Source organism: Brevibacillus sp. FIR094 (genome assembly GCF_050477165.1).
GTDB lineage: Bacteria > Bacillota > Bacilli > Brevibacillales > Brevibacillaceae > Brevibacillus.
The window spans coordinates 1-53,741 of record NZ_JBEAES010000036.1 but is presented as its reverse complement, the minus strand read 5'-3'; the positions used below and the strand labels follow the sequence as shown (position 1 = coordinate 53,741).

Annotated in this window: 55 protein-coding genes and 1 pseudogene; 34 read left to right on the top strand and 22 right to left on the bottom strand. The window is 45.5% G+C overall.

Going from position 1 to position 53,741, the window contains the following annotated elements; all coding sequences use genetic code 11:
• Window positions 1–164: 164 nt before the first annotated feature.
• The 7 genes from ACQ5DJ_RS24720 to ACQ5DJ_RS24690 all read right to left on the bottom strand — a co-directional run bounded on the left by ACQ5DJ_RS24720 (window position 165) and on the right by ACQ5DJ_RS24690 (window position 5,246).
• Window positions 165–470, bottom strand: a complete 306-nt coding sequence (locus ACQ5DJ_RS24720; protein WP_173608843.1) for an NIPSNAP family protein — start codon at window positions 468–470, stop codon at window positions 165–167.
• A 585-nt stretch (window positions 471–1,055) separates the two neighbouring features.
• Window positions 1,056–1,187 carry a hypothetical protein gene (locus ACQ5DJ_RS24715; RefSeq protein WP_429844745.1) on the bottom strand — a complete coding sequence of 44 codons (132 nt, stop codon included), beginning with the start codon at window positions 1,185–1,187 and terminating at the stop codon, window positions 1,056–1,058.
• Window positions 1,188–1,856: 669 nt separating this feature from the next.
• Complete coding sequence (locus ACQ5DJ_RS24710) at window positions 1,857–2,321, bottom strand: GNAT family N-acetyltransferase (protein WP_429844744.1); 465 nt, start codon at window positions 2,319–2,321, stop codon at window positions 1,857–1,859.
• Window positions 2,322–2,804: 483 nt separating this feature from the next.
• Window positions 2,805–3,179 carry a DUF2500 domain-containing protein gene (locus ACQ5DJ_RS24705; RefSeq protein WP_429844743.1) on the bottom strand — a complete coding sequence of 125 codons (375 nt, stop codon included), beginning with the start codon at window positions 3,177–3,179 and terminating at the stop codon, window positions 2,805–2,807.
• A gap of 149 nt (window positions 3,180–3,328) precedes the next feature.
• Window positions 3,329–3,781, bottom strand: coding sequence for a hypothetical protein (locus ACQ5DJ_RS24700; RefSeq protein WP_429844742.1), 453 nt, complete (start codon window positions 3,779–3,781; stop codon window positions 3,329–3,331).
• Between the two features lie 314 nt (window positions 3,782–4,095).
• On the bottom strand, window positions 4,096–4,626 hold the full coding sequence (locus ACQ5DJ_RS24695) for an ECF transporter S component (RefSeq protein ID WP_069845969.1): 531 nt from the start codon (window positions 4,624–4,626) through the stop codon (window positions 4,096–4,098).
• A 140-nt stretch (window positions 4,627–4,766) separates the two neighbouring features.
• Window positions 4,767–5,246 (bottom strand): DUF4265 domain-containing protein, encoded by a 480-nt coding sequence (locus tag ACQ5DJ_RS24690; protein WP_429844741.1) that lies wholly within the window; start codon window positions 5,244–5,246, stop codon window positions 4,767–4,769.
• A 215-nt stretch (window positions 5,247–5,461) separates the two neighbouring features.
• Here ACQ5DJ_RS24690 and ACQ5DJ_RS24685 point away from each other — a divergent pair, with 215 nt between their 5' ends.
• Complete coding sequence (locus ACQ5DJ_RS24685) at window positions 5,462–5,707, top strand: hypothetical protein (RefSeq protein ID WP_429844740.1); 246 nt, start codon at window positions 5,462–5,464, stop codon at window positions 5,705–5,707.
• A gap of 93 nt (window positions 5,708–5,800) precedes the next feature.
• On the opposite strand, the gene ACQ5DJ_RS24680 is transcribed toward ACQ5DJ_RS24685, so the two are convergent.
• Window positions 5,801–6,376: an NAD(P)H-dependent oxidoreductase gene (locus ACQ5DJ_RS24680; RefSeq protein WP_429844739.1), complete on the bottom strand. Its 576-nt coding sequence runs from the start codon at window positions 6,374–6,376 to the stop codon at window positions 5,801–5,803.
• A gap of 142 nt (window positions 6,377–6,518) precedes the next feature.
• On the opposite strand from ACQ5DJ_RS24680, the gene ACQ5DJ_RS24675 reads away from it, so the two are divergent.
• The 6 genes from ACQ5DJ_RS24675 (at window position 6,519) to ACQ5DJ_RS24650 (ending at window position 11,280) form a co-directional block, all read left to right on the top strand.
• Window positions 6,519–7,538: an AraC family transcriptional regulator gene (locus ACQ5DJ_RS24675; RefSeq protein ID WP_429844738.1), complete on the top strand. Its 1,020-nt coding sequence runs from the start codon at window positions 6,519–6,521 to the stop codon at window positions 7,536–7,538.
• 130 nt (window positions 7,539–7,668) lie between these two features.
• A complete protein-coding gene (locus ACQ5DJ_RS24670; protein ID WP_429844737.1) occupies window positions 7,669–8,325 on the top strand; it encodes a TetR/AcrR family transcriptional regulator in 657 nt (218 codons plus the stop codon).
• Window positions 8,326–8,336: 11 nt separating this feature from the next.
• Entirely contained in the window at window positions 8,337–8,705 is a 369-nt protein-coding gene (locus ACQ5DJ_RS24665; protein WP_429844735.1) for a DUF4180 domain-containing protein, read from the top strand.
• Window positions 8,706–8,707: 2 nt separating this feature from the next.
• A complete protein-coding gene (locus tag ACQ5DJ_RS24660; RefSeq protein ID WP_429844734.1) occupies window positions 8,708–9,370 on the top strand; it encodes a formylglycine-generating enzyme family protein in 663 nt (220 codons plus the stop codon).
• 77 nt (window positions 9,371–9,447) lie between these two features.
• Window positions 9,448–9,999 carry a MarR family winged helix-turn-helix transcriptional regulator gene (locus tag ACQ5DJ_RS24655; RefSeq protein ID WP_429844733.1) on the top strand — a complete coding sequence of 184 codons (552 nt, stop codon included), beginning with the start codon at window positions 9,448–9,450 and terminating at the stop codon, window positions 9,997–9,999.
• 75 nt (window positions 10,000–10,074) lie between these two features.
• A complete protein-coding gene (locus tag ACQ5DJ_RS24650; protein WP_429844732.1) occupies window positions 10,075–11,280 on the top strand; it encodes an MFS transporter in 1,206 nt (401 codons plus the stop codon).
• Between the two features lie 36 nt (window positions 11,281–11,316).
• Here ACQ5DJ_RS24650 and ACQ5DJ_RS24645 read toward each other — a convergent pair whose 3' ends face one another.
• Together ACQ5DJ_RS24645 and ACQ5DJ_RS24640 are read right to left on the bottom strand one after the other, a co-directional pair.
• The gene (locus ACQ5DJ_RS24645) at window positions 11,317–12,789 is read right to left on the bottom strand and encodes an MFS transporter (protein WP_429844731.1); all 1,473 of its coding nucleotides are present in this window, start codon (window positions 12,787–12,789) and stop codon (window positions 11,317–11,319) included.
• 491 nt (window positions 12,790–13,280) lie between these two features.
• Complete coding sequence (locus tag ACQ5DJ_RS24640; protein ID WP_429844730.1) at window positions 13,281–14,171, bottom strand: hypothetical protein; 891 nt, start codon at window positions 14,169–14,171, stop codon at window positions 13,281–13,283.
• A 388-nt stretch (window positions 14,172–14,559) separates the two neighbouring features.
• Here ACQ5DJ_RS24640 and ACQ5DJ_RS24635 point away from each other — a divergent pair, with 388 nt between their 5' ends.
• Complete coding sequence (locus ACQ5DJ_RS24635; protein ID WP_429844729.1) at window positions 14,560–16,233, top strand: DUF6138 family protein; 1,674 nt, start codon at window positions 14,560–14,562, stop codon at window positions 16,231–16,233.
• 16 nt (window positions 16,234–16,249) lie between these two features.
• Window positions 16,250–16,534 carry an imm68 putative immunity domain-containing protein gene (locus ACQ5DJ_RS24630; protein WP_429844728.1) on the top strand — a complete coding sequence of 95 codons (285 nt, stop codon included), beginning with the start codon at window positions 16,250–16,252 and terminating at the stop codon, window positions 16,532–16,534.
• 109 nt (window positions 16,535–16,643) lie between these two features.
• Here the strand turns inward: ACQ5DJ_RS24630 and ACQ5DJ_RS24625 are convergent, their stop codons facing one another.
• Window positions 16,644–17,210, bottom strand: a complete 567-nt coding sequence (locus tag ACQ5DJ_RS24625; RefSeq protein WP_429844727.1) for a DUF4062 domain-containing protein — start codon at window positions 17,208–17,210, stop codon at window positions 16,644–16,646.
• Window positions 17,211–17,422: 212 nt separating this feature from the next.
• On the opposite strand from ACQ5DJ_RS24625, the gene ACQ5DJ_RS24620 reads away from it, so the two are divergent.
• From ACQ5DJ_RS24620 to ACQ5DJ_RS24595, 6 genes are all read left to right on the top strand, one after another.
• Complete coding sequence (locus ACQ5DJ_RS24620) at window positions 17,423–18,538, top strand: serine hydrolase domain-containing protein (protein WP_429844726.1); 1,116 nt, start codon at window positions 17,423–17,425, stop codon at window positions 18,536–18,538.
• 9 nt (window positions 18,539–18,547) lie between these two features.
• On the top strand, window positions 18,548–19,444 hold the full coding sequence (locus ACQ5DJ_RS24615; protein WP_429844725.1) for an iron-hydroxamate ABC transporter substrate-binding protein: 897 nt from the start codon (window positions 18,548–18,550) through the stop codon (window positions 19,442–19,444).
• Window positions 19,445–19,568: 124 nt separating this feature from the next.
• Window positions 19,569–20,330, top strand: coding sequence for a DUF4253 domain-containing protein (locus ACQ5DJ_RS24610; RefSeq protein ID WP_429844724.1), 762 nt, complete (start codon window positions 19,569–19,571; stop codon window positions 20,328–20,330).
• Window positions 20,331–20,417: 87 nt separating this feature from the next.
• Window positions 20,418–20,855 carry a CoxG family protein gene (locus ACQ5DJ_RS24605; protein ID WP_429844723.1) on the top strand — a complete coding sequence of 146 codons (438 nt, stop codon included), beginning with the start codon at window positions 20,418–20,420 and terminating at the stop codon, window positions 20,853–20,855.
• 50 nt (window positions 20,856–20,905) lie between these two features.
• A complete protein-coding gene (locus ACQ5DJ_RS24600; protein WP_429844722.1) occupies window positions 20,906–21,220 on the top strand; it encodes an iron chaperone in 315 nt (104 codons plus the stop codon).
• A 494-nt stretch (window positions 21,221–21,714) separates the two neighbouring features.
• Complete coding sequence (locus ACQ5DJ_RS24595) at window positions 21,715–22,629, top strand: NAD(P)-dependent alcohol dehydrogenase (protein ID WP_429844721.1); 915 nt, start codon at window positions 21,715–21,717, stop codon at window positions 22,627–22,629.
• A gap of 90 nt (window positions 22,630–22,719) precedes the next feature.
• Here ACQ5DJ_RS24595 and ACQ5DJ_RS24590 read toward each other — a convergent pair whose 3' ends face one another.
• From ACQ5DJ_RS24590 to ACQ5DJ_RS24575, 4 genes are all read right to left on the bottom strand, one after another.
• Window positions 22,720–23,565 (bottom strand): DegV family protein, encoded by an 846-nt coding sequence (locus ACQ5DJ_RS24590; protein WP_429844720.1) that lies wholly within the window; start codon window positions 23,563–23,565, stop codon window positions 22,720–22,722.
• Window positions 23,566–23,819: 254 nt separating this feature from the next.
• A complete protein-coding gene (locus ACQ5DJ_RS24585; protein WP_429844719.1) occupies window positions 23,820–24,677 on the bottom strand; it encodes an amidohydrolase family protein in 858 nt (285 codons plus the stop codon).
• Window positions 24,678–24,691: 14 nt separating this feature from the next.
• A complete protein-coding gene (locus ACQ5DJ_RS24580; protein WP_429844718.1) occupies window positions 24,692–27,787 on the bottom strand; it encodes an N-acetyltransferase family protein in 3,096 nt (1,031 codons plus the stop codon).
• Between the two features lie 143 nt (window positions 27,788–27,930).
• Window positions 27,931–28,359 carry an exosporium protein C gene (locus ACQ5DJ_RS24575; protein WP_429844717.1) on the bottom strand — a complete coding sequence of 143 codons (429 nt, stop codon included), beginning with the start codon at window positions 28,357–28,359 and terminating at the stop codon, window positions 27,931–27,933.
• Window positions 28,360–28,605: 246 nt separating this feature from the next.
• Between ACQ5DJ_RS24575 and ACQ5DJ_RS24570 the strand changes: the two genes are divergently transcribed.
• The 5 genes from ACQ5DJ_RS24570 (at window position 28,606) to ACQ5DJ_RS24550 (ending at window position 34,344) form a co-directional block, all read left to right on the top strand.
• Window positions 28,606–29,802, top strand: coding sequence for a DUF418 domain-containing protein (locus ACQ5DJ_RS24570; protein WP_429844716.1), 1,197 nt, complete (start codon window positions 28,606–28,608; stop codon window positions 29,800–29,802).
• Window positions 29,803–29,965: 163 nt separating this feature from the next.
• Entirely contained in the window at window positions 29,966–31,438 is a 1,473-nt protein-coding gene (locus ACQ5DJ_RS24565) for an S-layer homology domain-containing protein (RefSeq protein WP_429844715.1), read from the top strand.
• Between the two features lie 325 nt (window positions 31,439–31,763).
• Window positions 31,764–33,146 (top strand): TraB/GumN family protein, encoded by a 1,383-nt coding sequence (locus tag ACQ5DJ_RS24560; protein ID WP_429844714.1) that lies wholly within the window; start codon window positions 31,764–31,766, stop codon window positions 33,144–33,146.
• 142 nt (window positions 33,147–33,288) lie between these two features.
• Window positions 33,289–33,792, top strand: coding sequence for a TerB family tellurite resistance protein (locus tag ACQ5DJ_RS24555; protein WP_007723788.1), 504 nt, complete (start codon window positions 33,289–33,291; stop codon window positions 33,790–33,792).
• A gap of 150 nt (window positions 33,793–33,942) precedes the next feature.
• On the top strand, window positions 33,943–34,344 hold the full coding sequence (locus tag ACQ5DJ_RS24550; protein WP_429844713.1) for a DoxX family protein: 402 nt from the start codon (window positions 33,943–33,945) through the stop codon (window positions 34,342–34,344).
• Between the two features lie 55 nt (window positions 34,345–34,399).
• Here ACQ5DJ_RS24550 and ACQ5DJ_RS24545 read toward each other — a convergent pair whose 3' ends face one another.
• The gene (locus ACQ5DJ_RS24545; protein ID WP_429844712.1) at window positions 34,400–34,639 is read right to left on the bottom strand and encodes a helix-turn-helix domain-containing protein; all 240 of its coding nucleotides are present in this window, start codon (window positions 34,637–34,639) and stop codon (window positions 34,400–34,402) included.
• Window positions 34,640–34,713: 74 nt separating this feature from the next.
• On the bottom strand, window positions 34,714–34,875 hold the full coding sequence (locus tag ACQ5DJ_RS24540) for a hypothetical protein (protein WP_429844711.1): 162 nt from the start codon (window positions 34,873–34,875) through the stop codon (window positions 34,714–34,716).
• Window positions 34,876–34,962: 87 nt separating this feature from the next.
• On the opposite strand from ACQ5DJ_RS24540, the pseudogene ACQ5DJ_RS24535 reads away from it, so the two are divergent.
• From ACQ5DJ_RS24535 to ACQ5DJ_RS24525, 3 genes and pseudogenes are all read left to right on the top strand, one after another.
• Window positions 34,963–35,499, top strand: a pseudogene (locus tag ACQ5DJ_RS24535) (ATP-binding cassette domain-containing protein); the annotation flags it as partial.
• A 382-nt stretch (window positions 35,500–35,881) separates the two neighbouring features.
• Complete coding sequence (locus tag ACQ5DJ_RS24530; RefSeq protein WP_429844710.1) at window positions 35,882–36,727, top strand: alpha/beta fold hydrolase; 846 nt, start codon at window positions 35,882–35,884, stop codon at window positions 36,725–36,727.
• Between the two features lie 9 nt (window positions 36,728–36,736).
• Window positions 36,737–36,952: a hypothetical protein gene (locus ACQ5DJ_RS24525; RefSeq protein WP_429844709.1), complete on the top strand. Its 216-nt coding sequence runs from the start codon at window positions 36,737–36,739 to the stop codon at window positions 36,950–36,952.
• A 103-nt stretch (window positions 36,953–37,055) separates the two neighbouring features.
• Here ACQ5DJ_RS24525 and ACQ5DJ_RS24520 read toward each other — a convergent pair whose 3' ends face one another.
• Window positions 37,056–38,108 (bottom strand): 2,3-butanediol dehydrogenase, encoded by a 1,053-nt coding sequence (locus tag ACQ5DJ_RS24520; RefSeq protein ID WP_429844708.1) that lies wholly within the window; start codon window positions 38,106–38,108, stop codon window positions 37,056–37,058.
• A gap of 336 nt (window positions 38,109–38,444) precedes the next feature.
• Between ACQ5DJ_RS24520 and ACQ5DJ_RS24515 the strand changes: the two genes are divergently transcribed.
• The 4 genes from ACQ5DJ_RS24515 (at window position 38,445) to ACQ5DJ_RS24500 (ending at window position 43,809) form a co-directional block, all read left to right on the top strand.
• Window positions 38,445–39,476 (top strand): LacI family DNA-binding transcriptional regulator, encoded by a 1,032-nt coding sequence (locus ACQ5DJ_RS24515; RefSeq protein WP_429844707.1) that lies wholly within the window; start codon window positions 38,445–38,447, stop codon window positions 39,474–39,476.
• Between the two features lie 208 nt (window positions 39,477–39,684).
• The gene (locus ACQ5DJ_RS24510) at window positions 39,685–41,691 is read left to right on the top strand and encodes a serine hydrolase (protein WP_429844706.1); all 2,007 of its coding nucleotides are present in this window, start codon (window positions 39,685–39,687) and stop codon (window positions 41,689–41,691) included.
• A 50-nt stretch (window positions 41,692–41,741) separates the two neighbouring features.
• Window positions 41,742–42,449 carry a response regulator transcription factor gene (locus tag ACQ5DJ_RS24505; RefSeq protein ID WP_429844705.1) on the top strand — a complete coding sequence of 236 codons (708 nt, stop codon included), beginning with the start codon at window positions 41,742–41,744 and terminating at the stop codon, window positions 42,447–42,449.
• Window positions 42,436–43,809 carry an ATP-binding protein gene (locus ACQ5DJ_RS24500; RefSeq protein WP_429844704.1) on the top strand — a complete coding sequence of 458 codons (1,374 nt, stop codon included), beginning with the start codon at window positions 42,436–42,438 and terminating at the stop codon, window positions 43,807–43,809. The genes ACQ5DJ_RS24505 and ACQ5DJ_RS24500 overlap by 14 nt, the downstream gene beginning before the upstream one ends.
• Window positions 43,810–43,896: 87 nt before the next feature.
• Here ACQ5DJ_RS24500 and ACQ5DJ_RS24495 read toward each other — a convergent pair whose 3' ends face one another.
• On the bottom strand, window positions 43,897–44,634 hold the full coding sequence (locus tag ACQ5DJ_RS24495) for a cyclase family protein (protein ID WP_429844703.1): 738 nt from the start codon (window positions 44,632–44,634) through the stop codon (window positions 43,897–43,899).
• A 215-nt stretch (window positions 44,635–44,849) separates the two neighbouring features.
• Between ACQ5DJ_RS24495 and ACQ5DJ_RS24490 the strand changes: the two genes are divergently transcribed.
• Window positions 44,850–45,257 (top strand): VOC family protein, encoded by a 408-nt coding sequence (locus ACQ5DJ_RS24490; RefSeq protein WP_429844702.1) that lies wholly within the window; start codon window positions 44,850–44,852, stop codon window positions 45,255–45,257.
• A gap of 79 nt (window positions 45,258–45,336) precedes the next feature.
• Here ACQ5DJ_RS24490 and ACQ5DJ_RS24485 read toward each other — a convergent pair whose 3' ends face one another.
• Entirely contained in the window at window positions 45,337–46,167 is an 831-nt protein-coding gene (locus ACQ5DJ_RS24485) for an S-layer homology domain-containing protein (protein WP_429844701.1), read from the bottom strand.
• A gap of 192 nt (window positions 46,168–46,359) precedes the next feature.
• On the opposite strand from ACQ5DJ_RS24485, the gene catA reads away from it, so the two are divergent.
• Together catA and ACQ5DJ_RS24475 are read left to right on the top strand one after the other, a co-directional pair.
• Window positions 46,360–47,019, top strand: a complete 660-nt coding sequence (catA, locus tag ACQ5DJ_RS24480; RefSeq protein ID WP_429844700.1) for a type A chloramphenicol O-acetyltransferase — start codon at window positions 46,360–46,362, stop codon at window positions 47,017–47,019.
• Window positions 47,020–47,100: 81 nt separating this feature from the next.
• Window positions 47,101–48,264 carry a PstS family phosphate ABC transporter substrate-binding protein gene (locus tag ACQ5DJ_RS24475; RefSeq protein ID WP_429844699.1) on the top strand — a complete coding sequence of 388 codons (1,164 nt, stop codon included), beginning with the start codon at window positions 47,101–47,103 and terminating at the stop codon, window positions 48,262–48,264.
• A gap of 83 nt (window positions 48,265–48,347) precedes the next feature.
• Here the strand turns inward: ACQ5DJ_RS24475 and ACQ5DJ_RS24470 are convergent, their stop codons facing one another.
• Window positions 48,348–49,205, bottom strand: a complete 858-nt coding sequence (locus ACQ5DJ_RS24470; RefSeq protein WP_429844698.1) for an arginase family protein — start codon at window positions 49,203–49,205, stop codon at window positions 48,348–48,350.
• A gap of 105 nt (window positions 49,206–49,310) precedes the next feature.
• Here ACQ5DJ_RS24470 and ACQ5DJ_RS24465 point away from each other — a divergent pair, with 105 nt between their 5' ends.
• Both ACQ5DJ_RS24465 and htpG read left to right on the top strand, forming a co-directional pair.
• Window positions 49,311–49,652 (top strand): winged helix-turn-helix transcriptional regulator, encoded by a 342-nt coding sequence (locus ACQ5DJ_RS24465; protein ID WP_429844697.1) that lies wholly within the window; start codon window positions 49,311–49,313, stop codon window positions 49,650–49,652.
• 181 nt (window positions 49,653–49,833) lie between these two features.
• Window positions 49,834–51,714 carry a molecular chaperone HtpG gene (gene htpG, locus ACQ5DJ_RS24460; protein WP_429844696.1) on the top strand — a complete coding sequence of 627 codons (1,881 nt, stop codon included), beginning with the start codon at window positions 49,834–49,836 and terminating at the stop codon, window positions 51,712–51,714.
• Window positions 51,715–51,771: 57 nt separating this feature from the next.
• Here htpG and ACQ5DJ_RS24455 read toward each other — a convergent pair whose 3' ends face one another.
• Window positions 51,772–52,533, bottom strand: coding sequence for an SDR family NAD(P)-dependent oxidoreductase (locus ACQ5DJ_RS24455; protein ID WP_429844695.1), 762 nt, complete (start codon window positions 52,531–52,533; stop codon window positions 51,772–51,774).
• Between the two features lie 115 nt (window positions 52,534–52,648).
• Here ACQ5DJ_RS24455 and ACQ5DJ_RS24450 point away from each other — a divergent pair, with 115 nt between their 5' ends.
• Entirely contained in the window at window positions 52,649–53,029 is a 381-nt protein-coding gene (locus ACQ5DJ_RS24450; protein ID WP_429844694.1) for a MerR family transcriptional regulator, read from the top strand.
• Between the two features lie 35 nt (window positions 53,030–53,064).
• Window positions 53,065–53,667 (top strand): MSMEG_1061 family FMN-dependent PPOX-type flavoprotein, encoded by a 603-nt coding sequence (locus tag ACQ5DJ_RS24445; protein ID WP_429844693.1) that lies wholly within the window; start codon window positions 53,065–53,067, stop codon window positions 53,665–53,667.
• Window positions 53,668–53,741: the final 74 nt, after the last annotated feature.

The following is a 53,741-nucleotide window of genomic DNA, read 5'->3' as shown; positions in this document are numbered from 1 at the left end:
AAAGTCCCCTATAGGCAGACTTTTTTAAGTGTCTACTCTATAGGGGACAGTTTATATAGCATGTAGTTCTTTATTTTCGAACTCATATATAACTAAGCACTACAGTAATGCTCATTATATAAAAAAGCCCATCCTATCTAAGGATGGACAAGGTTGAAGGAGAATTATTCAAACACCGGACGCAAGAAACTTCGCTCGTAACTGATGATGCACTTTGTTTGCTCTGCGAGTGAGAAGGCAAGTTGGCAATCTTCATCGACCAGTATTCTCTTTCGATAATCCTCATATTCTGCCAAGCTAGGAAAACTAAATAAGGCATAAGCAATATTATTAGCACCTTCATGAGGAAGGAAATAGCCATGATGATGTCCGCCAAACTTGTTGACAAGAGGTATCCACATCTTTGCATATTCTTCAAAAACACTTACCTGATATGGATCAATAACATATTTCAAGTAACAAGTGACCATTTTTTCACTCCCTAATGGTTTTTCCTAAATCTTACTGTACATCAGTATTAGGAACAAGAGGGGATATGGTTCTACAAAATGTGTATTTAAAAAAGACTTTTAATAAAAGTCTCGTGGATTTGAATCACATTCTATTTTTAAAGACTTAAACCAATTTCTCAGGAATGTTCGTGTATCTGAGACTGTTAGAGCAACATCGCCTTTTTGAATATCGATGTATAGGCTATAGCCTCCATCAGATTTAGACTCAATTGGAATCAAGTCAATGAATTCGTTAAAATCTTTTACTACTTCGGTGGCTCTATCCATTTGTGGTTTTGTTACATTACTTACAATCATCAAAAACTGTCTCTTCAACAATACACCCCATTGTTTTTATTTTCATTATATCACAGTAATGAAAACCGGGTGGGAAACGACAAGTTGGCAACTATTGTAAGGCGGGTGATCACCCACGTGCTGGCAGATGAGCATTTTTTGCAACCAGGAAAGGTCATGCTGTCTATGCGCTGATTTAACACATCGGTAATTAGTATAAGTGAAAAAACACTTCTCGATGAGACGTGTAAGAAATGAAATTGATTATTACTCTTTTACATCAATTTCCCAATCTTCTGAGCCTATAATATTTCCTTTCTCTACAGAAAATCGAAGAGTATATTTTCCTGATCCTTGGAAGAAAACTGTTCCTTCATATCCATCCTCATAAGGTTGCATGACAATGCTCACATTTTGGTTATTGTCAAAGTAAGTTATTTTTACAAGTGCATTCCGTAACGGCCTATCATTGTAAAACAAATTGCTTGCTACATCAATTGGAGTTTTGGCTACAATTCCATTGGCAGAACCGGCTTGTAAGTTCCATCCAAATTCATTTCTTTGGGCTGGTGATGGGTCAAGTAAGAAACTTGCAGGAATTAAAAGTGCAAATAAGAGAGGCAGAACAATTCAAATACTGATCCTACTTACACTTTAAGGACGAAGATAATGGTAATTTGTTACAACTTCATTCAATTTCTTTTACAAACCACACGATTTGTAAAGGTGGGATACGAAATGGAAAAGCAAGAAGCTATCGACTTAATAAATACGCTTGAAGTTCTGGACTATGAAGCCGATGGAGAAGCGTGCTATTACGTGAATGTTGAAGACGATTGGTTATTCAGATGATTGGATTCAAAAGAACTCTTTAAACGGTAGGGAGTTTGACTTAACTAATATCGTTTGGAACTACGCAGAATGGTGGGAGGGAGATAAGTTTATCTTGGAGAGGCCCGATTATTAAAGCAATCAACTTAACATAACAATCGATTTGTTAAATGGGGTCAGCAGGTAAGCTTGAAAAAATGCCGGTATCCTGTACGCAATAGATACCGGCCTCCACTTCTATTCAAGTGTATAGTCGTAGCGAATGAAGCCTTTATGATGAGCAATTTTGTCATAAAGAGCACGAGCAGTGAAATTGTCCTGGCGGGTTTGCCAGTACAGTGCAGAAGCTTTTTGTTCTCGAGCAGCTTGAGCGACCCGTTCTATAAGGGCGCGGGCCACCCCATGTCCACGAGCAGTTTCGTCAACGAAGAGGTCTTGCAGGTAGCACACATCTTCTTTCCAGACCGTAGGCTGAAAAACGTAGTGGGTGATGCCGATCAAGTTTCCATGAAGATGCGCACCGAAACCGAATATCCTATCGCCAATGAGCAGTCGGTTCCAGATCTCATCGTATGTGGAATCTGGGAGCTCTGTCTCGTAAAAGGCTTTGTAGTCTCGAGCCAATACGTCCCAACGCTTGCGATCCTCTGCTCTTAGCGGAGCGATGTCAAGCATGATACTCTTGTTCGTTTTTTCAGCCATTTGAAAATCAAACCTCCTCGTTGTCATCATTAAAGATTTAATAAGCATATTATCACGAATCTTTCACTTAATAAGGATGCAGAAAATCGTTTCAATACCAGGTCAGAGAAGGGGTAAGTCAAAATATTGCTTTTGTAGTTGGAATACTACTGGGGATTGGGAGAAAGAGAGTTTTTAACAAAACATTACTTGTGTTTAGTCAGAAAAGATCCAGCCTACGTCGCCTATTTTCGGAATAGACGGGGAACGGTGTTGAATCTAAGGAAACACTTTCGATACTAATTACAGCTCCACCCTTGGAACCAATGAACTCCTGAATCACTTCTTCATGAGCAGATTTTCCAGCAAAATATAAATAGAGAGTAAATATAAGAGCACCCAAGTTTACGTCACAGGGAGTAATAGGTTTCACTGATTTAACAAAAGAGAAATTGTGATGAGGGGGTATAGAAAGAAGATAGGAATGTAGAAAGACGACCCTATTTACAAAGGTCGTCTGCTGAATTCCTTATATCTGGTGCCTTGATAAGTTAATCTGCCTGTATCTCCTTCGACCAGTAAGCCATACTCACTACCTTTTACATGGAATTCTAGTCTTTCTCCATTGCTTAGTTCAAAAGTAAGGTAATAGTATGTTGATACACTGGTATCATTACCGCCACCTGAAGTACTTGTGCGTTTACTAATTATTTTTGCAGGTTGAGTTAAGATTGGTGAGGCATTATTTGACATCCAAATCCTGATACCATTTACGATTGCTCCTAAGATGAAAAGTACAATTATTCCAGCAATCAATAAAAACCACCAGGGCGGACCAAAACCACTAGAGAAAGATGGTCCAAAGTCATTTGCGAACATTCTATTATCACTCCAATATTTCGTTTACATGTTATACGCGAAAATATGGTTATTGTTTCCTTTTAAATTAAAAAGTCTATTTAACATACTATTTCGGGAGAGAAGTTTAAGGAACTGATGCTCCGTAGTAGAGCACCAGCCCTGCAGAGTTAGTTTTTTAGGTGTGACAGATCAACTGCATCAAACAAGTGTCTCAAGATGGTGCGGCTTATCTCAGTAACGGGCTCGAAAAGAAAAGCCACCAGGTGCTTATGTGGCTGCAGATAGTAGTTCCTATAGCGGAGCTGAATTAACTCACGATTGAGTCGGGCTGCATCCTCGAAACTTACATAGTAATATAGATGCTTGGTCATGGTAATCACCGCCTTCCGCACATAACCGTAGCAGAAGGAGTGTGGGACAAAAAAAGAAGCCTCCATATGGGAGCCCGTATATATTAATTCATCAGAGTGTTTATTGAATTCTGAAGCGTATTCTTTAATAAGATTTTTCTGTTGTTGAACATTTTGTGCATCACTTTTTTGTTCTGTAGCAATTGCACTAGGAACTCCAAATGCTGACAATAATGTTGTAGCAACCATAATCTTCCTGATCTTCTTCAAAAGAATCCCTCGCGTTAACAAATATGATAATATTTAGACAACAATAAGAATGGAAGTATAGTATTTCCATAATTACAACAAATTAAGGATGATAAGTAAATGAATGGGAAAAATACGATGAAAGTACTACTATTTATCCTTCTATTTCTTGTATTCGTAGGTCTTCTTAATTGGGGCATTGATTTAAAGTAAATAGAATAAAGCACTGGATCGCTCCTTTTTCAAGGTTCGGTTATCGCTGAGATCGGGAACCACCCCGATCTTTTTATTTTTGCAAAAAAAGAAGGATGGAGCTCTGCCCCATCCTTCCTTTTTTAACCTTGCCCCACAATCTTCTTCAAGCGTCCCACCAGCGGGATGACAATAACCGCTGCTACAACCACTTGCAAAACGTTCCCCGGAATGGAGCCAAACGGCTGAATCCAGTTACCGTAAAGAATAACCTCAACAAAGTAGTAGCCCACGATCTTAATCACCAATGCTGCCGCAACTGCGAGCGCGTACACAAATACCCGATTGCCAGGCACCTTTTCGGCGATGAGGCCAGCTACATAGCCCATTGCACCTACGATTACGAAGGTAAACGGCGCCCATGCGGTCCAACCGGAGATAAGGTCAAAGAGACCCATCCCGAATGCTCCTGCGATCGCTCCTGTTTTTCTACCATACACAAAAGCTGCGATTAAAAGAGGCACGTTCCCGAGATGAATGAGGCCACCGTTACCCATGATCGGGAGTCTTAGGTTGATAAACATGGTGGCTGCGAGAGTAAAAGCGATAAATAGTGCATTGATAACGAGGGTTTTCGTCTTTGTTGCTTTTCTTGATGAAAAAGTAGAATCCATATGATAGCCTCTTTCTTATTTTTACTATTATCATACTCAGAATTAGCTACATAATATATACACTTCGTATGATTTATTTGTCTAGGTAAATCATTCCAAGTAGGATACTCCATAGTCGAAGAACTGACATTTTCAAACGATTAATCCAGATCTTTCGCCCAGCTAACTAACTCTTCATCTTCAAAATCATATGGATTCTTGTAAATATTAGAGTAATAGTACTCTGCTTCTAGTACGTCTCTAATTTTATTGAACGTATGATTGGTTGCATCAAATCCATTGCTGATTGGAGCAGTAAACGCGAGTGAACCATTATGAAATCCATCTAGAGAGCCTGAAAGTTCTTTTTTGACGATAGACTCAACTGCTTCTATCTTTTCTTTGATAGGCTGCTCTTTGTAAATTTGAATACAGAAATTTCCACCATGCTTGATTAATTCAAAATCTCCGTTTAGATCGAGTTTTATAGTATCTCCTTTCGCAAGGCCTAGCGCTAGCCCTGGAGATGCACATAATTTGAACTTTTGATCGCTTAGGAATTCTGCAGGAAGCTCTTCTAAAACTGATCCCTGTGAACTTGTGCCAGCAAAAACCCTAATCAATGTAAATTTATCTTCCATACGATGCTCCACACCTATCTCTTTCTTTTTATGACCTAACGTGTTTTCTAGGCCAATGATAGCAATGCGTCCGTCAAGTCTCCTACTACCATTTGTTTCTTTATTTTACCATATATATCATCTGGTTTTTTAATAAGCTCTTCGGCTTTATGGAAAAGAGATACGCTGATAAAAGCCTATGATAAAATATGGCTGTAAAAAAGGAACCATATATCTTGGACAGGAAGCAGGTGCAGGACAGTTCAGATTTGGATAAACTAGCCGAAGTATTTGCTAGTTGTTCCTCTGAGATTGTAGGTACCTATCGTTTCGTCATCCAGCCGAACAATGTATTACGTGAATTCAGGACGGTATGGCACGGTTTTCTTTTTACCATTCGCAGAGCAGCGAGAATGTGTGTGAATGGACTGTCTACGAATTACATCCAGGAACCGTTTTTCATGCGGCGCCAAACATGCTGATGGACACGCGAGTAAGGCAACAGGAAAAACTCAAGCTGAAATAGGGCCTGAGTTTTTGTTTTGTCGCTCTGGTTCAGCTTTTTCACAGTACGCTTAGGCTAGTCTCTCCCCAAGCTGTTTCACTTTCTCCAGCCACTTTTTGCGCTTTTCATCCGACGAGGCATTCACTCCACTGATCTCCGTAACCTTCACAGGCTTGATCCCGCAAAACTTCAAAATGTTGCGTTTCATCACGAGATGTCCGGCTTGCCAGTAGATCAATCGATTGTACCAAGATGGGAAATCCATCGTTACAATCAAATGTGCGGTTTTGCCCGTTAACAGCTTATCCCAGAGTGATGAACCCTCCCGATATTTATAGGCGAATCCTGATAAAAGGACACGATCAAAAAATCCCTTCAAGATAGCGGGCATCGTGCCCCACCAAGTCGGATAGGCAATGACCAGATGATCCGCCCAACGGATGAGGTCCTGCGCTTCTTTCAAGTCATCCTCTAGCTCCGTTCTTTTCCGATATCCGTACTTCAAATTCGGGTCGAAAGAGATTTGGCTCAAATCAATAGTGCGAATTTGTGCTGCTTTGTCTTTAGCTCCTTTCATATAGGCGTGCGCCAACGCAGAGCAATAGCTCTCGGGATCAGGATGTCCGATGATAACGAGAATGTTCATTTTCATAACCCCCAGTAGAGTTGATTCCATAACCGACGAATCGTGGTAAACTGAACTGTATTCAGCATATCGTGTGGAATGGAACAGATGAATGATCGAAAGCGCATAAATGTTGTGGATTCACGCAAAGGAGGTTCCGTACTTGGAAAATACGCATGGGTTTGCGATTTCGATGGTGTATCCGATTATGAAAACAATCACTCACAAGAAGCTTGATTTTGAGCGTTTTTGTGATCATATTTCTTTCGATGGTGCTTTGTTGCAGGATGTGGAGGCTCGCATTGACGAAGCGGAGCTTGAGCGCTTGATGAAAGAAGCTGCCGTATACACACAGGATGATCATTTCGGACTGCATCAAGGACAGTTAACCGATATTGCCGATCTGGGCATTCTTGGGTATGTTATGATGCATTCGGAAAAAATCGTGGATGCATTGAAGGCTTATAAGCGGTATCACGTGATCCTTTGCAGCGGGTACGAGCTGGAGTGGGAAGAGCGGGGGAACGATGTTCTCCTGCGGTTTCATAGACGAAGCCCTGGGAGCGTGTCTCGACATTGCATGGAGGATATGGTCAGCTCCTTGTACCACTTGATCGTCCGTATGAGTCATCGGTCTATTCCGTTACAGGCGATACAATTTACACACGACGCTACGGCCGATATCGCACCTTATTTGAATTTGTTCGGAGTGGAGCCTCACTTTGGTGGAGAAGAAAATGGGCTCTTGGTAGGCAAAGAAGTGTTACAATACCCGATTCTTTATTCAGATGTCCGGCTGCGTAAAGCTTTTGAACCAATCGCGGAAGAAATTAGAGAGAAGCTGATCAGAGGGCGTGAATTTTCGGACCGCGTGTTTCAATGGATGCTGGGATGTATGCCTGCGGCTTTTCCGACCTTACAGCAGACTGCCGCTGCTTTTCATATGAGTACGAGATCCTTGCAAGCGAAACTAAAGGCGGAGGACACCTCCTACCATGAATTGACCACGAATGTCCGCAAAGAAATGGCGATGGGGTATTTACAGCAAGCGGAGCATTCCATCGGAGAGATTGCGTACCTGCTTCATTTTTCAGATCCAAGCGCCTTTCAAAATGCTTTCAAGAAATGGACGGGGCAGACACCGGGGCAATTTCGGGTCAGTCGCCAAGCACTTGCCATGTAACGTCAGGATGGAACACGCTGAGTAAGCGTGTTTTTTTGTGTTAGGGAGCCTCTTCGTTTGACAAATTGGAAAATCATGGTGTACACTTTTTTTATTCCGACTGTACAGTATAAATAAACGAGGTAAGATCATGCCAAAATTAGGAATGGAACCAAAGCGCCGAGCAGATGTCATCAATGCGACCCTAACGTGTATTAGCAACCACGGGATTGATGGCATGACGCTGGATAAGGTGGCAGAGTATGCGGACTGCTCAAAAGGTGTCGTCACGTATTATTTTAAGAATAAGGATAATTTGACGAGTGAAGCCTTTCAGGCATTCTTGGCCTATTATGGTTTGAAAATCGAATCTGACATTGAGAACACCATGACAGCTCAGGAAATGATGGACGTTACGCTGAGGCATATTTTGCCGCCATATGTTAACGACAAGGAAAAAGGGATCAATGTTTCGCAACTGGATGGCGTCGCTGACATGTACATCCCGCATGAAGATCAAGCTAGACTCTTTGTACAATTCTTCTCCAAAGCCGCATTGGCCCCCAATCTCCAAGAAGTGGTTGCGAAGAGTTATACGAGAGATTTGCAGGGCATCACCAAGATTTTTGAATACGGGAATCAAACCGGGTTGATGTCCGTAGAGGATTCGCAAAGCGCTGCCTACGGACTCATGGCGATGGTTGTGGGCTTGAGCTTCTTTCGAGTGGCGAGCGTTCAGCCAGCAACCGGCGAAGACAACCGATATATTTGTGAGGATTATGTGAGGCAGATTACCAATAGAAGATGAGGAGGGTACACATGAATATTACAAAGGTAGAAGCTGGTGGGAAAAATATTGCCATTGTGAGTGGTAGCGAGGTACTTATCGAGGATGTGCAGTCCGCATTGGACCTGATCGCAACGGTACATTATCAAGCAGACAGTGATCGTATCATTTTCAACAAATCATTGCTGGGCGAAAGCTTTTTCGATTTGAAAACACGCCTTGCTGGCGAAATCCTTCAGAAGTTCATTAATTATCGGGTGAAAATAGCAATTGTAGGAGATTTTTCGGTGTACACAAGTAAAAGTCTAAAAGACTTCATCTATGAATCCAACAACGGAAACGATATCTTTTTCTTACCGAACGAAGAGCAGGCGATCGAGAAGTTAAGCCAGGTAAAATAGAGATGGAGCGAGCGTACACCATGGTGAACATCCCAGCAGGGCAAATCGAATTACGGGACGATCGAATCAAGGCCACATGGACAACCGAGGTGAATTCTTTTTTACTCGCACCGGTTCCTGTTACGAATGCGTTATACTTCTCAGTTGTACAAAAATCAGCTGGACCGAATGACCACCCCGAGGCTCCCGTTGTAAATGTCTCGTGGAACGATGCAATTTCGTTTTGTAATCTGCTATCTCGGCGAGTGGGTCTCACGGAATGCTACTCGATGAGTGAAGATGGTGAGCGTGTCGTATGGAATGAGGAAGCGGATGGCTATCGTCTGCCGACAGAGGCGGAATGGCAGTACGCGTGTAAAGCGGGGACGGGGGGTTATCGGTACGGCGAGCTGGATGAGATCGCATGGTACCAAGAGAACGCTGAGGGTACAGCACATGCGGTAAGACAAAAGCTACCGAATGCGTGGGGACTCTATGACATGCTGGGAAATGTTTGGGAGTGGTGCTGGGACCTTTATGATGTGAACGTTTACGACTCCTACCGAATTTTTCGCGGTGGCAGCTGGGCAGAAGAGGCCAGAGGGTGTGGGGCGACGTGCCGCAGACGCAGTCACCCCACGTTTCGAATTGATGATCTCGGCTTTCGCCTTGCCAGGTCCTTATAAGGTAGGGGGTTGCAAAATCCCAAAAAATCCGTTACATTGGATTTAGTTAGATAATCTAATTATACACAAGGTGGATCATGAGCAGAAAAAACAAGAGAGAGCATACATCTGATCAATTGCCAAAACTAGGTATTCAGCCGTATTTGGATCTGATGGAAAAAACAGCTCTGCAAAATACGGATCGCAAATTGGCTCATTTGGGGTTATTGATGCTCTGGCTGGGGGATAACGCCATAGACGCCATTGACTTGAGTTTGGAGACATTTGGCATAACGGAGAGTAAATGGGACGTGTTGCTGTTGCTTACGTTACACGAAGACAGAGAGCTTATCACCCCCTCTTCGCTGGCAGACAGGCTGGGCATTCGGCGTGCTTCTGTTACAGCTTTGCTGGATTGGTTGGAAAAAAGGCACTGGATCATCAGGGAGCAAAGCACGCTGGATGGTCGCAAGATTCATGTCAAAACAACACAGGAAGGCAGAGAATTAGTAGCCAGAGCACTGCCAGTTTTCTGGTCTGCCTGCTCCTCCATTATGAGCGAATTAGAAGAGGAAGAACGGATGCTGCTGGAAAAAATCTTGATGAAGTTGAATTGCAGCATGGAAGAGAAATTGGGGGTGGGAAGATAAGAGCATATTTTTTTATGAATATAATTAGATAATCTAACTATAATGAGTGTACATAATTTGAAAAAGAGGTGTGCTATGTCGCAGCGAAACTATCCACTCATGACTGTCATCCTATGCTGGTCAGGAATCGTCGTCATGTCGAGCTTATACGTCACGATTCCCCTTATGACAATCTTTGCCGATCTTTTCCGCATTACATTGACACAGGCTGCAGCAACAGGCAGCGCATTTTCCGTTGGGTTTGCCATAGGGTGCCTGATTTATGGACCGTTGTCCGAAAAGTATGGTCGCAAGAAGGTTATCGTGATCGGGCTGATTGCCCTGACTCTCTTTTCATTGTTGCTTGGAAGTGCAGATGATTTCGCATGGATCATTGTACTCAGGAGCTTGCAAGGTGCTGCCGCTGCTACGTTCTCGCCTGTTGCGCTCGCCTATGCTGTGGAAATGTTCCCTGCGGCAAAACGGGTAACGGCAATTGGATTTATCAGCACAGGATTTTTGGCGGCTGGGATCATTGGTCAAGTGATCAGTAGCTTCATGAGTCAACAATATAGTTGGCACGCTGTATTCTATATGCTTGCTGCACTCTATTTCGTGACGCTGCTCGTGGTGATGAGGTGGCTGCCAAAAGAAGAGAGTCCCCTTGCTACCGTGAATATTTGGGAGCCGATTAAGCGAATTCCCTCCATGTTTAAACAAACCAATATCGTCTTGAGCTACATGATTGCTCTTGTATTACTCATGTCATTCGTTAATATGTATACGGTCTTGGGTAGTTATTTGGCGGGACCTGATTTTGGGCTTAACAACAAGGATATTCTGCTTGTTCGAACGATTGGTGTAGTGGGCATGCTCATTTCCCCACTGGCGGGCGGGCTAGCAAAGCGGTTTGGCTTACGTGCCGTGCTACGTTGCGGGTTAGGTCTAGCAGTGATCAGTATGGCTTCTCTCGGTATGTTATCTAATTTGTCTCTTTTGATCGGTATGAGTGTGCTTTTCGTTGCCGGAATTGCGTTATCCGTTCCTTCCCTGATCGCGCTTATTGGACAGCTAGGGGGCAAATCGCGGGGAATTGCGGTTTCGGTTTATACGTTTATCCTGTTTTCGGGAACAAGTCTTGGGCCGATCTTGTCTATCCGTTTTATGAATATTGGCAGCTATGGACTTACTTTTGTACTCCTTGCCATCGTACTTGGCATTGGTCTGTTGGCTGCATGCCTGATTCGTAGTGATACCGCGGTTGAGAGCATTAGCACAAAACCTCCTTCGCCACTAGCTTAGTGGTTGAGGAGGTTTTGTTGTTACAAACGATGGCTGTTACCGATTATTTTGTTGATTCAGCAAGCGTTCTCGCTGCTTATGCATGGCAATGAAAGCGGCAAACACGAGCAGCAGACTTCCTGTGAACAGAAACCCTTCCTCAATGGAGAAGGGCAGCCACCCTAATAGGGAAGATCCGACAACAACACCGAGAGAGAAAAAGGCGTATAAATACCCGTATGCTTTCCCACGGAATTCTTCCGGCGTAGCTCGAATCAGCATCGTATTCACAGAAGGAAACAAGAAAGCAAAGCCTATTCCATATAGAGCTAACACGCAGTACAGGGCGAATGTCGTGGTGGATTGCCCAAGAAGCAACTGACTCACGCCCATGAAACCAATTCCGATGGCCATTGTTTTGGAAGGGGCAACACGATCGAAAATCCGATTGGTAGGAAGCACGAAAAGCAGAACGGCAATCAGCCCAAACGTGCTCAATAACGTACCGCTTAATTTCGAATCATAGCCAAGCGATTGGACATGCAAGGGCAAAAGGTAAGCGATCACACCTTGTGAAAACATGAGCAAAAAGGCACCGCCATAAGCCTTGATTATCCCCGCATTCAAGATCAGGGCTGATGATGGAACGTCCGTATCGCGCTTTTCTTTCGTAAATGTTTTCGTTGAACGAAGAAAAATGACCGACAGGATGGCTAGTAAAAAACCTATGACCGCTACGCACGTAAAGACGAAAGGCACGGAGGTTTTGCTTGCCATAATGCCACTGAAGGCTGGGCCGATAATAGCCGCTAGTCCCACAAATGTACCAGTGAAAGCGACCTTTCTCCCTTGCTGCTCATGAACGGTGGTATTCGCAGAGAAAGTAAAGGCAGCGGGAACAATTAAACCAGCGACGAAACCGTGAATGATTCGAACGATGATCAAAAGGTAGGGCTGATCGACTACATGATACAGCAGCAAGGCACAACTCGTTAAAATCAATCCGATCAATAAAGGCTTAGATGGACCGATCTTATCCGTCATCATGCCAGAGATCACGTTGCCAAACGTATTGGCTAACGAATACAGACCAATGACAAAACCTATGACAAACGAGCTGGCACCAACGGAAGCGGCAAATGTACTCATAACCGGTAGCTGTGAGAATAAATCAAAGAACGAAAAAAAAACGATGCCGTACACAAGCAGGGCATTGTTAAATGGCTTCAAAGGATAGGTGTCTTGTGCCTTTTTTAGCTTGCGATCTAAATAAAAATTCCCAAATGGGACAAATGCTGCGAGTACAGCTGCAGCAGGCCATAAAAGACTCCATCTCACGCGAATGGCCGAATAGAAGATCGCCAGCGCATATAAGCAAAAGATCCCACCGTGAATACTTCCTGTGATGGTTACCGCTTTATCTATCCCCCAAATGTATTTCAAAGGCATCGCGATGCTCAACAATACCAATAAGGAAAGGCCATCTAAAAGACCTGTTAGGCGTAAAATGTAGATTGGATGTACCCTCACTTGTTACTCTCCTCATTTTTGTGAAGTGATTCCTCTCTATCCTACCATTTTTTTTGACAGAGAAAGTGAACAAATTGGGGTCTTTCCTGTGTCGATATTGTATATTAAAAAGACAGAAAAACGAAAAAATACATTAATATATGTAATAAGTTGGTACCATAAAGAAATGATAACAATGATTGAGGATAAGCCCGACCAAATAAAGAAAGAAGAGTAAACGGGACGCGAGGGATCGCGTCTCTTTTGTTCTCTTACACTACATGTGCCCTTCTCTATCGACATTAACTGTTGTGAAACAAGCAGGATGGTCATAATCTATGGAACTAAACTGTTTTGCACAATAGTGGCACGCTGAAACGTATCGAGGGCAAAAAGAATCTTGCAATTGTTAATCCGGATATAACGTACAGAATACCGGTGTTGTATCGATCAAACAGATGCGCTCGCCGCTCCCGATCAGTGCACCGGTCGAAGCGGTCAGAGCAGTAGCATCAGCCGTCCGGTGCGGCGTACTTCCTTACGTCCGGTTCGAATGTCGCTCCATTGGACGAGTCCAGCTCCACGTGGGTGGTCCCGCGATCGTCGGTCAGCACGAGCATACGCGAGCCGACGAGGGGGACGCGGTCGGCGCTGGTGCGCATGTGCGCTGAGACGACACGAGGAGCACCGTCGACAATGTAACCTACCTCGACCGTGAATATCGGGAGATCGAAGAGCCAGCAGTTCGTGAAGCACACGGCGGTCAGCGTCCCGGTGAATGCCGAGCCCTCCACACGGAGGCGATCAATGTCCGCCTGACGCCGCCGGGCGTGGGCGATCGACCCGGGCAATCGCAGGAGCGTGATGGCGGCCCAGAGGGCGAAGCCGGCTCCGACGACGGCGCCGAGCTCTGGCGGGATCGTTGGCGACGTTGCAATGGCTTCGAGGTCGAAGGGGCGCGACGGATCGCTTGTCAGCGTCCAGAGCAGGAGGACTCCCGCGTCTGCGACGAGTCCTCCTGAGACCGCGAGCGACGCGAACAGGCCGGCGACCCTGATCTGTCCGAACTGCTCGACCGCTCGCGAGTACAATCCGCCGGTCGCACCCATCGCGAAGAACAACAACAGCACGGCGACGCCCACCGTGACCGGATGACCGAGGAACATGCTAATCGCAGGTGTAGGCGCCAGGCCGAGCAGGGCACCGAATGGCACGGAGCCTGTCAGCGCCCACAGTGCAGCGGCTGCGAGCAGCCACGGCAGCAGTGGAGCTGCGCGTCCGACGCGACGTCCCGGCAGGAGCACAGTCATCCGTCCGCCCGTGTCCGTGGTGGAGAACAGCGGCAGCGTCTCGATGTGCTCCTGCTGCCCGTGCTTCTGTTGACCTTCCGCAGCATCCCTCATCGGCATCGCCCTCCGGAGGAAGATTCTCGCACCTCGAAGGGCGGAGTCCCCGAGGCACGGCCGGGTCTGTCAGATATTATTCGTTCGCATTGACGCCGATTATAGTTAGCCATACACACCTTCACCTCCATAATTTTTGTCCACTGAAAATGCCCACGTGTGTCAGAGCCGCCGTCTGATGATACCTGCTTTCATATTCGTTTGGTGTAAGGAACAATCGGATCCCCGGTGATGAAAGTCGTAAATTACTTGAGGTATATTCAAAGTTGGGATCACTGATGCGCAGTATTGCATATCTCAGGGAGCGGTATATCGTTTCAACAAGATTTTCCATTTTCATAGTATGATTAAGTTGAGAAAAGAGGGAACACGGAAAAGGCGGGAGACAATGAACGAATTGCAGAATGAAGCGTTGGAAGAGATGAAAACGGCCATTCATAAATGGTTTGACGAACAGGAGAATCGAAAGGACACAGAGGAAGTGGTCTTACGCACCACGCTGCAAGTAGGCATCTTTAACTTTGTCATGCTGGATTATCGGCCGGGCAGGACTAGGGTTGACAGTTCGAAATCGGTGGGGAGTGCCGCAGGCAAAAAGTCGATAAAAGCTTCACCCTTTACACGGGAGCAGATATTGCATGAGGTTCAGCCCCTGCTGGCGGAAATCGTAAGGGAGAGGCTAGCCAAGTTGGAAACGTCGCCGTTGATCAACTACCGTTTTACCTTCCATGGAACCTTCGCAACGGTGGACGGGCTTGTGGAAGTAACGGTGCTGGAAACGGTATATGAAGAGAAAAAGCGGCAGCTTCTGGAGCGAATTCAGTCCTATATGGAGGAAAAACTGGAGAAGGGCTCTCACCCGACAAACAGGCGGGAAACCTTCTTTTTGGCGCGTCATCTGCTGGATCCGTATTTGTTCCCCGAACCGGAAGCCGCAAAGACGATAGCTTTATTTGACCGGATTCAGGAGTTGAATAAAGAACAGGTTGAGGCTCTCGGGGAGCATCGAAGAGATATCATTAGAGCTTTGACCGACTGGGTCGAGAATGTATTTTTGCCGTGTTACTATAACGTCACCCGTTCCGAATACAGGACCAATGAGTATGTGATCAAGCCGGATGCTGTTTTTGAGGACAAGGATGAGCCGAATCAGCCTATCGACCTACTGTTGTACGGAGCGGTGATGATTATTCGTTACGAGCCGGAATTCAGCAAATTCAAGGGTCAGACTTTTCTGGAGCTGGCGAAGCAGCTTGGCAGCGGTAAAGCCGCGCGTATGCTGAAGGATGGAAGCGATAGCTTCTCGCAAGAAGACGTCCATTTGCGCCATGAAATGGTCGAATGCAAGGCTAACGATGTTTTTTCCCTCTTCACAATCGTTATTCGCAAGGAAGAAGCCGGGGCGTACGAGCGGGCGATTTCGTTTATTCTCTCCCTGCTCCGAAAGGACTTCCCGAAAAGCTATAAAATCAAGTTGAAATCCAGCGTGAGAGAGAATTTGCCCATCAAGGGGCTAGCCAAATCGGACACGCACCGATTTTTTGCGAATGCTCTGGCTTATTCCGAGCTACACCCGTTATTGGAGGAATACGCTCGAGAGGCAATGAAAGAGTATGAATGGTACGAGGATACGGAAAGCGAAAGAAGCGTAATGCCGGGCAGTTATGCTGTGTTCGGGCTGGGGCTTTCGTCCGAGCGGTATTTTCCGCTTGTTGAAGCTTACATGGGCTTTGTGGATGATGAGCATCAGCTGGTGCATGACAAGTTCACAGTCGTTTTTGCCGAAACCTATGGAATAACGGAAACCTCGACTCCGACCTTGATCGCCTGCCTGCTGCGCTCCCATGATTCGCTTAAGCTGAAGATTCAGCCAGAGCTAGATAGCGAAGACAAGCTGTCGCTATTCGTACAGCAAATAGAGACGCTGTCGGATGACGAGGCTGAGCGGGTACTGTACCCGATCTGGGGCAAGGCGGAGAAGCTAGCTGCATTGGCTCGCAAGGCGCAGGGACCGCGCAAGGAGCTTATCATTCGTCTGCTAAAGGCGGCGGGTATAGCCTGACGGTGGCTCGGTGAAAGTGGCATTGATACTTGATATTGCCTGCTCATCTCTAATCGATCTTTCAGCCATTGTGTTGGAGTCTCAAAAATCAGGCTATGTCGATTTGCATGATTTGGATAAGGATAGGCAGCCGTGCAAAATTTATATAGATGCCTCTGAAGAAAAAAGGAACCTGCTTCGGGATGAATTGTACAAGTTTTCCCGTAATCCGCTGGCTTACGAATTAGCCGAGCTTGTTCCGGCCGATGATATGAGAGAGCTTGCGGAAAAGGCAAAAATGATCGCAGATGAGCTGGTATAAGTTGCATCGTTTGTGATAACGATCCTACCATTTGGGGGGCGTTCTTTGGCATTAAAGGAGAATAGTAATGGAAGACGGAAGAAAGGGGCTGGTTGTGCCAGCCTCTCTTTCATTTCTTTTTCTCTAACTCCGCCTTTAATCTTGCATTCTCTTCCAACAGCTTTTGAACGTCCGGGACATCCTTGCCGGAAAACCAGCCGTACAAATCGTCTCTTGCTGCATACTCCGGCAATTGATCACGAAGTACCATTTTAATGTGCCGTACATCTTCAACATAATAAGTAGGAATTTGTTCCATGACAGATTGCTTAAACTCTTGAAACTTCTGATAGTATTCAATTGCTTCGAAGTCGTATGGCTTTTGTCTTAATGCTTCATCTGTGACAACAAAAGCAAATCTAGGTTTGCCCGCTTCTCCGGCATACTCATATTCCCAATGTGTATAGCTCTTGGATTCATCAGGAAGCGTTAAACCATAGAATCCTCCGAGAATCAGGATATATACATCGGACTCGTCGATCCATCTCTTCCTAATTTTCATTGGACTTTCCTTGAAAAATTGCTCGATTCCAGCAGGGATATGACCGGCTTGAAGTACACCTTCAACAGCGGTATGTCTTTCCTCAATAAGATCGTAGTAAGTAGACGATATGTAAATTTGTAATTTTTTTCTCATAGGCCCACCTAAATGAAAGAATTAGTATAAATAGAATCTACCACTCACTCACTTTAATTTCCAGCGAATCGTTAATTCCTGACAAAGGCTCGGAATTGTTAATTAATACCGAGCTTATTCATTCCTTTGTTCATAATGGGCAAGAGAATGCACATAGCTTATCAGTAGCCGCACAGAAGTCCTTGATGATAAGTGAAGTGGGGGAAAGACAAATGAGCAATGAATTGATAAGGAGTGAAATAGAGAGCAACCTGAAGGCCAAAGTAGCTTCTGATTCACAACTGCACAATGTATATCTGTTAATCCATTCCGATAAGCTGGATATCCACTGGCCAATAGCAGCTGGCAATACTGGTGGAGGGACAGCCAACCCGAATCAACCCTATCACACGGCTAGTGTGGGCAAGGCTTTTACGGCTGTCATCGTAGCGATCCTAGCAGAAAAAGGTCTCGTTACGTTTGAAGACCCCATTGCCAACTATTTACCCACAGAGGTTCGAAAAGATCTTCACATCTGGAAAGGAAAAGATTACACAAACGAGATTCAGATCAAGCATCTACTCAACAATACTTCTGGATTACCAGATTTCTTTGAAGAAAAGCCGAAGCAGGGGAAAGGATTCCTAGAAGAGATTCTGGAGGATTCCTCACGCTATTGGACGCCGCAAGAAACTATACAATGGTCGAAAAAGCACTTACAGCCGCACTTTGAACCCGGGAAACGCGTTCATTATACAGATACAGGGTACAATCTGTTAGGGCTCGTGATTGAAAAGGTGACTGCCAAACCCTACCAAGAAGTTCTCCATGACTACATATTTAAGCCCCTCCAAATGAATCACTCTTATTTATCCCAGTATTCCAATCCCGTCAGTAAAAGTGAACATCCCGTAGCCCATCTACATTTGGATAGGGTAAAAATAAACGTAGAAAACTACCGCAGCTTCAGCAGTTTTTACGCAGGTGGGCAAACCGTAAGTACAATGGAAGATCAGCTGCGTTTCATGAAAGGACTTGTCCACAATCAGATGATCAAAAGAGAAACGCTCGAGATCATGCAGCAGTGGAACAACATGCGGATCGGCATGGATTATGGATATGGACTCATGCGGATGCGTTTTCTTCCGTTCACGCAAAAGTATACCGGGTGGGGTCACTTAGGGGCGAGCGGCAGCTACATGCTTTATTTCCCCAATATGGAGGTATATCTGATCGGGAGCTTCAATCAGACTACTTATCAAGCAAAAGGGATGAACTATCTCTTTTTTCACGTGCTGTGCAAATTAGCGAAGGCCAAACCCCGTCAAGCTTCCAATATTGACAAGTAGAAGAGAAATGTGCTCTTGCTTAGCGCTTGTGGGTCTCAACAAGCTCAACCTGCACAGCCAGAGACACCGGCGGCAGACAACGAAACGAAAGAGGGAACAGTGATTTACCAATCGGAAAAAGGACCTGTTGAGGTTCCGACACAACCGAAACGAATCATCGGTCTTACAAATGCCCCGAATCTTGTATCGATGGAAGGTACACTTGTCGGAGTCGATCAATGGACGAAGCAAAATCCGCTTTTTACAGAAAAATTAAAAGATGTGGAAGTCGTATCGGATGCAGATTTGGAGAAAATCCTTGCCCTGAAACCTGATCTGATTGTGGCGGGATCAGAAATGAAAAATCTTGATCAGCTGAGCAAAATTGCGCCGACTGTCGTGTTTACGTGGGGCAAACCGGATTATTTGTCACAGCAGTTGGAGATTGGCAAGCTGTTGAACAAGGAAAAGGAAGCCCAGAAGTGGATTGATGATTTCAAGAGCCGTGCAAAAACAGCCGGTGAACAAATTAAAGCGAAAATCGGTGAAAACGCAACGGTATCTGTCTTCGAGTATGACACGAAGGATTTTTATGTTTTCGGAAATAACTGGGCGCGCGGTACGGAAATCCTCTATCAAGCGATGGGCTTAAACATGCCAGACAAAGTAAAAAAGGACGTTCTCGGTCCTGGTTACTATAAGCTATCGTTGGAAGCGATTCCTGACTATGCTGGTGATTATCTCATCCTCAGCAGAAGAAATGGTAGTACCAATGATTTCTTGCAATCCGCGACATGGAAAAATGTCCCGGCTGTCAAACAAAAGCGCATCATTGAGATTGACACAGAAGCTTCCACATACAGTGATCCGATCACACTCGAATATTTGCTGAAAATCTTTACGGAACAGTTTCTTGCCAAATCATAAATGCTTGGGAATCCAAGCATTTTTCTTTTTGCTTTTTGTTCATTTCCACTGTATATGGAAATTGAAGTAAAATAGAGAAGTAATCCTATGACTTGAACAAAACAACAACAAAAGAGGTGTGACGATGGTAGAAGAGTTGTCGAATTACCTAAAGGAATGTGACATAGAAGTGGTTGCGGCGGAGGATTTCACGGTACCTGCTACAAAGGTAGATAAGCACAGCATCTTGGTCCTGCCTAGCTTTAATATACTAGAGATGATAGAAGAAGCTGTAGACGAAGAAGGCTCACTCTCTGATTATGTACATAACCAGCTAGAGGAAGTTCATCACTTGTCCGTAGAGGATGTCTTTGAGAGAATTGTAAAATCTCGACTTTTGTATACAGACATTTCATCCGAGCTACAAAATTTGGATGGAAAGAACTTTGAAGAGATCTATCGGGCATATTCTCTGATATGGGAAGGCCAGGAGCTAATCGATGAACAACTCAGTGAAACAGAGACGGAGTCCTTTCAAATCAGTAAAGAATGGGTACAGGATCGATTAGAGGATGAGGCCTTGATTGTCCTGGAATTGCCGCTAGCATCTGGTTATGAAGCGCCGTTGTGGATTCCAATGGGCGGCTTTAATGAATGCCCATTGCCCGTTTACCAGTCGGTTATCGTAAAGCACTGGCAGGAAGCGTATGGGATCAAGATTCTCGCTGTGACAGAGGACGCTTGGATTTTTCAAGCTGGTTCAAGACCTCAGACCTACGAGGAGGCCCTAAAGCTAGCTCAAGAGCATTTCATCTTTTGTCAGTACGTCTTGGATGAGTTTCCTTCCATAGGGCATTACGCCGATTATTTGATGAAACAGGATGTATGGCTTTTTTGGTGGGATTAACTCGCCATATTCCTGAAATATCTCCCGTGTTCCGGCAATAAACATAACAAGATACCAAAGAACACTGGGGGAAGGAATGAGCAAATCATGCCTCAAGGAATACATGATGTGGAGCTGAACCTGCCCATCGGGGCGGTATGGCAGTTTGTGAGTATAGTGGAGAATTGGGTTCCACTGGTACCTGGCTACATCAGCCACGAGGTAATCAATGAACGTCGTGTCGCTTGGACGTTTACAGGCGATATCGGCATCATGAAGAAAACGATCAGCCTGCAAGTGGATATCACGGAATGGACTCCGCCAACTGAGGTGAGGTTCAACCTGACAGGAATCAGCGGGAATTTTACCGGAGAGGGTTACTTCAAAGCGAAGGCACTAGGTGAGGCGCGGACGAAAATGACGGGGTGTCTGGATATCACCGCCCATGGTGTGAAAGGCCCCATGATCAATTCCATTCTGAAATCCAATCTGCCCAAGACTACGAGGGAGCTCGTGGAGGCTATTGGAAAATGTATTGCGAAATAGATCCTTGCCACTAAAACGAAAACACGCCAGTTCGGCGTGTTTTTTGTGTCATGCACGTTTGGGAGATAATAAAGGAGGAGGCGCCGGATGCGAAGGAAAAGATCAGCTACCAGATGCCTACCTTTGCGCTTCATGGAAATCTGGTGCATTTCGCTGCTTTCAAAAATCATATCGGGTTTTACCCATCGCCAGGCGGAATAGAGGAGTTCAAAGAGGAAGTGAAGGAATATCACAAGTCAAAAGGAACCTTGCAATTTCCGATCGATCAGCACATACCTTATGATCTGATTAGGAAAATCGTCCAATACCGAGTAGCGAGCAACTTGAAAAAAGCAGAGAGTCAATCAAAAAGTCGGCGGAGTTGACGCTTAGAGACGGCGATCCTTATCTTTTTGTATGACGATTCCAATTGTAATCACCAAACTGTATATGCCCCCGCCACAGTTGAAGACCGTTACCCGTCATCGGATTGATCAGATAAACGAGGGCCTAAATCGTAAACTGACGGTCATTTCAGCACCAGCAGGCTCCGAGAAAACGACACTTGTCAGTGAATGGCTCACCAAGGGTGATCGACCCTTCGCGTTTTCTTACTTACCTCTTCACAGCTCTGAAAAACATTGACCCGAATATTGGATCGGGCATATTTCCTTTGCTCCATTCTCCTCAACCTCTCCCAATCGAATGAATGATCAACGATTTTGCTTCATGAAATAATCGCAATACCCAACCCTTTTGTTCTTGTCTTCGATGATTTCCACGTATTGAAAACGGGGCCACTCGACGATGCGATCACATTCCTGCTTGAACGCATGCCCCCGCTATACTCAATGGCAAAGTGCAGCATAGGAGGATGACAATGAGAGCTGTGGTATGCACGAAATACGGATCGCCAGATGTTTTGGAGCTAAGAGAAGTAGAGAAGCCAATTCCTAAAGATAATGAAATCCTGATAAAAGTTCATGCAACTACGGTTACATCTGGAGACTGCAGAATACGAGCCTTCCAAAGTCCGTTCTTTCTCTGGATTCCCCTGCGCCTCGTGCTCGGTCTCACAAAACCGCGAAATCCTATTCTTGGTGTCGAGCTATCTGGGGAAGTCGAAGCGATCGGAAAACATGTAAAGCGATTTGAAAAAGGTGACCAAGTCTATGCATTAAGCGGGATGCGATGCGGTGCGCATGCGGAGTACATCTGTCTGAAGGAAAACGCAATCGTGGGGTTAAAACCAACAAACGCAACACATGAAGAAGCCGCTTCGATTCCTTTCGGGGGAACGACCGCCTTGCATTTTTTTCGAAAAGGAAAGCTCCAAAAGGGGCAGAAAGTGCTGATCTACGGGGCTTCTGGATCGGTAGGGACCTCCGCGGTACAGCTTGCTAAGCATTTTGGGGCTGAGGTGACAGCGGTATGTAGTTCTGCCAATTTAGATTTGGTGAAATCGTTGGGAGCCGATAAGGTGATCGATTACACCAAAGAAGATTTTACGAAAAAAGAAGAGCAGTATGACCTTGTATTTGATGCGGTTGGGAAAGCAAGGAAATCGGAGTGCGTAAAAGTACTGGCGCCGAACGGGGGTTTCCTGACTGTGGATGGGCAAGGGATTGCAAAGGTGCGGACGGAGGATATGGATTTTCTTAAAGAGTTGATGGAAGCAGGGCAGATAAAAGCAGTTATTGATAGACGTTATTCGCTGGAACAAGTACAGGAGGCACATAGGTATGTGGAGACAGGGCGGAAGAAGGGGAATGTGGTGATCAAGGTTGAAACATGATGAAATTGTGCCAAAATAGTCCAAGGGGTAGTCTCACATGCCGAAAAAATCGGCATGTGAGACTACCCCATTATCTAGAAGACCAATTACTTATTCATTCCGCCAAGCCAACGCCAGCGTCCCCATCCCAGCATGTGCCCCAATCGTGGAACTGATCGGTCCAATCAACACCTCGACATCGGAGTACTTGCTCTGAATTTTCTCTTTCAGTTCCAGCGCTTTGTCCAAGACGTTGCCATGCAAAATCTGCACGTGCTTCACGGAGTAATTCTGCTTGGCTTTCTCCAGCTGTTCCAGCATGCGTCTGACCGCTTTCCCTTCGGTACGAACCTTTTCATATACTTCAAACAGCCCATCTTTAATTTGGAAAATTGGCTTGATTTGAAGCAGATTGCCGATGAAATATTGCAAACCGGTCATTCGGCCGCCTTTGTAAAACTGGTCGAGACTGCCAACCAGGATATAGTTCTCAAACTTTTTGTATTCCTCACGCAAGGAAGCAGCAATCTCCTGATAGCCTTTTCCTTCTTTGGCTTGCTCGATTCCGTTTAAGATTATCGAGGTAATCGGATACGACATCAGCTTGGAATCTACCGGCTCTACAGGGAAGTCTACCATCTTGGCTGCCGTTACACTTGTATTGTAGGTTCCACTCAGATCAGAGGAGAGGTGGACAGCAATCGCGCATTCATACTCTTCCTTTAATCGTTCGTAGAGCGTCACAAATTTTCCTAAGGAAGGCTGTGACGTTTTGGGAGCATAATTGGCCTGCACAATTTTTTGATAAAGCTGTTCAGGCGCTAAATCAATACCGTCTTCATAAGTGCCATCCTCAAAGATGATCTCCAGTGGAGCGACGTAGATGTCATGCTCTTCCAGGATGTGATCAGGTATGAGTGCGGTACTGTCTGTAACCCAGGCAATTTTTTTCTTCAAGGAAACATGTCCTCCCCCATTGTAGTAGAAACCTAACTTTGCTCTATCTTTACTAGCGAAAGCTTCATGGTTGTCCGTTACTGATGTTGTATAAGCAAACTCGCATATTCTATCATAATACGAAAACTGTCGTTTTTTGTCGTAAATAGAAGAAGTTTTATTGAACAAATGAGAGGAGATTAATGGGGAAAGGGGACACAGACAAGAAAAATCCCATGTTTCTTCGAGAGGAAGAGACATGGGATTTGTATCGTCTACTCAACCAACGGCTTGATCTTGGGAAACACCTTCAATGCTGTCTTGTAAAACACATCCTCGTGATACTCGGCTGGGATTAGCTCCTGTACAAACTGGATATACGGCTTCACTGGTGCCAACGGCCAGTCAGTCCCGAACAAAAACTTGTCGTAATGATCACAATAGGTAATCGCGTGTCGCAGATGGGAGAAGAAGAGAGGGGAGTCCGCGAGTCGCTTGCAATTGGCTGCGTCACCGACCATTAAGCCGGAGAGATCTGCAAACATGTTGCGGTTTTTATAAACGACTTCTGCCCCATCGAGTACCCACGGATCGCCAAAATGGGCCATCATGAAAGTAACGTCTCGATGCTTCACCGCCACCTCGTCCAGTGTGAGAGGGTGGGAGTATTTTAAGAGTCCGCGCTCCGAGTACGTATCGCCGGTGTGAAAGACGACAGGTACCTGGTATTTGGCTGCGAGTGCATAGACGGGATCGTAGACGCTATCGTAGGCGTAGAAGGGATAGTAGCCCAGATAGATTTTCAGCCCGACCACGTTGGGCTTTTGCAGGTCAGCTTCCAAGCGTGCCACTGCCGCCTCATCCAGCTTGAACGGGTTGATTCCCAGGCAATAGACGAACTGTGGCGGCAACTCGTCTGTCAGGTCTAGTCCCATGGGAGTGACAGCTTCCACATCGGGAAAGCCGTCTGGCTGAGTCTCTGTCAAGCCCATGCCTATCCCAAGGATCACGCCATTCTCGGCATATTCTTGCAAGAGACCAGCGACGGAGTAATCGACAAACGACTTTTCTGCCGCTGTCCGCTTGAATTCCTCGATATGGGATAAATGCATATGCGCATCAATGATCTTCATTGTGAAGCCCTCCCTTATTTGGCAAAGCGTATCGCCCGTAAGTCAGATAAGGCATTGGATGGAAGCGTGCTATCGGCAAACAGGAAAAAGACAGGCGGAGTAAAGGTAGTGCTGTTGTTTGGCAGATTCAGTTCGCGTATGACAGAAGCTACAGCCACTTCCTTGTTTGCGTATACTTGGAGGTCCGCCGTATCGAGGTCAGTAACGATATGCAACTGATCCTTGCTGGAAGCTCGCCCAAGGACATAATTGGACACTTCAAGGACATCCAATTCACCTTGTGCCAGCTTGTAGCTGAGCTCCTCGCCATTCGTACCGATGGTTTTCAGCCATACCGCCTCGTCCTCGGTTCCTGGCTGCAAAAAGATGTCAGTGGCTAAATCTTTGCCAGCAAAGTACGTTCCGGTATTCTGTTCGATCTCTACGGTATGACAGAGGACAGGTACTCCTGGCAGCAGCAAGTAATACTGATGGCAAGTCAACCCGCGATATTTCTCCTGCTTTTTCACATGGTAGCTCACCTTGATTCCCTGCCACGCATTTTGCTTGTTGTCGATTAGCTCGACAAAGGACGCCGTACGCTCTTCCTTAACCAGTGAAAACGCGCTTAACCCCTCAATGTAGTTGCCGATTCCACCTGTCCACGGATTCCACCAAGATTTCGGCTTCCGCTCAGGGAAGGCGCTGTCCAGCCATTCCTGCCCATTGCTTGTGAGCGAGTAGAGCGTCGGAGCAAAATCTGGAGCGGCTTTGATCCGCAATCGTCCATTGTCGGCGATATAGACCTGCTGTCCCTCTTCCACTGTTTGCTCCTGTATGACCTTGCCTTGACCAATTGGGAAAATCGCACTCTGTAAATGTGACACATGCGTGGCAAAACGACCCTCTACTTGCACGAGGTCATATGGTTTTTCCGGCGTCTTGAAGGAGAAGCCAGATTCCGTCTCTTCCTCATCTTCTGTAAAGCTCTGCGTTTGTTCGGAAGCTGACTCACTCAAAAGAGATGCCATCAGTTCTCCGTCCAAGTACTGCTGCTTGTATTCAATCACCTGTATATCCAGTTCCTTGCTTGTGACAAACGGATTTTGCCCATTAGCGCTCAACTCCAGGTGAGAGGTCAAGATCAGGTCAGCTGGCATAGGTTCTTTACGGGCAAAGGCACGGAACTCTTTCCAGTCAGCATAACCCCCATGTGAGAAGTGGAAGGGACCGAACGATTTTTTTTCATGTGGAGCAAGCATGCCGAGATTGGTTTCCAATGTGACATACCAGCCTTGAATATCAAAACGGTATTCAGGAGGCCAGCACATTCCCCAGGGGGCCGTTTCATCCTGTGTAAACAGCCAGTTTTCACTGACTAACTCTGCATCCCAATAATCCATATCGCTGCCGTAGGAGGATGGTGTTTCAACATAACGGCCTTGATACGGCACAATGGGGCGATGAAAACTGTGACTAAATCCTTGGTTAAGCCAAAGCTCAGTAGTCAGTTTGTCGGCAGAGTGGTTTTCTATCTCCAATCCGTGTTCAACGGTACCATCTCCGAACAGGAGCGTTTTGCTAACCAGTACAATTTGCGGGTATGCCCCAGAGCGATACGTTGCACGGATGCCGATTGCTCCCTTTTCCACGATAAACTCAACTTTCTCGGCACGCTTCTTCGAGAACTCGCTGGAAAACGGTTTGCCGAGCTTGGGGTAGAGGAAGTTAGTTGGCTCCCCACCTGTCCCGCCGACAACGGTCATCTCATTATCTTCCTTGTTCAAGTAGAGCGTATGGCGGCCATGGTGAACTTGCCAAGCCTGTTCTGTTTCTCCCGACACCATTGCACCAAGTCCCGTAAAGGCAGCTCCGATTTTTTTGGCAAAAGAAACCGATCTGCCATCTGTGAGCTTTGCCTCCACCTGCACGTTGGCTTCGTAAAAGCCGTGTTCATACAGGTCAGCGTTTAGCGGAAGCGAAATTCGCTCTTTGCCAGCCAGTTTCAAAGTGTGGCGTTGCTCTTGTAAGTCAAAAAATGAACAAACGGGCAGCTCGAATGAAAATTCCGCTTCTTCTGCAAAGTTGTTTTCCACGTCCAAATAAAACAGCTTTGTCTGTCCCGGATAGGAGAGGCCAGGTACATGCAAGGAAAGGGTAGCAGGAAACTTGGGAAGGATTCCTACCTCAAACAGAGCTGCCTTGCCGTTGATCAGCAGGTTGGTACAAACACGTGGATGCGTGCGCCAGATGCTTTGCGCTTCTGTGATTGGATCGACAAAAAAGGTAGCTGACAGCGTCGTTTCACCTGTTACAGCTAGCTCGTGCTGATAATCAAAGCGGATCGTGTCGCTCGGTTGTCCGTTTAACGCAATCTGTAACGGCTTGCCTGATTTGTTGACGATCCGGTAGTGAATTTGATACTCCCGTCCAAAGACCAGCTCCAGCTTTTCCGCTTCGGCAGACACGAGGTAATCCTCCGTCTCGATGAGGCGCATGCCTCGACCCCGCCGCTCAAACTCCACGCGCAAGCTCTTTTCTCCTTTTGCCCAGGAGTATGTGAAGTAATCAAAGCCGTTTTCCTTGCGTCCATCTGGTTCTACAGCGATCTCCCTCGTGGAGTCCTGATACCAGTCAAGCTCCTCAAAATAGTGGGCGATCGCTTCGGTACGGAGCACAGAAGGAACCATGTTCATCAGATGGGTGGCGTCGTCCCGGTCTTCCCAGAAAAAGCCGAACTTCTTATACAAAGGAACAGCCTTCGTGTTTCCTGCCCACGTATACAGATCAAGTCGCGGCCAGCCCAGCTCAATCGTTTTCTCCAGTGCGCATGAAAGCAGCATCCGGCCGACTTTTTTTCCATGATAGTCAGGACGTACATTGAGCAACGGGATGTAGAGGGCACCGGTATCTTCCCGATATTCGGCCAGGCTACAATAACCAACGACCGTTTCACCTTCCATTGCGAGATAGACAGTGATAGCGTCAGAAGCTGCTTCTTCTTGTCTGATTTGTTCCGCTGTCGTAATCGAATTTCCGCCTCCCCAGCTATCTCGGCTGGCATTCCACATATCTGCGACCGCTGCGGCCAGCTCAGGGCGGTAGGTGACAATTGAGATTGATGCTTCCATGCTTGTTAACACCTCGATTACATTGTTAAATTATGTATCTTCTAAGAGTTGTACGTTTGATCGACAGAATTGTTTCTAGTTTTCAGAAAAGGAATCAGCACATGCGAAAAAAAAGCACCTTATTCAGGTGCTTTTTAACACATTCAGGTTCTCGTTTTTACTGCGAGTCCACTAAAAGTAACGGGTCCTACAACATCAGCTCTGGTATTTGCCGTTCGGTTTTCTGCGGTTACTGTGTAATTATGGGTACCTGCTCTTACATTTCTATCGATTGCCTGAAAGGTGACAGCATAGTTTTGTTCAGAACCAGTAGATTCAATACCTTGGAGAGTGTTGAAAATCTCTCTACCATCACGAAATACGCGGAAGAGGATTTGCGCAATACCGGTAATCCCCCGAACACCAACCGTTGCCACTAATTCAACACGATTCGGTTGGGAATTTCTGGATGGGATTCTGATGCGGATGGTGGCGAGGCGAGACCTTCCTGGCGAGCGTCTGATGGTAAAGGAATTTGCCAAGTTGAATCGACGGCGTGGCTGAACGGCTGCTTTATCGAGAATACGTACCAATAATATCACCCCCTTTTTACTTTGATACCTCAAACTATGTTGGACAACGGGAGAGTGATTGGACGAGGTCACGATACTATTCAAAATTAAGTCATCTATCTGATAGACAAAGGGTGCCTTTTGATAGGCTGTTTGGTAGCGGTTCGGATAAACAATAGAAAAGGGATGTAAAATTAAGGAAACGGTAAGGTGCCCTTTAGAAGCCATTAAGCTTAGTTCATTACAATCAGGCTTGAGGTGATAGTCATGGAGCTAAAGCAGAACCGCATTCGCATCATCGATGGCTTGCGTGGATTTAGTTTAGTAGGGATTTTGATGGCGAATATGCTGATTTTCCAGTATGGGATTTGGGGAAGCCAAGAAATGGATTTATACGCCCTCCCCGATTATGAAATGACAGCTTATAAGCTTGTGAAAATATTTGTAGAAGGCAGCTTTATGCCGATTTTTACCTTCATGTTTGGTTTTGGCATGATCAAGATGCAACAAAGCTTGGCTGCCAAAGGTTTGAAGCAAAAACGCTACCTTACCCGCAGGTTTTTGATGCTAATTGGACTTGGTCTCCTTCATTCGTACTTCCTGTGGGAAGGGGATATTTTGGGGTTTTATGGCATGATGGGCTTCTTTCTGTTGCTGTTCATGAACCGTAAACCGAAAACACTGCTCGTTTGGGGGATTGTCTTACTCTGCCTCATCAGCTTAATGGGGCTTGCTCCAGATGATCCGAATGATCCTGCGGGTATTACCGATCCTGCCCGTATGGAAGCTTATGTTGTCAAAACCATGACTGTCTATGGTACGGGCACATACGAGGAGATCGTGCATCACAGAAGCAGTGAAGACCCGCTTGGATTGCCAGAATACATGATGATTGCTTTACTGTTGCTCGCGCCGCTTATGAGCGCACCCATGTTCCTTTTTGGGATGTATGCTGCGAGACGTAGGTGGTTCGAGAAACCAGAGGAAGAACGAACCTCGTATTTCCGAAACATGCTAATCTTCTTGCCAGCGGGACTTTTGTTAAAAGCATTACATGAGTATCTGCCGGGAAATTGGTGGAGTGGCGTCGGTGAGATATCGGGGGGAACCATTCTTGCTATCGGTTACATTTTCGCCTTTGTTTGGTTCTTTTCCAGAAGCACGGAATCAACTTGGCTGCCAAGGTTTCAAGCTGTGGGTAAACTCTCCTTAACGAATTACCTTTTGCAAACCGTCATTTGTACGACGATCTTCTATGGCTATGGACTCGGATGGTTCGGAAAGATCGGGGTATTGGCTGGTTGCGGATTAGCGATCGTGATTTATGTGGGACAGCTTTTCTTAAGCCCGCTGTATCTAAAACGATTCCGTTATGGCCCAGTGGAACGACTATTGCGTATGTGGACGAATTTTTCAATCTCCGGCCAGACAAAGCAACGCCCAGAAAAACCTATTTCTGCGTAGCACCAGAAATGAAAAACCAAGCAGCTGCTCTATTGGCTACTTGGTTTTTTGTTTAATTGTTGGCCTCTAAAAATATGAATCCTCTTATCGGTCTCCATCATATAATGTCAACGGTTGGAAAAAGATGGTCAAAAAGATCATCGTAAAGAACGGAGGATGGGAATTGGGACGTTTTCCAAGAGCAGTAATGTGTCTTGTTTTCTTTAGCCTCTTTTGCTTGATCTTCCAAGCATCCATATTCGTGCCTGTAAGCCAAGCAGCAAGTGCAGAGGAAACACCTGCCGCGGTAGAAACCACTGTAGATCTACGTCACTTACAAGGAAAAGTCAATGAAATTAACGCCGAGAATTTAATCCAGGAAAAATATACGCCTGACAGCTGGAGCAAGCTTGTGTATGCGTTGGATGCTGCAAAAGGCGTACTGACAAAGCCAAATGTCACCCAAGCAGAAATCGATGATGCCTTGTCTGTGTTAGTCATAGCAAGAGAAGGCCTGAAGAAGCAGGATGTTACAGTCGACAAGAGTAAACTGCAAACGAAAGTAGAGGAAATTGCAGTGGAAAAGCTGCAAGAAAAAGATTACACGAGGACCAGTTGGAAAGAACTGCAGAATCGATTAGGCAATGCTTACTTTGTGCTGGATGATCCGCATGCGAGCCAGACTGTCGTAGATGTGACCCTAGAGAAACTGATCAAAGCGAGACAAGATTTGACGAGGCAGGATGAAGCGGTCTATAAAAGAGAATTGAGAGCTAAAGTGGAAGAGATCGAGGACAAGGATTTAGATGAGGACGACTACACCAGATCAAGCTGGCGTGATTTGGAAGATGCACTCGAACATGCATGGGACGTCATCGACGATCCACATGCCAGGCAGTCGGAGGTAGACGACGCTCTGGACGATTTGAAAAAAGCATGGAGAAATCTAGAGGATGAGGATGACCGATACAGAGATCGGGACCGGGACAGAGACCGTAAAAAAGATTCCTATACCACGCCGACAAACAGCTTTTTCACTGGAGGCAGTTCTACAGATAAGAAAGAGGAACGCCCTGCAACCAATAAGAAAAGTAAGAGAGAACGTGGCTATATCAATGGCTATCCTGACGGAACGTTTCAACCGGATCGTACGGTGACGCGTGCGGAGATGGCTGCTATTTTACTGAACGCTGAAATGGTGAGCCAGTCTTCTGCGAATAAGGGAAGGTTCTTCGATGTAGCCGACAACTACTGGGCAGTAAATCCGATTCATCAAGCAAGTGCAGCGGGTATGATGAGCGGCTACCCAGATGGCACATTCCGTCCAGCGGCCAACATTACCCGAGCGGAAATAGCCGCGGTCATTTACAAGTACAAGGCCTTGCAAGGTGCGGGAGGGGGCACTGCCTTTTTTGATGTGAGGGGAGATCACTGGTCATCTCCAATCATTGCAGCGGTTGTTGCAAAAGGCTACATGGCAGGTTATCCCGATGGCACCTTCCAGCCAGAGAAAGCGCTGACTCGTGCCGAGGCCGTAACGATTCTCAATCGCGTGCTGAATCGCGTACCACAGAACCAGGCTGGCCCGCAAAGATGGCCGGATGTCGTACCAGGTCATTGGGCGTATAAAGAAATTGAAGAAGCATCTATGAAGTAACGATTTCGAAAAAGGACTCACCCTCCTGTAAAATAAGAGGGTGAGTTTTTTAATGATGACACACATGATGTCAGGATTTGTGTATGATGAGCGTTACCGAACAGCGATCTTCGTAGATTCTTCCACCATGCCCAACTGGATGGGGACAATCGTCAAACGAAAGCGTCGACGATCAATGTCGATGCTTTTTATGTATAGTGAAAATGGTCGCATTTTCTATTCTTTTCTATCATTCGGTTATCTCTTCCAGAAAGTTGTGGTATAATCTACCATTAAGATAGAATGGCACAAATCATTCAGCTTAGAATCGAGAGGAGAAAGTTTCATGAAACTAAACAAACGCTGGAGCAAGCTGACTCGTTGGACGGGTACAGGTGCACTCAGTTTGGCGCTTTTGCTAGGGTATGTGCTTCCTGTCCACGGGCAGACTCCCGTAGCTCCCATAATCAGCCCTTGGTCGGTAACAACGTTGAACGAAGGGGAGAAATACGGAATTTTTCCACTGGCGTGGTATGAAGAAAGTTCTTTTCAGCAATCAATTCCTGCTGACAAATTTATTACCTTGATGGAAGGAACAGCGAAAAAGCTGGATCTTCTGGGACTGAAGAAAAAGAACGCTTCCTTATCCTTTCCGACTGATAAGGTCATTACCAGAGAAGCAGTCATTACTTCTTTATACAAACTCCTGGCGAACTACGAACTGCCAGCAGCATTCGAAATGACCGGGGATAACCCGATTGACTACATGAAGAAAAAAGGCTTGGTAAAAGGGACAAGCACAGGTCTCGAGCTGAACCAGCCAAGCACAGTTGAACAAGCAACGGTGATGGCGAGCCGACTGGTCGAGTTCGCATACGATACGGTGGGCGGCGGTGCCGAAGGTCTCATGTGGAAAGTGACCAACGGCAAAAACACCATGTACTTACTGGGCTCGATTCACATGGGGATCGCAGAGATGTACCCAATGCAAAAAGACATCCGAGAAGCGTATGAAGAGTCGGATGAACTGTGGGTGGAAGCCGATATTATCAACGGTGACACTGATTATATGACACAAACAATGGTATACACCGATGGCACGACACTGAAGGATCATGTATCCGCTGAGACGTATCAAAAGGTGCAAAAATTGCTTGCAAAGCTGCAACTGCCAGCCAATTCTTTTGACGCCTACAAGCCGTTTGCTGTTTCCCTGTCTGTACCAACGCTTGGCTACGTGGACGGCGAAACGGATGTTCAGTTCGCAATGCTATCCGGCATCGACAGGTACTTCCTGACGAAGGCGATGCTGGATGAGAAGCCGATCAACGAGCTGGAGGGCATTAAGCTGCAAGCGGACTTGCTGTCAGGTGTTCCTGCAGAGCAGCAGGAGAAAGAATTGAACATCATGTTAGATAGTGTTATGGCCGAAAAAGGCCTGGAAGAAAGCACAAAGCTCTTAAAAGACATGCAGACAGAATGGGTAGAAGGCGACCTGAATGGATTTATCCAGATCATGACGACGCATGGCGATTTCGGTGAAGGCGAAGTCAATCAGCGTCTGCTCGGTGAACGAGACAAAAACATGGCTATTAAACTCGCAGAAGTGTTGGAGAAACAAGGAGAAACGACTTCTTTTGTCGTGGTTGGTGCTGCCCACTTCTCGATGAAAGGCATGGTTATCGATCACTTGAGGGCAAAAGGCTATGACGTGCAACAATTGAAATAAGAGAGAAAAAAGGAAGTGTCGGCGCAGGCTGGCACTTCCTTTCATTGTTTACCGGAAAATTGCTTACCTTGACAAGTGTTGCTAACATTATCCAGCGAATAGTAAAATTATACTATCTTGGCATACATAGGAGGTATTTTGCGTGGGCTTGTTTGATATGTTTAAGACAGATAAAGGGGAAGAAATGACCCCTCATTTTGGATTCGCGTGTTCCTTGCTCTACATGATGAAATCGGATGGAGAAATGGACCACGAAGAAATCGGTCAATTGCTCGCTGTATTGGGCGGTGAAGAAAGCAACGGCGTGATTGGTGTAGGTGCTAATAACAGACAGTTGCTCGATAATGCTATGAAATATACACGCAATAACTCTATCGAGAAATTCCTGAACGAAGTAACTCCATTGCTCACAGATGCTCAAAAAATGTGCATCCTGGTTAACCTGATCGATTCTTCCCTGGCAGATGGCCAACCTGAGCGTGAAGAGCAAGAGCTGTTTGGCAAGTTCTTGACTGCATTTGGTATTTCGGAAGATCGTTTCCGTCCATTCTTTGAAGTAATCGTGTTGAAAAATGACCGTGGTGTGTTCGTGAATCAAAACCATCCAAAGAACCAACCAGGTTACAGAGTGACACTTCCCGTTTAATCTTTGATACGAATTCAGAACCTTCTCATTTGAGAAGGTTTTTTTCGTTTTTTGAAAAAGATAGTTCCTTAAAAGAGCAATAGAGAAGAAATGTCTCCGCTTTGATTGTGCTACGATCTGCTTAGGAAAAAAATGAAAGGTGGGACCCCCATGCGGAGTCAAATTTCCAAAACACGTCTGTGGATTGCACGGATTATGAGCGGGCTTGTCATTCTTTTTATGCTTTTTGACGGTGTATTCAAACTCATCCAGCCTGCTCCTGTCGTAGAGGGAACTCTCGTACTCGGCTACGCGGAGCATCACATTGGCTTGATTGGAATTCTCGCCCTCGTATCAACGGTGCTGTATGCGATACCACGGACAGCAGTTTTGGGTGCACTTCTGTTAACTGGATTTTTCGGTGGGGTCGTCGCTACCCAGATCCGTGTAGACGCGCCACTCTTTTCCCATACGCTGTTTGCTGTCTACCTCGCGATTTTGATGTGGGGCGGATTGTGGCTGCGGGATGAGCGTGTGCGAAAACTGCTTTTCACTGCCAAAGGAGAGAAATGATAAACACAAAATAGAAGCTGTAGCCAGATCATCGGCTACAGCTTTTTTTATAATTCTATTTGGTTGTAACCGTGAATCTCCGGTAATCGGTAGGCAACAACCCGGTACTTTTGCGAAACAGCTGGGAGAAGCGACTGGAGTTATGGTAGCCCACGATATACGCAATCTGATTAATGTGTAAATCGGTGCTCGTAAGCAGTTGCTCGGCGTGATTCATTCGCTTGTTTTGGATATATTCGGTAATGGTGCATTGGTTCGCTTGCTTAAAAGTGTATTTCAGTTTGGTAAGTCCCATGCAGGAGATCCGGGCGAGGTGCTCCAAGTGTATTTCGGATGCGAAGTGATCGTCTATGTAGGCGGTCACAGCTGTCAGGCCGTCCAAATCCTGTCGGGATATGCTTTTGGTTGGATGCGTTTTTTTTGTGCTTTTGCCTTTTCCACGATCAGCGATACTGCTTCTGCGACTTTTCCCTCGTAGTACAGCTTTGCGGCAATTCCCGTTCTCCGAAAATTCCGTATCTGTCGGAGCAAGAAAACTAGCTCCGAGAAATTCGTCATCCCATCTACCGTAATAAAGGACGATCGTAGGTCCTTATACTCTACTGGATATTTGCTTTTGCGTTGACTGGAGAGAACGCTACGGGCAAGACGACCCTATGCAAAATTTTATGTAGTCTGCTTCGTGAGCGAAAAGGCACGCTTGTCAGCCGAGGTCGTTCACTGTCTCCCAGCAAAAGACGAGCTGCGAGCTATTTGGTGATGCAGGATGCGGACTACCAACTCTACGCAGACAGTGTCGGAAACGAAATCGTGTTGGGAAAAATCTTGAATGAAGAACTTCGCGATCGGCATCCGGCGTCATTATCCGGTGGAGAGAAGCAGCGGGTCACGATGGCAGCAGCTTATTGCTCGCGGGCAGAACTGATTGTGCTGGATGAACCGACAAGTGGACTTGACGGCGATGGAGTGCTGAAGGTGGCCGCATGGGTGAAAAAGCTGGCTGAAGCAGGCAAAACGGTCGTCATTATCACGCATGACCAGATTCTTTCCAAGCTGGCATGTGATCAAGTGGTTGAGTTGCGGCTTACTCGAGATGTTGGGAAGATCTATGCGGAGCCAGGGATACGAACAACCGTTGAAACTGCCAATCGTTGACAGATGAAAAAGCGTGTGATAGGATGGTCACAACTTATCAGGGACGGAGGGTTACGTGTGGCAAATTAATTTTTCGATACTTTATTCGCACAACACAATCGAAGAAATAGCGTGAAAAGGCTATGTTGTGTGCATACGAATCGAAAAATGGATTGCCGTTACGGTAACCCAATTGAATCATGGGCATATAGAGTGAGGAAGGCAAGCGTGATGACCTCCTCTATTTGCATGATCTGCGAAGAGAATGGAACCAATCCTGTACAATCAGATACTGGTATCTGATGTACATGGTTTTCGTTTCTTCTTCCTTTTTCGATGACGTAAGCACAGGCAGACTAGCCTGTGTTTTTTTATTTTCGTTCGTTGAGGAGGAAACCTTACAATGGCAGAACAGATCTTAAAAGTGAACGGTGTGGAAATATGTGCGGAAAGCTTTGGGAAGCCCACAGATCCGGCGATTTTGCTGATTATGGGAGCCCAGATGTCCATGGTTTGGTGGGAGGAAGAATTTTGTCAGCGAATAGCCGACGCTGGACGCTTTGTTATTCGCTTTGATAATCGGGATGTCGGACGCTCCACGACCTATGAGGTTGGGCAACCAGGCTATACATTTGAAGATATGGCAGATGACGCTGTTCACGTTCTAGATGCATTCGGCGTACAGCAGGCGCACATCGTTGGTATGTCGATGGGTGGAATGTTGACGCAAATCATGGCATTGCGACATCCAGAAAGAGTTCACACGATCAGCTTGCACGCAACGTCGAATTTTGCTCCTGACCTCCCGCCAATTGATTCGAAGCTGATGGAGTATTTCAGCAATATGGGCGAAATCAATTGGGAGAATGAACAGGAGGTTTTAGAGGTTGCCGTGGCGAGTTCGAAAGTTTTGATCGGTTCCAAGCATCCTTTTGACGAGGTGCGCGTTCGTGAATTGGCCCAAATCGATATCGCCAGAAGCAACCATTATGCGAGTAAGAACAACCACGCCTTTGTGACGTCCGGTGAAACGTACTTGATGAGGACAGGTGAAATTGCTGTACCAGCACTCGTGATTCACGGTACAGAAGACTTGCTCATCCCTTTCGCGCATGCCTTACATCTTGCGGACACCATTCCGGGAGCAGATTTGCTCACGTTGGAAGGGACCGGGCATGAGCTTCCACATGGGGAGTGGGATGTCGTCATCGAAGCGATTTTGAAGCATACGCAAGAAAAGGAACAGTAGCCCAGCACAATGTTCATGACGATTGCTCCTGGAGTCGTCGAAACGGAGCTGCTGAGCCACACCACGGACGAGACGATCAAAGACAATTATACGGATTGGAAGCATTCGATTAATGGCGGTTTAGACCCAAAAACGGTGGCAGAAACGATTTATTTTGCTTTTAGTCAACCGCAAAGCGTCAACATTCGCGAGATCGCACTGGCTCCTACCAGACAGCAAGGTTAAAAATCGAAGAGGGTAACAAGAAAAAACGGAGTGGAAAACAGGAATAACCCTGCTTTCTCTCCGTTTTTTTGTAGCGGAATGATTTTGTTGAAATTGTTTTCGCTTATGCTTTCGGGCTAACGAGAATTTTCACCTGGTTTTTCTCTTTCAGCAGTGCTTCAAAACCATGCTCCACGATGTCGTCAAGCTTGATGCGCTGGGTGACCAGCTTGTCCGCAGGGAAGAAGCCCTTTTCCATCAGGCTGATGACAGCAGGGAATACATCGCGGTAGCCGATGATGCCTGTCATGTTGCGCTCTTTCATGACGATGTGGTTCGGTTTGATTGACGCTTCTCTTTCGAAGATGCTGACGATCATGATTTGTCCAGCGATTTTGGTAGATTCGATAGCTTGCGTGAGGACAGGAGGCACGCCTGTGACTTCAAAGGCGATATCTGCGCCGCCATTTGTCCGGTTGTGAATTTGCTGGACTACGTCGTATTCTTTTGGATCGATGACGATGGCGCCCAGCTCAGCTGCCTTGTTTTTACGTTCGGGGGACAGCTCCACTGCATAAATCTCAGCCGCACCTGCTGCTTTCAGTGCTTCGATGACAAGCAAGCCGATAGGACCGGCACCGAATACGACTGCTTTGTCACCAGCTTTCAACTGACTTGAGCGGACAGCGTAAAGGGCTACAGCTGATGGCTCCACAAGAGCGCCTTGCTCATAAGAGAGACTGTCTGGGATTTTGTGGACCATGTGCTCATCGCAAGCCACGTATTCTGAGAAGCCGCCACCACCGCCGGCCAGACCGAGGAAGCCCATTTTTTCACAAAGATTGTATTTGCCTTGTCTGCAGGCAGCGCATGTTCCGCAAGCGAAAACCGGCTCGACAACGACGCGATCGCCAACCTTGATTCTGTTCACGCCTTCCCCGGTTTCCACCACTTGTCCGGAAAATTCATGCCCCATTACGATCGGGGCTTTTTCGCCTGTAAGTGGATGTTCAGCTCCCTGTGGGATGAAGATCGGGCCAGCCACGTATTCATGCAAGTCGCTTCCGCAAATACCGCACCACTCGACTCTGATTTTCACTTTACCTTTGGACGCAATCGGTTCCGAAATGGTTTCCAAACGGAGGTCTTTCAAACCATGCCAACGTAACGCTTTCATATCTGCCATCTCCTCGTTCGATTTGGATTCTATATGAAATTCAGCAAGTAAAATAGGAAACGTTTCCGAAAATAATATGTCATAAGTATGGCATCTTGTCAATTTTGATTTCCTAGGCAAGCGTTGAGGGGATGTGCAATCGGTTGAAAAGAGGATGCTGATTCTAGCTCGGTTGAGAAGATGTATACGTGTTGTGCAACAGGTTCTGAGTTGCCTGCTATGTTTTGCTCACGCCTTGTTACCATTGGTTTTGTGTATGCTATAATAGCGGTAGGAAAACACATTTTAGCTCGGAAACATAGAAAACGATTCCGATATGGAAAGGAAAGCAAGGCGTTGGATACAAAAAATAAAGTGACAATAGAAGATGTAGCGAAGAAGGCGGGTGTAGGAATCGCAACGGTATCAAGGGCCATTAATGATAGCGGGGGGATCAGCCCGAAGACGAAAGCGATGATTTTGCAGGTGATCGACGAGCTGGGGTTTATTCCGAACACTTCTGCGCAAAGTCTTAAGGTGCGCCAAACCTATCAAATCGCACTGGTTGTTCCTGACATTCGCAATGCGATCATTCCAGATATCGCTTGGTCGGTTGAACAAGCGGCCAAGCAGCATGGCTACCGCGTCGTACAAATTAATACAGCCGGAAATGCCCGAATGGAGCTTGAGACTGTGCGTGAGGTCAAAAAGCTGCATGTAGACGGGTTGATTATCATGCCGCTCGCCTATCCAAAGACGTTGGTCCAGATGATTAACAAAGCGAGTGTTCCGGTTTCGATTATTAACTATGGGAAAAAGCTCGAAGACAATGTGAAAGCAGATGTAGTCAGTATGGCCCGTCAAGAAGGTCGACTCGTCATGGAGCATTTGATCAAAATTGGCCGTACGCGAATCGCTTATGCAGGTGCGCCGAAGGACAAGATCGAGGAGCGGTATTTTGCCTATGAGGCGTCGCTACAGCACGTCGATCCTTCGCTGGTGTATTTTGGTGAGGACTTCTCGTTTGAGACGGGCCTTCGTGCTGCTGATTACTTTTATAGCCTAAAAAACATGCCAGATGCTATCTATGCGGTCAATGACATGGTGGCAATCGGGATCGTGAATCGGTTCAAGGAGCTTGGAGTACGCGTGCCAGAAGATGTCGCGATCGTGGGGATTGACAACAATGTGTGGACGACGATTACCACTCCGCAGATCAGTTCTGTTTCGATCATGGGGGAAGAGGTGGCACGGTTGGCGACTGAGCTTTTGCTGAAACGGATTCGAGAGCAGGGGGCAGGAGCGTACGAGCGCGTACAGTTCGAGCCGCGACTGATTGTGAGGGAGTCCAGTGTGGCGGTTATCCGTAAATCGCCATTGGATACGTAGGTCTTTTTCAGATGAAAAGCCGAGTGATAGACAGGTGATGATACCTGATGTTTCCTCGGCTTTTGATTTAAGGAAAAATTGCAAACGAGCGAACCGGAAACAACAAGCAAAAAATTCAGGTTCTATTAAGGTTGTATAGAAATGCGATTAAGATTGTTTGTTTACTCTTCTAGGGAAGGAAATAAGGGCAAGGGAGAGGAGCAATCTTATGAAAATGTTTTCGAAGTTACAGACATTAATGGCGACTGTACTTGTAACTACTATGAGCGTCAGCCTTGTAAGCGGAGTTGTTTCTCCAACCAAAGTGTTCGCATCTTCTGTATCTGGGCCGGATGATCCGAGAGAGGTAGAGCAATTTGTAGATGAATTTTTTAACCGGTCAGAAATTAAGAACAACATGGCAGGAGCTACGTTTGTAGTTGTAAAAGGAGACAAAGTCCTTTTGAAAAAAGGGTATGGATATGCGGATGTAGAGAAGAAGATTCCGGTCGATCCTGATCGCACCGTATTTCGTGTAGCGTCAGTATCCAAGGTTATTACAGCTACAGCCGTTATGCAGTTGGCGGAGCAAGGAAAAATAGATTTGAACAAAGATGTATCCGCATATATGGGGGATGCCCGGATTCCGAATAAGACAGGCACTCCTCTTACAATGGAACATCTGTTAATGAACGCCACTGGATTTGACTTTGGAGACACTTCTGACTCTTCAACAACCGACTTGAAACGGGAGGTTTCTTTAAAGAAATACGTGATGGACAATCTCCCAAATATCATTCGCAAGCCAGGAGAGTTTTACAGATATGACAACCTCGGCTTCACCATTCAAGGTTATGTTGTAGAACAAGTAGCAGGAAAACCATTTGGTGAATACGTGCAGGAACGCATCTTTAAGCCACTTGGCATGGAAAATAGTGATTTTCGACTTACACCCTCAATAGTCAAAGAGTTGGCTGTGCCTTATAATCTTATCGGACAGCCGATCTCGACTTATGCAACGGTACCAACTGAGTTTCCAGGTGGTGGAATGCTCTCAACTGGTTCTGATATGGCTAAATTCATGATTGCTCATCTCAATAAAGGAAAGCTTGGGAATGCGACGATTATGGAAGAAGAAACGGCGGCAGAAATGCAGAGACCTCATCTTTCCGTGCATCCAAAGCTGAATAACATGGCGCTTGGTTTCGAATATGCCAACCAGCAAAATTACAATGGACATTATGTCATTGAAAAAGCAGGTGATTCAGAAGGATACCATACTGGAATGTGGTTGATCCCGGAAGAAAAAGTGGGAGTATTTGTTACAGTCAATAAGGACTTCGAAATTCGTATGCCTTTGATTAAAGCGTTTATGGATCATTACTACCCGAAAAATGAGCAGAAAAGGGGAGCGTTTGAGTTAGAGAAACAAGAACTCACGAAGTTTGAAGGGACATACAGCGATTTGCGAAACCGGATGTGGACGACTCGTATACGTGCTGAAGGCGGCAAACTCATTGTAAAAGACCCGCTGGGAGAACATGTCCTATATGAAGTGGAGCCACTCTTATTCCAGGATGAGCAAGGCATTAGAGCTGCTTTTAAGCTGAACGATCACGGAGATGTGCAGGCTTTCTATTACGAGTTAAAACCAGATAGTTGGGCAGAAAAAATGCCTGAGCCGCAACGTTATCAGGATGTGGAGAATGACCATCCATATGCGTCCTATATTTATCACCTGAGCCAGATCGGTGTCTTTGCTGAAATGGAAGGAGACAATCGCTTTTCGCCCGAACAACAGATAACGAAAGGAGAGTTTGTTGGCTGGTTCATCAAGTGGAGTGGCATTGCTCCATCAAAGCATAAACCGATTTACACGGATCTTTCAGGTAACAAGTATGCGCGGGAAATTCAAGCAGCTTACGAGTTAGGTTTACTAAAAGCATCTGCTGATGGCAAATTTTATCCGAACGAGCCATTGACGCGTCAAGAAGCAGCAACCATCGTATGGCGCATGGCATTTGGCTATCTTCATGCAGAACCGAAAAAAGCCAAGTTGAGTGGTAGGACAGATGCTTGGGCTTTAGAGGGAGTCCATTTCGTAGTGGCAAAAGGATTATACGGACCAGAAGTGGTGAAAGACAGAGATGGCAGTCTCGATTATAAATCAGAGCAGCTGATGGTAAGGAAAGAAGCGGCTGCGTTACTATCTCGGTTCGCAGACCAATTATTTTAGTGTACAACAAGCCGTGACTTCTTGTTTGTGCTTCGTTGCGACATGAGGCGATGGAGGGAAGTACAATCAAAACGATACTGATCATCGACGATGAAGCCCAAATTCGTGAACTACTCAGTATTTATTTGAAAAATTACGGGTTTGCTACGTATGAAGCAGGTAATGGGGTTGATGCGCTGGATGTATTCTCAAACGTGCAAATCGATCTGGTTATTGCTGATATTATGATGCCGAAGATGGATGGATACGAGTTATTAAGAAAGATGCGACATATTTCCGAGGTTCCGTTTTTGTTCCTGTCCGCGAAATCGGACGATATGGATAAAATTATGGGACTTCAGCTTGGCGCTGACGACTATGTGGGGAAGCCCTTTAACCCCATAGAAGTCGTCAGCAGAGTTCAAGCGTTATTCAGAAGAATGGATGTATTTTCTAAAGGTGAAAAGCAGAACCATGAAATCATACAAGTTGGCGATGTCATGCTCGATTTGATGAGCTGTAAGCTGTACAAAAATGGACAGCAGAAAGAAGTGACATCGTACGAGTTCAAGATTTTGTCATTACTGATGAAGCATGCGGGTAGAGTTTTTACAAAAGCGTCCATTTATGAGCATATTTGGGGGCAGGAGTACATAGGGGATGAAAACCTAATCATGGTCTATATCAGCAAACTCAGGGAGAAGATTGAGGATAACCCAAGAAAGCCGACTTATCTTATTACGATCAGGGGGTTAGGCTACCGTTTTGAAAAAAAATGAGAGCACCCCCGAAAAGCGACCGTTAAAACAACTGTTTTTTCGCCACTATGTTGTGATAAGCGGTTTGTTCTTATGTACGATTATGATTGCTCTTTTGGGGACAGACCTGTTGATAAACAACTATTTTGATAAAACGCCCGATTTGACCCAAGTGGATGGCAGTAAAATATATCAGTACCCTTTTGAGAAGATGGATGGTCGGTTGATAGACGAATACGGCGGCTGGTTCGAGATCGTGGATGAATCGGGGACAGTCATCTATGTAAAAGGCAACAAGGAAGACAATATCATGACATACAGCGATGGAATGCTGTACGCTAAAGTGGACATATTGCGAAATGATGATTCAATTTTCTACCATGCCTATCAAGTGCAAGGGCCAGAGGGTGAGAACTATGTTCTGTTATGGAAAATTCCCCAGCGGAATCTATCATTGGCGCTTGGAATCTTTATAGCGTTGTTTGCCGTTCTGTTGTTCATCGCCCTTTATTTCTATACCCGGTACTCCGTCTTGCAGATGAAGAAGCCTCTCCGGCAAATTGTAGAGGGCATTAAAGAAATGGAAGGCTTCAATTATCAGAAGAGGCTTACATTTTCGGCTGAAATGGAATTTGCAGAAATCCGAGAAGCATTTAACGGAATGGCAGAACGACTACAACAGACCTCTGCCGAGAAAGAAGCGGTAGCGAACAACAAAAGAAACATGCTGCTGCATTTGTCTCATGATCTGAAAACGCCGATTACCTCCGTATTCGGTTATTCTCAATTGTTGCTGGATAGGCCGGAGCTAGAAGAAGAGCAAAGGCGTCAGTATGTTCAATATATTAACGACAAATCGTCTTATATGGCCCATTTGATTCAAAATTTGTTCGAGCTGGCAAAGCTGGAAGACCAGCACGTGAGACTGGATCAAGAAAAGGTGAATATTAGTAAGTGGTTTATGCAGCTTGTTGCGGAATTTTATCCGGAAATAGAAGATAGGGGATTTCAGCTGGATGTGAAAATTCCAGAGGAGCCGCTGTTTGTCATGTTCGACAAAATGCATATGAACCGCGTTATTACGAATTTGATCGGTAACTCACTAAAACATAATCCTCCGGGAACGCAGCTATTCGTTTCATGTGAGAAAATAGAAACCGGTGTTGTTTTGTGGTTAGGTGATAACGGTATTGGTGTTCAGGAGAATGTCAGAGAACATATTTTTGAAGAGTTCATAAAAGGGAGTAATCCTGTGAAAGATAGCACAGGACTCGGTCTAGCCATTTGTAAAAAAATTATAACGTTACATCGGGGTACAATTCATTTGGAAAGGAATCAACGGTATACGACTCTTTTTAAAATAACGTTGCCTCTTGAATGAGCGGGAGGAAAGAAAGAAAGAAAGAAAGCAGTAATCACCAAGCAAAAAGCGCAGCGAAATGAGCTGCGCATGATAGAAAGAAGAACGTTATGGCAAAATCGCAAACGAGCGAACTGGAAACCCGGAGGCTTTTTCAGGCTTTGGTGTAATGTTTACAATGACAGCGCCTTTTGCCGGGAGCTTATCGAGATTTTTGAGCAGCTCTACTTGATAGGTGTCTTGATCAAGGACGAAATATTCACCCAAAAGTGCTCCGTTTTTTCGGTAATCGATCGTCGCATCCGTATCGAAGGTTTCGTGACCGACTGCTTTGATTTGTCTTTCCTCGAACAAAAATTTTAATGCCTCCAATGACCAGCCGGGAGCGTGATTGTTGCCATCTGCATCCTTATTGTTGAAAGCCTCCACATCTGGCCAGCGCTTGCTCCAATCTGTACGCAAGGCGACGAAGGAACCGCTCTCGATTTGACCATGCTCGGTTTCAAAATGCAAAATGTCTTCCACCGAAAGCGAATAATCGTTGTTGGCTTCGGCTTCTTTTGATTTGTCGATGACGACGAGCGGCAATACGAGTTCTTTTAGTTCGATCTCGTCCAAGTAACGCTTATTGCGCACAAAGTGAATCGGTGCATCTAAGTGCGTACCATACTGTCCAGGAAATGAGAAGCGCTGAGCAAAGAAGCCGTCGTCATGCGTGAACAGCGTTTGGAATTCGGCGGCGTCAAAGGCGTGGAAGTGCGGAGACTCCGGACCGAATGTGTGCGTGAGATCCACCCATTCTTTTTGTTTTAACAGGGTAATTGCTTGAATCAGCTCGTTTCCCATGTGCCCACCTCAATGTTATTTTTTGAATTTTCGAACTTATACAACCGAGTTTATCCAATACTTTATCGGTTCTAATTCCGAGTGTCAATATCGGATAATACAAATGAACGGTTTGATTAATAATAGCAATCGGGAAGAAGTCTTCAAGCATGATTCTGCATTCTTAAAGGAGAATAAAAAGTATTATCCAACCAAAACGCGAAGGAGAAATTCCCATGACAAAAGAGCTTTGGATCAACTTGCCCGTCAAGGACCTCGAAAAGTCCAAATCGTTTTTTGCCGCACTCGGATTCTCTTTTCATCCGCGCCATGAGAACAGCAAAGATGTAGCGGGCTTGGTGATCGGCGAAAAAAAGATGCTGATTATGCTGTTCCCGGAGGCTACCTTCCAATCGTTTACGCAAAATGAGCTGGCAGATACGAAGCACGGAACGGAAGTGTTGTTTTCGATCGATGCCGAGAGTAGAGAAGAAGTGGATGAATTGATGGGTCAGGTGGTAGAGGCTGGGGGAACTGTTTTCAGTGAGCCGCGAGAGCATGGTCCGGGTATGTACGGAGCAGGGTTCGCTGATTTGGATGGTCATCGGTGGAATGTGCTGTATATGGATATGAGTAAAATGTAGATGAGGTAAAGATGAAAATGCTGAGAAAGGAGCCTTCCGAATGGGGGCTCCTTTCTCAAAATGAGAGTTTGGGCGGGGGTTATTTACTCGTATAAGCTGATAGAGAACCGTCTGCTAATAAGACGTTGTAAGTGCGGTGCAGCATCACCACTGCCTCCGCTCGTGTGAGGGGATCATGTATTTCCAATTCGTTTCCCCACGTACTCATGATGTTATTGCCCACAAGCCATGCAAGTGCATAAGCTTTTAATGCGTCTCCGCCACGGTTGGCAAATAGAATTTCTCCAGTGTTGAGGTGACTATAGCTAATCGTGTATTCGTCGCTTTCGATTAAATCCACAGCAGTTGAACCAGGATAAGGGGATGAATACCCAGTTGAGTCAAACGACTGCACGGTAATGTCATCAATTCCGGCAAGTATTTGCAAAACTTGAACGTCGGGCATTTGATGCATCTTTTGACTAAAAAATGATTGGAAGATGTACATAGCTTCCCAGCGAGTCACTTTTCTTTCGGGATAGACGTAAATTTTTGATCCAAACCAGTCTACAACACCAAGGGCGTCTGCGCTGTACATTTCCATCAATGGCTGATAGGCCCAATGATTTTTGGGAACGTCTTCAAACTTCTGTATTTTCATGTCCGGGTAAGAGGGATTAAGATTCGGACGTAGCTTATTAAACAGCTTATGAAACATAACAGTCAGTTCGGCTCTGTCAATCGCCTCATTCGGTCTGAAGGCTCCATTGGAATAGCCGCTTAATACACCTTTTTTCACCATAAAATCAACCGATTCCCGAGCCCAATGTCCATCCGGGATATCGCTGAACTGGCTGGCTTGTACAGGCACGGGAGTTGAAAAAAGAATAGAAACGATAAGAGCTAAGCATAAAATGATATTTTTCATCATGTTCCTCCTTTACCATCCCTTTCCTTTTCCCTTCCCTAATTCTGCTTAAACACGACAGTTATACACAGGCTGATGTCAGAAAGAGATGTAAATGGTATGCTGGAGGGGAGAAGAAGGGGATGGTGTTATGAAAAGGACACGCAGAATCACCTCCTAAAATCATCATGTTTTCGATTTTAGGAGGGATATCCAATGAAATTTCAGCGAATTGATCTAGATAATTGGAGCAGAAAGCCTTATTTCGAGCATTATCTGAACCGAGTGAATTGCACGTTCAGTATGACTGCCAATATTGATATAACGGAATTGCTCCCCGCTCTACGGCAAAAGGGGATGAAGCTGTACCCGGCTTTTCTGTATATGGTGACGAATGTTGTCAATGTGCATCGTGAATTTCGGACTTCCTTTCATACCGACGGCGAGTTGGGCTATTGGGAGAGCATGATACCCAGCTATACCTTTTTTCACCAGGACGATCAAACGTTTTCTACGATGTGGACGGAATTCGCTGACGAGTTCCCCGTGTTTTATCAAAATTACGTAGCGGATATGAAACAGTTCGGGGACAACAAAGGTCTTGTGGCGAAAGAACTGGAACCGCCTTATACGTTCCCTGTCTCGTGTATTCCCTGGGTTAGCTTCAGTGGGTTTAATTTGAATATTTCGGGTGATGGGCGGTATTTGCTGCCAATCATTACAAGCGGAAAGTATTTCAAGCAAGAAGGCAAAATGTTATTGCCTGTTTCTTTGCAGGTCCATCATGCGGTTTGTGATGGATATCACGCCAGCCTGTTCATCAATGATTTGCAAAAATGGGCAACTAATTACAAGGAATGGATAGGTGTCGAGTGAATTGGCTCGTTTGGTATGCTTCTCCTTCCTAATCTCTTCCAATCATTTATAATAACGGTAGGAGAACTGGGAGGAGAAAGAGTGAACAAAGAATTGGTTGGGAAAATCTTTGGATGTATCGTTTTAGGTGCGATCATCACTGTGATCGGAGTCGTGGCGGTGGTGATGACTGCCTTAAACGCACAGGGAAGAGTTTATTCCCTTCTTGTGGCTGTCACGACGGTCGTTTTTATCATCTACATCATCGGACAAATGTTCGCCCCGCAAAAGAGTCGGTTATGGAACCGAGCCCTCTTTGTCTATTTTCTCTTTTGTACCCTGCCAGTTGCAGGATATGAGATCAGCAGCTATTACCATAACAGCATTCCTGTGGTCAGTGAGGCGGAGGTCGATCTGGAACAGTATAAACCGTTTGGTGCAGACTCCAAAATTCAAAAGCTTGATCAACCAGCGACACTGTCGTTGCAGTCTGATTTGCCCAAAATAGATGGGGCGACGGCTTTGTATCCTCTTTACGCTTCCTTTGTGCAGGCTGTTTATCCCGACAAAGCATACGACCTCTACGACAGTGAAGTCATGGTAAGCAAGACGCCAAAAGCGTACGAAAACTTACTGGATGGCAAAGTCGATGTCATCTTTGCAGCAGGTCCTTCAGAGGAACAGCTCCTAGCAGCAAAAGAAAAGGGTGTAGAGCTTAAGCTGACACCAATCGGTAGGGAAGTCTTTGTCTTTTTCGTCCATACAGAGAATCCTGTTCAGGGACTCACTACCCAGCAAATTCAGGACATTTATGCGGGAGACATCATTTCTTGGGATGAAGTCGGGGGCGGCTTTGAGCTCATTCGCGCCTTTCAGCGTCCAGAAAATAGTGGGAGTCAGACGATGGTGCAGAAGATCATGGGGGATAAAGAGCTCATGACCGCGCCACAAGAGGACGTGGTAACTGGAATGGGCGGAATCATTGAGCAAGCAGCCAACTACAAAAATTATTCGAATGCCATCGGTTACTCGTTCTTGTTTTATGCCACAGAGATGGTGCGAAATGGTAACATTCGTCTACTCGCAATTGATGGGGTTACGCCTAATAAGGAAACGATAAAAAACAGAGCGTATCCGTTTGCGGCCGAGTTTTACGCAGTGACAGCTGGGACGGACAGTCCGAATGCCGAGAAACTGATTGAATGGATTTTGTCTCCACAGGGACAGGAATTAGTAGAAAAAACGGGTTATATTCCGGTGAAATAATCATCAGCAAGCGAAGGAGACCCTTGGGCAATTGACCCGAGGGTTTCTGTTTCTATCCATCTTCATTCTCAAGCTCTTGAACTTTACTTATTTAAAATAGGTATTTCTCCAAGCAGTTTCTTCAAGTTAATAGAATCCCACGGCATATGCTCAGTAATACCTAATCCAACTACATCTGTTTCTTCAGATAGTTCTTTAATCAGATGAAGTAGTTGAGGGATTTGCATTGTTCCCGCAGCAGAAAGATGATAAGGTGCTTCAGGGTTGGCGAATAATAAAGAGCGGAATGCCTTTGGGTCAAGGACATCTAAATCAAGGTGGATAGCTAGGTGCTTAATGCCACTTTCTTTTATCCACTCTTTTACAGATTCAGTACTTTTCATTAACTCTTTCGTTCCCGCTGTTTTAATACCAAGCCTTTGAATGATTTCTGAATCTTGCTCTGTAGGAGCTTCTAATCCCGCCATAAAGATATTTTCAGGCTTTAGAGGGATTTCCACATGTTTTACGAACTCTTCATCTCCTTCTCCTAAAAGATTTCCAAGAGGTAATGTATGTCCGTAGTCATACCCAACAATCCTAACCAAATCACTGTGAGCATCGATCCAAATTAAACCTAATTCACCACCGTATCGTTTGTTTAAATACGCAAATGGAGCTTGCTCTACCAAGCAGTCACCGCCAAACATCACAATCCGATCTGGCTTATGAGCATCAATGATATGATGAGCAGCCTCTACTTGTTCAAGTAGTTGTTTTCTCCCATAAGTACCGTTCTCGTTTTCAAGCGGAGTTCCATCATAAGCTCGAACTGGTATATGAATAAGGGGTTGATCATTGTCCGGAGCTAGCCACGCAAGCAACTCGGCTCCAAGAGAGTAGTTAGGGTTATTTCCCCCTTGCCATTGCGGCATTAACAGGCGTATTGTTTTTTTAGTCATGTTTGTCTCTCCTTTACTTCAAAGTAAGGTTAGTATAGTCTGACCAAAAATAAAAAAGTAGTACGGTCTTTAATGATAGGTACTATCGGAAAGGATAGTGTAAATATGAGCATGGCTGAATATAAAGGGAAAGTGAAAAATATTCAAGATACACCATTTGGTTATACATTGTCAGTTATCGGTGGTAAATGGAAAATGGTTATTATTTATCTTCTAGCAGAAAACCAACCGGTTCGCTTTAATGATCTGAAAAGACAAATAGGAGCTATTACTTATAAAACACTAAGTTCACAATTAAAAGAATTGGAAGCGGATGGTTTGGTGAAACGGAAAGAGTATCCTCAAGTTCCACCTAAAGTCGAGTACAGTCTTACGGATAAAGCGAAAACATTATTACCCGTTTTGGAAGAGCTATGTGAGTGGGGAGTAAAAAACCAAAATAATTAAATCCTCTTTTTCTGACGCGTTATGCAATTCCAGTGCTGGATGAGTGATTAACCTTGAACAGCTGGATCATATTGACAGAAAAATCTAAGACTGTTATAAAAATAGTGAATAGCACTCGCGAGATGAGAGTGCTAACATTGAAAGAGGTATACATAAGAAGTCCGGAAGGGTGGGTATTTTCATGGAAAAAAAGCAGTTCCAAGCAGAATCTACACGTTTGTTAGAAATGATGATCCATTCTATTTACACACAAAAGGAAATCTTTTTGCGAGAGTTGATCTCCAATTCGAGTGACGCGATTGACAAAATTTACTACAAATCGCTCGTTGATGATCAATTGGTGTTTGATAAAGAGAACTATTACATCAAAGTAGCAGTTAACAAAGACACCAGAACGCTGACCCTGACAGATACCGGGATCGGTATGACGCAGGATGAGTTGGAAAATAATCTGGGTGTCATTGCGAAGAGTGGTTCGTTGGCGTTCAAAAAAGAAAACGACGCGAAGGATGGCTACAACATCATCGGTCAATTCGGCGTAGGTTTCTACTCGGCTTTCATGGTTGCCGACAAGGTTACGGTCATCAGTAAAGCACTGGGCAGCGACACTGGGTACAAATGGGAGTCCAGCGGTGCGGATGGCTACACGATCGAGCCTTATCACAAAGATTCCGTCGGGACCGAAGTCATTCTCGAAATCAAGGAGAATACAGAAGAAGAGAATTACGACGAGTTTTTGGAAGAGTACCGTTTACAAGCGATTATCAAAAAGTACTCTGACTTCATTCGTTACCCGATCAAAATGGACGTTACGCAGCATAAGCCAAAAGAGGGCAGCGAAAACGAGTACGAACAAGTGACGGAAGAACAAATCGTGAACAGCATGGTTCCGATTTGGCGAAAAAATAAAAGCGAGCTGACGACTGAGGATTACGAGCAGTTTTATGCGAGCAAGCATTACGGCTTCGACAAGCCGCTTAAGCACATCCACATCAGTGCAGATGGAGCCGTTGTTTATCAGGCGATTTTGTACATCCCAGAGAGCATGCCATTTGATTACTACTCGAAGGAGTACGAAAAAGGTCTGGAGCTGTATGCGAACGGTGTACTGATCATGAACAAATGTGCGGACCTGCTTCCAGACTACTTCAGCTTTGTCAAAGGGATGGTTGACTCCGAGAGCCTGTCGCTCAACATTTCCCGTGAGATGCTGCAGCATGACCGTCAATTGAAGCTGATTGCGAAAAACATCACGAGCAAAATCAAAAGCCAACTGCAAAGCTTGCTGAAAACAGAGCGGGAAAAATACGAGCTGTTCTACAATTCGTTTGGCAGACAGCTGAAATACGGCATGTACAGCGACTACGGAACGCATAAGGAAACATTGCAAGACCTGTTGATGTTCTACTCTTCCAAAGAGAAAAAGCTAGTGACGCTAGAAGAGTACGTAGAGAGAATGCCAGAAGATCAAAAGTACATCTACTACGCATCTGGGGAGTCGATCGAGCGAATCGAAAAGCTGCCGCAAACAGAGCTCGTATCCGAAAAAGGTTACGAAATCCTGTACTTCACAGATGACGTCGATGAGTTCGCGATCAAAATGATGATGAACTACAAGGAAAAGGAATTCAAATCCGTATCGAGCGGGGATTTGGGGATCGAACCGGGCGAAGAGGAAAAAGCAGCCGAAGCCGAAAACGAGAACAACAAAGAGCTGTTCGACTATATGGCATCGCTGCTCGAAGGAAAAGTCAAAGCTGTAAAAGCCTCCAAACGCTTGAAGTCACACCCTGTCTGCTTGTCGACAGAGGGTGAAGTAACGATCGAAATGGAAAAAATCTTGAATGCGATGCCGAACAATCCGAATGTGAAGGCAGACAAGGTACTGGAGATCAATGTGAACCATGCGGTGTTCCAGTCGTTGAAGGGTGCATTTGACACAGACAAGGAAAAGGTTAATCTGTATACGGCTCTCCTGTACAATCAGGCTCTCTTGATTGAAGGCTTGCCGATTCAAGACCCGGTAGAGTTTACGAACGACATTTGCAAAGTCATGGTGTAAGGCAAGAAAAAGAGGGTGCGACTGGCGCATCCTCTTTTTTTGTCAGCAACATCCCGATTAATCTCTAGCCTTCGGTACATACGTAAAGATGGGATCACGTAGTTCGAATTCATAGGTTACTCCATTTACGATTCCTACGATCTTATCATTGTCATATAAATCGAGCAGGAAGCCAGCCATTTGTGCCGCTGTATGGAATTTTGATAATGCACCAGCATAATCAAAACTGTCAATACCAAAGGAACGCTGCGCAAATTCGGTCTCTGTAGCAGCAGGTGCCAAGACTTTTGCTCGCATGGCTGCACCATTCTCAATCAATTCTTGTCCCAGACCTTCCGTAAAGGCACTTACATAAAACTTCGTTGCGCAATAAGTCACGGCATCGGCGATGACTTTGTAGCCTCCGCCTGAAGAAATATTGATGATTTGCGTGCCTTCTACATTTGCATAATCGCGAACATAATGAGAGGAGAGAATGGTGAGCGCTTCGATATTCAAATGAAGCATGGACTCGATTTTATTCAAGTTTTGTTCCCCGATAGATGCAAAGTTCCCGAACCCTGCATTGTTGATCCAAGTCTCGATCTCATAATCTTTTAGACTGTCATAAAACTCATGGACATTGGCACTCACACTCAAGTCAACAGATCGAATGACTACATCCAATGTTGGGTTCACGTCAGCCACTTTCGCTTTTAACTTTTCTAATTCTTCCGTTCGGCGAGCTGCTAGAATTAAGTTTTTTCCGCGAGCAGCAAATGCCAGAGCGGTTTCAAAGCCAATTCCTGAACTTGCTCCCGTAATAACCGTATATTTCATGAAAATCCCTCCTGAATTTTATTCACTAGCTTTCATTGAGAAGTAACGATGAGCTGATTATACTGATTAGAGTAAACTCTAAGTCAAGGGTATAAGATCAATCCGGAGGTTTCTTATGTACACAATTGGTGAAGTGGCACAGCTATTAGGGATAAGCACACATACGTTGCGTTATTATGAAAAGGAAAAAATAATTATTCCGGATCGCAATGAAAGTGGTGACAGGCGATATAACGATTCACATATTCGATGGCTGCAATTCGTTATCAAGTTAAAAGAAACGCAAATGCCGATCTCCAAAATAAAGCAGTACGCTTCCCTGTTTTTAGAAGGAGAACATACGACCTTAGCTCGATTGAGTCTTTTAGAAGAACATAAACGCTATATTGAGCAACAAATTAAAACGTTAAACGATGTGGATGATATGCTAGAACGTAAGATTGTTGCTTACAAAGATTTCATCAGTAAACGAGCAGCCAGAATAGCGGCAGACTGAGCAGGGAAATACACAGAGAGAGGAGAGCAAAACCTATGTGGAATCCGTTGGAAGTAAAAGATCTCATAACCAGTGCAGACGAACTAAAAAGCTTGGTAGGAGAACCACACAAGGCGGTTGTGAAAAAAAGCATCGCGCAGGTTGAGTCGCATGTGATCCATTATGTGTCCATGTCGCCGCTGTTTTTCTTGTCTACAGCAGATGCTTCCGGGAGATGTGACGTTTCCCCGCGAGGCGACGAGCCCGGTTTCGTTAAAGTGCTGGATGATCACCATATTATTTTTCCAGAGAGAATGGGGAACAGACGGGTCGACTCTTTGCTGAATATGATTGCCAATCCGCAGGTGGGTATGATTTTCCTGATTCCAGGTCTGGAAGAAGTGTTGCGAATTAACGGATCAGCCCGCATTACAAAAGATGCAGAGCTACTCGCTGCGCAAGAATGGAAGGGTAAAACAAGCGGCATAGGTGTGATCGTGAAGGTAGAGGAGTGCTTCCTCCATTGCCCGCGCGCATTTAAACAAGCGAGCTTGTGGAAAACGGATTCATGGCCAGAAAAAGAGGCAATGCCTTCGATGCTGGAAATGTTTCGTGCGCATTTGAAAATCAATGGTGTTACGTTGAATGAAAAAGAATAAGAAAGAAAAAACCTTGAATGAGTAAACTGTCCCCTATAGAGTAGACACTTAAAAAAGTCTGCCTATAGGGGACT

Coding starts and splice junctions, on each gene's coding strand:
- ACQ5DJ_RS24715 (WP_429844745.1), bottom strand. CDS start 1,187: ATGCAACCTTATGAGGATGGATATGAAGGAACAGTTTTCTTCCAAGGA.
- ACQ5DJ_RS24600 (WP_429844722.1), top strand. CDS start 20,906: ATGCACGTTTGGGAGATAATAAAGGAGGAGGCGCCGGATGCGAAGGAA.
- ACQ5DJ_RS24490 (WP_429844702.1), top strand. CDS start 44,850: ATGACAAAAGAGCTTTGGATCAACTTGCCCGTCAAGGACCTCGAAAAG.
- ACQ5DJ_RS24595 (WP_429844721.1), top strand. CDS start 21,715: ATGAGAGCTGTGGTATGCACGAAATACGGATCGCCAGATGTTTTGGAG.
- ACQ5DJ_RS24720 (WP_173608843.1), bottom strand. CDS start 470: ATGGTCACTTGTTACTTGAAATATGTTATTGATCCATATCAGGTAAGT.
- ACQ5DJ_RS24505 (WP_429844705.1), top strand. CDS start 41,742: ATGGAGGGAAGTACAATCAAAACGATACTGATCATCGACGATGAAGCC.
- ACQ5DJ_RS24705 (WP_429844743.1), bottom strand. CDS start 3,179: ATGTTCGCAAATGACTTTGGACCATCTTTCTCTAGTGGTTTTGGTCCG.
- ACQ5DJ_RS24450 (WP_429844694.1), top strand. CDS start 52,649: ATGTACACAATTGGTGAAGTGGCACAGCTATTAGGGATAAGCACACAT.
- ACQ5DJ_RS24650 (WP_429844732.1), top strand. CDS start 10,075: ATGTCGCAGCGAAACTATCCACTCATGACTGTCATCCTATGCTGGTCA.
- ACQ5DJ_RS24640 (WP_429844730.1), bottom strand. CDS start 14,171: ATGAGGGATGCTGCGGAAGGTCAACAGAAGCACGGGCAGCAGGAGCAC.
- ACQ5DJ_RS24610 (WP_429844724.1), top strand. CDS start 19,569: ATGGTAGAAGAGTTGTCGAATTACCTAAAGGAATGTGACATAGAAGTG.
- ACQ5DJ_RS24695 (WP_069845969.1), bottom strand. CDS start 4,626: ATGGATTCTACTTTTTCATCAAGAAAAGCAACAAAGACGAAAACCCTC.
- ACQ5DJ_RS24605 (WP_429844723.1), top strand. CDS start 20,418: ATGCCTCAAGGAATACATGATGTGGAGCTGAACCTGCCCATCGGGGCG.
- ACQ5DJ_RS24670 (WP_429844737.1), top strand. CDS start 7,669: ATGCCAAAATTAGGAATGGAACCAAAGCGCCGAGCAGATGTCATCAAT.
- ACQ5DJ_RS24545 (WP_429844712.1), bottom strand. CDS start 34,639: ATGGGACTTACCAAACTGAAATACACTTTTAAGCAAGCGAACCAATGC.
- ACQ5DJ_RS24680 (WP_429844739.1), bottom strand. CDS start 6,376: ATGAACATTCTCGTTATCATCGGACATCCTGATCCCGAGAGCTATTGC.
- ACQ5DJ_RS24495 (WP_429844703.1), bottom strand. CDS start 44,634: ATGGGAAACGAGCTGATTCAAGCAATTACCCTGTTAAAACAAAAAGAA.
- ACQ5DJ_RS24710 (WP_429844744.1), bottom strand. CDS start 2,321: ATGGCTGAAAAAACGAACAAGAGTATCATGCTTGACATCGCTCCGCTA.
- ACQ5DJ_RS24525 (WP_429844709.1), top strand. CDS start 36,737: ATGTTCATGACGATTGCTCCTGGAGTCGTCGAAACGGAGCTGCTGAGC.
- ACQ5DJ_RS24625 (WP_429844727.1), bottom strand. CDS start 17,210: ATGAGAAAAAAATTACAAATTTACATATCGTCTACTTACTACGATCTT.
- ACQ5DJ_RS24485 (WP_429844701.1), bottom strand. CDS start 46,167: ATGATGAAAAATATCATTTTATGCTTAGCTCTTATCGTTTCTATTCTT.
- ACQ5DJ_RS24580 (WP_429844718.1), bottom strand. CDS start 27,787: ATGGAAGCATCAATCTCAATTGTCACCTACCGCCCTGAGCTGGCCGCA.
- ACQ5DJ_RS24635 (WP_429844729.1), top strand. CDS start 14,560: ATGAACGAATTGCAGAATGAAGCGTTGGAAGAGATGAAAACGGCCATT.
- ACQ5DJ_RS24510 (WP_429844706.1), top strand. CDS start 39,685: ATGAAAATGTTTTCGAAGTTACAGACATTAATGGCGACTGTACTTGTA.
- ACQ5DJ_RS24520 (WP_429844708.1), bottom strand. CDS start 38,108: ATGAAAGCGTTACGTTGGCATGGTTTGAAAGACCTCCGTTTGGAAACC.
- ACQ5DJ_RS24465 (WP_429844697.1), top strand. CDS start 49,311: ATGAGCATGGCTGAATATAAAGGGAAAGTGAAAAATATTCAAGATACA.
- ACQ5DJ_RS24470 (WP_429844698.1), bottom strand. CDS start 49,205: ATGACTAAAAAAACAATACGCCTGTTAATGCCGCAATGGCAAGGGGGA.
- htpG (WP_429844696.1), top strand. CDS start 49,834: ATGGAAAAAAAGCAGTTCCAAGCAGAATCTACACGTTTGTTAGAAATG.
- catA (WP_429844700.1), top strand. CDS start 46,360: ATGAAATTTCAGCGAATTGATCTAGATAATTGGAGCAGAAAGCCTTAT.
- ACQ5DJ_RS24560 (WP_429844714.1), top strand. CDS start 31,764: ATGAAACTAAACAAACGCTGGAGCAAGCTGACTCGTTGGACGGGTACA.
- ACQ5DJ_RS24660 (WP_429844734.1), top strand. CDS start 8,708: ATGGAGCGAGCGTACACCATGGTGAACATCCCAGCAGGGCAAATCGAA.
- ACQ5DJ_RS24585 (WP_429844719.1), bottom strand. CDS start 24,677: ATGAAGATCATTGATGCGCATATGCATTTATCCCATATCGAGGAATTC.
- ACQ5DJ_RS24550 (WP_429844713.1), top strand. CDS start 33,943: ATGCGGAGTCAAATTTCCAAAACACGTCTGTGGATTGCACGGATTATG.
- ACQ5DJ_RS24570 (WP_429844716.1), top strand. CDS start 28,606: ATGGAGCTAAAGCAGAACCGCATTCGCATCATCGATGGCTTGCGTGGA.
- ACQ5DJ_RS24665 (WP_429844735.1), top strand. CDS start 8,337: ATGAATATTACAAAGGTAGAAGCTGGTGGGAAAAATATTGCCATTGTG.
- ACQ5DJ_RS24455 (WP_429844695.1), bottom strand. CDS start 52,533: ATGAAATATACGGTTATTACGGGAGCAAGTTCAGGAATTGGCTTTGAA.
- ACQ5DJ_RS24655 (WP_429844733.1), top strand. CDS start 9,448: ATGAGCAGAAAAAACAAGAGAGAGCATACATCTGATCAATTGCCAAAA.
- ACQ5DJ_RS24620 (WP_429844726.1), top strand. CDS start 17,423: ATGAGCAATGAATTGATAAGGAGTGAAATAGAGAGCAACCTGAAGGCC.
- ACQ5DJ_RS24530 (WP_429844710.1), top strand. CDS start 35,882: ATGGCAGAACAGATCTTAAAAGTGAACGGTGTGGAAATATGTGCGGAA.
- ACQ5DJ_RS24445 (WP_429844693.1), top strand. CDS start 53,065: ATGTGGAATCCGTTGGAAGTAAAAGATCTCATAACCAGTGCAGACGAA.
- ACQ5DJ_RS24690 (WP_429844741.1), bottom strand. CDS start 5,246: ATGGAAGATAAATTTACATTGATTAGGGTTTTTGCTGGCACAAGTTCA.